The following is a 57,204-nucleotide window of genomic DNA, read 5'->3' as shown; positions in this document are numbered from 1 at the left end:
CGCCGTCGAGGCCCGCTCCCATGCCGTGGCCGCCGCCCCACAGTCCCCAGGCCAGTGAGGTCGCGGGGAGTCCGAGGCTCTGGCGGTGGGCGGCGAGCGCGTCCAGATAGGTGTTGGCCGCGGCGTAGTTGGACTGCCCCGCCGTGCCGATGAGGCCGGACACGGAGGAGAAGAGGACGAAGGAGGCGAGGTCCAGGTCCCGGGTCAGTTCGTGCAGATGCCAGGCGGCGTCGGCCTTGGGCCGCAGGACCGCCGTGAGGCGCTCGGCGGTCATGGCCCCGGTGGTGGCGTCGTCGAGGACTCCGGCCAGATGGATCACGGCCGTCAGCGGGTGCTCGGGGTCGATGCCGTCGATCAGGGCCGCGGTGGAGGCGCGGTCGGAGATGTCGGCGGCGACCACCGTCACCTTCGCGCCGAGCCCGGTGAGTTCGGCGGTGAGCGCCTCGGCGTCGGGCGCGTCGGGGCCCCGGCGGCTGGTCAGCAGCAGATGGCGGGCCCCGTGGGCGCTGACGAGGTGACGGGCGAAGAGCCCGCCCAGGCCGCCGGTGCCGCCGGTCAGCAGCACGGTGCCGGCCGGGTCGAGGACCGCCGGGGCCCCGGCCTCAGGGCCTTCGGGGCCTTCGGGGGCTTCGGGGGCTTCGGTACGGCTGAGCAGGGGGACCCGCAGTTCGTTCCCGCGTACCGCGATCTGGGGCTCCCCGGTGGCCAGGGCCGCCGTGAGCAGCCGTTCGGCGTCCGGGCCCGTGTCGAGGTCCACGAGGGCGAGCCGGCCGGGGTGCTCGGACTGCGCGGCTCGGATCAGTCCCCAGACGGGGGCCGCGTCGAGCCGGACGCTCTCCTCGTGGTCCCCCGCCGGGACGGCGCGGGAGGTGACGAAGACCAGCCGGGAGCCGTCGAACCGCTCGTCGGCCAGCCAGCGCTGGAGGAGGTCCAGGGCGTCCCGGACGATCCGGTGGGCGGCCTCGGGGGTGTGCGGAGCACCCTCGTCGCCGTCACTGCCCGCGTCGCCGTCGCCGTCGCCGTCGAGCCGTACGAGAAGGTCGTCGAAGTCGGCGGTGGCGGGCAGCTCGCCGTCCCGGCTCTCGGCGGTACGCCGGGCGGGGGCGTCGCCGGGGGCGATCGGCGACCAGTCGACATGCAGCAGCGCGTCCGTGCGCGGGCCGTCGGCCCGTGCGAGGCGCTCCTTGGGGACGGGCCGCAGCACGATCGAGTCGACGGAGGCCACGGGCGCGCCCGTGGGGTCGGTGAGGCGGAGCGCGTAGGTGTCCTCGCCGGCGCGGGTGGCCGAGACACGGAGCGCGGTCGCCCCGGCCGCGTGGAGGGTGACGCCGTCCCAGGTGAAGGGCAGCCGGATCGTCTCCGGGTCCGCGGGGTCGGCGGCGGCCAGGACGAGGGGGTGCAGGGCCGCGTCGAACAGGGCCGGGTGGAGGCCGAATCCGGCGGCGCTCTCCGTCAGTCCGGGCGGCAGCGCGACCTCCGCGTGGATGTCCTCGCCGTGGTGCCAGAGCCCGCGCAGCGCCCGGAAGGCGGGCCCGTAGGCGTAGCCCAGTGCGGCCAGCCGCTCGTAGACGTCGTCGAGCGGGAGCGCGGTCGCGCCCCGGGGCGGCCAGGGTCCGGCCGCCGGGGCGTCCGGGGCGGCCGCCGGGGCGTCGGTGAGGAGGCCGGTGACATGCCGGGTCCAGGGGATGTCCGTCTCGTCGGGGAGTTCGGGCCTGGAGTGGACGGTGAACGCGCGCGCGCCGGAGGGGTCAGGCGGGGCGACGGCGAGCTGGACCCGGACGGCCCCCCGGCCGGTCAGCGCCAGCGGGGCCTCCAGGGTGAGATCGGCGAGGCGCGGGACGCCCGCCCGGTCGCCCGCCGCGACGGCGAGTTCGAGGAAGGCGGTGGCGGGCAGCAGGACCGTGCCGGCGATGGCGTGGTCGGCGAGCCAGGGGTGGGTGCGGAGCGAGAGCCGCCCCGTGAGGAGGAGTTCGTCGCGGTCGGCGAATTCCACGGCGGCGGTGAGCAGCGGGTGGCCGCCCGCGTCGAGGCCGAGTCCCCTGGCGTCGGTGTGCGTCTCGGCTGCGAGCCAGTAGCGGTCGCGCTGGAAGGCGTAGGTGGGCAGCGGGACCGGTGAGGCGCCGGGGAAGAAGGACGCCAGGTCGACGGCGGTCCCGGCGGTGTGGGCGCGGGCGAGCCCGGCGAGGAGGGTGTCGGGCTCGGGGCGGCCCCGGCGCAGCAGGGCGAGCGCCGTGGAGCCCTCGGCGGTGAAGGAGTCCTCGGCCATGGCGGTCAGCACGGCGTCCGGGCCGACCTCCAGGAAGACGGTGGCCCCCTGCTCCTCCAGTGCGGTGACGGCGTCCTTGAAGCGGACCGCGCCCCGGATCTGGCGTACCCAGTAGTCGGGGTCGGTGATCTCCTCGGCCGTCGCGAGCGCGCCGGTCAGGGTGGAGACCAGGGGAATCCGGGGGGCGTGGAGGGTGAGTCCGCGCACCGCCTCGCGGAACTCGTCCAGGACGCCGTCCATGTGCGGCGAGTGGAAGGCGTGGCTGACCCGCAGCGCGCGGGTGCGGCGGCCCCGGGCCCGCCACCGCTCGGCGAGGGCCGTCGCGGGGGCCGGGTCGCCGGAGATCACGACGGCCCGGGGGCCGTTGACGGCGGCGACGGAGAGTATGTCCTCCTGTCCGGCCAGATCGGCGGCGATCTCCTCCTCGCTCGCCTCGACGGCGATCATCGCGCCGCCGGGGCGGGCGGACTGCATCAGCCGGCCGCGCGCGGCGACGAGCGCGGCGGCGTCCGCGAGGGAGAGCACTCCGGCCGCGTGGGCGGCCGCGACCTCGCCGATCGAGTGACCGGCCAGCAGGTCGGGGGCGACGCCGTGGTGTTCGAGCAGCCGGTACAGGGCCACTTCGAGGGCGAACAGCGCGGGCTGGGTGTAGGCGGTCTCGTGGAGCGGGGAGCGCTCCGCGTCCTCTTCGGCCGCGAACACCACCTCGCGCAGCGGGCGTTCGAGATGGGGGTCGAGGGCGGCGAGGGCGGCGTCCAGCGCCGCCGCGAAGACCGGCCGGGTCTCGTACAGCTCGCGTCCCATGCCGAGGCGCTGCGCGCCCTGGCCGGTGAAGAGGAAGGCGGTGCGGCCGGGGGCCGTCGCGCTGCCCGTCGCGACCCGGTCCGTCTCCCGGCCCTCGGCCAGCGCGTCGAGTCCGGCGAGGAGTTCGTCCGCCGTGCCGCCGGTCACCACGGCGCGCTGTTCGAAGGCGGTGCGGGTGGTGGCGAGCGAGAGGCCGATGTCGGCGATGTCCGTCCCGGGTGCGGCGGCGAGGTGCTCCCGCAGCCGGTGGGCCTGGGCGCGCAGCGCGGGCTCGTCGCGGGCGGCGAGCGCCCAGGGTACGGGGCCGGTCCCGGCGGCGGTGATCGGCTCGGGGGCCGGGTCCGGGTCCCGGCGCTCGGTGCGGGGGGTCTCGGGTCCGGCCTCCTCGATGACGAGGTGGGCGTTGGTGCCGCTGATGCCGAAGGAGGAGACGGCGGCGCGGCGCGTCCGGTCCCCGGCGGGCCACTCGACGGCCTCGGTGAGGAGTTCGACGGGACCGGCGCTCCAGTCGACGTGCGGGGTGGGCTCGCTGATGTGCAGGGTCCTGGGCAGTGTCTGGTGCCGCATGGCCTGCACCATCTTGATGACGCCGCCGACTCCGGCCGCCGCCTGGGCGTGGCCGATGTTGGACTTCAGCGAGCCGAGGAAGACCGGTCCGCCGTTTTCGCGCCCCTGCCCGTAGGTGGCGAGGATCGCCTCGGCCTCGATGGGGTCGCCGAGCGCGGTGCCGGTGCCGTGGGCCTCGACCGCGTCCACATCGGCGGCGTCCAGTCCGGCGTCGGCCAGCGCCTGGCGGATCACCCTGCGCTGCGAGGGGCCGTTGGGTGCGGTCAGTCCGTTGGACGCGCCGTCCTGGTTGACGGCGGTGCCCCGGATGACGGCGAGGACGGGGTGGCCGTTCCTGCGCGCGTCGGAGAGCCGCTCCACCAGGAGCAGCCCGACGCCCTCGGCCCAGGAGGTGCCGTCGGCGTCGGCGGAGAAGGCCTTGCTGCGGCCGTCGGAGGCGAGTCCGCGCTGACGGGAGAACTCGACGAACATCCCGGGGGTCGACATGACGCTGGCGCCGCCCGCGAGGGCCATGGTCGTCTCGCCCGAGCGCAGTGAGCGCACGGCCAGGTGCAGGGCGACCAGGGAGGAGGAGCAGGCGGTGTCGACGGTGACGGCGGGTCCGACCAGGCCCAGCTGGTAGGCGACCCGGCCGGAGACGACGCTGTTGGTGCTGCCGGTCAGGACGTGTCCCTCGACGGCGTGGGGGGCGTCGGCGAGCCGGGGCCCGTACTCCAGCGAGGTCGCGCCGACGAAGACGCCCGTACGGGTGCCGCCGAGCCGCCTCGGGTCGATGCCCGCCCGCTCGACGGCCTCCCACGCGGTCTCCAGCACGAGCCGCTGCTGCGGGTCCATGCCGAGCGCCTCGCGCGGCGAGATGCCGAAGAAGCCCGCGTCGAAGAGCGGCGCGTCGTAGAGGAAGCCGCCCTCGTTCACCGAACTCCGGCCGGAGCGCTCCGGGTCGGGGTCGTACAGCGACTCGTCCCAGCCCCGGTCCTCGGGGAAGGAGCCGATGGCGTCGCGGCCCTCGGCGACGAGCCGCCACAGGTCCTCGGGGGAGGCGACGCCGCCGGGGTAGCGGCAGGCCATGCCGACGATGGCGATGGGCTCGTCGTACCGCCCGGCGGCGGGCGGGCCGTCGTCGGGGGCCTCGGGCTCCGCCGTCCCGCCCAGCTCCGCGCCGATGTGGTCGATGAGGGCGGCGGGGGTGGGGTGGTCGAAGAGGAGTCCGCCGGGGAGGCTCAGCCCGGTGGCCTCGCTCAGCCGGTCGCGCAGCTCGACCGACATCAGCGAGTCGAAGCCGAGGTCCTTGAAGGGCAGCCGGGCGTCGACGCGCTGCCCCCGGTCGTACTCCAGGACGGCGGCGATGTGGGCGGTGACCAGGTCGGCGGCGGAGGTGTCGGACGCGCGCCCGGCAGGGCGCTCAGGACCCGCGTGGCGCTCAGGACCCGCTTGGTGCTCCGGCCCGGGCCCGGCGGCGGAGGGCCCGGGGCGGAGAGCGGTGGGCGGCCGGGTGTCGGCCCGGCCGCCGATCCAGTGGTGGCGGCGCTGGAAGGCGTAGGTGGGCAGCGGGACGGCGGCCCGCCCGCCCTCGGGGAACAGCCGCCGCCAGTCGACGTCGAAGCCCCGGACATGGAGGGCCGCGACGGCGGCCAGCAGGGTCCTCCGCTCCTCGCGGCCCTTGCGCAGGGCGGGCACGGTGAGACCGCCGCCCGCCGAGGGGCCGGCCATCGCGGTGAGCACCCCGTCGGGGCCGACTTCGAGGAAGGCGGTGACGCCCAGGCCGGTCAGGGCCCGCACGGCGTCGGCGAAGCGGACCGTGCCGCGGAGCTGGTCGACCCAGTACCCGGCGGTGCGCAGCTCCTGGCCGTCGACCGGCCGTCCGGTGAGCGTCGAGACGACCGTCAGCCGCGGCGGGTGGTAGGTCAGCCCCTCCGCGACCCGGCGGAACTCCTCCAGCATCGGGTCCATCAGCGGCGAGTGGAAGGCGTGGCTGACGGTGAGTCCCCGGGTCTTGCGGCCCCGTCCGGCCAGCTCGGCCGACAGCTCGGCGACGGCCTCCTCCGTGCCGGAGACGACGACCGACTCGGGGCCGTTGACCGCGGCGAGCGCGAGGCGGTCCGCGCGGTCCGCGAGCAGGGGCGCGATCTCGTCCTCCGTCGCCCGTACGGCGGCCATCGCGCCGCCCTCGGGCAGCCGCTGCATCAGGGTGGCGCGGGCGGCCACCAGGGTCACCGCGTCGTCGAGGTCCAGCACCCCGGCGACATGGGCGGCGGCCAGCTCGCCGATGGAGTGCCCGGCGACGGCGTCGGGGCGGACGCCCCAGGATTCGAGGAGCCGGAACAGGGCGACCTCAAGCGTGAACAGGGCGGGCTGGGTGTAGCCGGTGCTGTCCAGCCCCTCGCCGCTGAGCACCACCTCGGCGAGGGGCCGGTCCAGATGCCGGTCGAAGGCGGCGCACAGCTCGTCGAAGGCGGCGGCGAACACCGGGTGCGCGGCGTGCAGTTCGCGTCCCATGGCCGCGCGCTGCGCGCCCTGGCCGGTGAAGAGGAAGGCGAGGCGGCCGTCCTGGACCGTCCCCCGCACCACGCCCTGCGCGGGCAGGTCGCCGGCGAGCGCGGTGAGGCCCTCGCGCAGCTCCTCGCGGTCCGAGCCGATGACGACGGCCCGGTCCTCGAAGAGGGTGCGGGCGGTGAGCAGGGACCAGCCCAGCTCGACCGGTCCGGACCCGGTGGAGTCCGTGAAGTCGGCGAGCGCGGCGGCCTGGGCGCGCAGGGCGTCCGGGCCGCGCCCGGAGAGCAGCCATGGCACCGGCCCGGACCCGGCGGCCTCCGCCGCCCGGCCCCTGTCCGCCGGTTCGGGCGCGGCGGCGAGGACCACATGGCAGTTGGTGCCGCCCATGCCGAAGGAGCTGACGCCCGCCACCAGGGGCCGGTCGGGGTGCGGCCATCCGGTCGCCGTCCCCGGCACGGCGAGACGGAGTTCGTCCAGCGGGATGTCCGGGTTGGGCGTCTCGAAGTTGAGGCTGGCCGGGATCTCCCGGTGGGCGAGGCTGAGCAGCCCCTTCAGCAGGCCCACCATGCCCGCCGCGCCCTCCAGGTGGCCGACGTTGGTCTTGGCCGAGCCGACCAGCAGCGGATCGCCGGGGTCGCGGGCCGCGCCCAGTTCGGCCCCGAGCGCGGCGGCCTCGACGGGGTCGCCGACGGGGGTCCCGGTGCCGTGGAGTTCGACGTACTGCACCTCGGACGGCCGGACCCCGGCCCGTTCGTACGCCTCGCGCAGCACCTGCCGCTGCGCGTCGACGCCGGGCACGGTGAGGCCCGCGGTGGAGCCGTCGTTGTTGACGGCGCCGCCCCGGATGACTCCGTAGACGCGGTCTCCGTCGGCGAGCGCCCGCGAGAGCGGCTTGAGGACGACGAGCCCCGCGCCCTCTCCCCGGACGAAGCCGTTGGCGCGCGCGTCGAAGGTGTAGGTGACGCCGTCCGGGGAGAGCCCGCCGAACCGCTCGACGGTGACCGCGCTCTCGGCCAGGAGGTTGAGATGGACGCCGGCCGCCAGGGCGAGGGCCGACTCGCCGGACCGTACGGACTCGGCGGCCAGATGGACGGCGACGAGGGAGGAGGACTGGGCGGTGTCCACCGTCAGGCTGGGGCCGCGCAGCCCCAGGTGGTAGGAGACACGGTTGGCGATGACGCCCCGGCTGATGCCGGTCATGGTGTGCTGGGTGATGGCGCTCTCGCCGTACTGGTGCACCAGGCCGGTGTAGTCGTCGCGCAGCGCTCCGACGAAGACGGAGGTACGGGAGTCCCGCAGCCGCTCCGGGACGATCGAGGCGTCTTCGAGCGCCTCCCAGGCGAGTTCGAGCACCAGCCGCTGCTGCGGGTCCATCGTGGCGGCCTCGCGCGGCGAGACGCCGAAGAAGGCCGCGTCGAAGCCTCCGGGGTCGTCGAGGAATCCGCCCCTGCGGAGCCGGTCGTCCGCGGGCGGCGCGCCCTCCCACCGGCCGGCCGGGGCTTCGGTGATGGCGTCCGAACCGCTGCGCAGCAGCTGCCAGAAAGCCTCCGGCCCGGCTGCCCGGGGCAGTCGACACGCCATGCCGACGACCGCGACGTCCTCGCCCCGCGCCCCGACCTCCACTGAACCACGGTTACTCGTCATCGCGCCCGGGTCGCCCTTCCGATTGACCTCAAAAACCCATCAGAAAGGCGACCGTAAACTCCGTGCTCCCGCCCTCCGGTCATCTATCGGTAACCAGGTGAATCCGGGACCCGGTACAGCCCCTCATTACCGGGTGATGGGCCGGTGATTGACCGCACGGTGACGCATTTGACGTACATTTACCGTTGTGCGCACCACCGGAACTCCTCGACGGACGTCGGCCGATGCCGGGCGGCTTCAGCCGACGTCCGCGGCGAACCAGAACGGAGTGAATGTGTGGTCGGGCTGGACGGCATCGCGGCGGCGGAGCCTTCTGGGGTGCTTTCCCGTCGTTGAATTGAGTATCTGGGACTGGAGCCGCCGGAGTTCGGGCGAGGGCTCCAGGCCGAGTTCCCTTTTCAGGATGTAGTAGAGGTTCTGATAGGCCTGGAGCGCCTCGCCCCTGCGGCCCGACAGGTGCAGGGCCGAGATGAGCTGGCCGTGGAACCACTCGTGCAGCGGGTGTTCGTGCACCAGAACACGGAGTTCGGGCAGGAACTCGCGGTGCCGGCCGAGCCGCATCTCGGTCTCCACCCGCAATTCGAGCGCGTGGAGCCGTAATTCCTCCAGATACGCCATACGGCCCGCGAGCACATCGGCGATCGGCACATTGCTCAGGACCGGTCCGCGCCACAGCGTCAGGGCGCGCTCCAGCAGATCGGCGGCGCATTCGAGGGTGCCCTGCTCCAGTTCGCACTGCGCCTGCCTGACCAGCCGTTCAAACACGCGTACATCGACCTCGTCGTCGGTGACATCGAGGCGGTAGCCGGGTGCCATCGTTGTCAGAAGACGGCGGTCGGCGCGGGTGACCCGGGCGTCGGCGAGCATCCGGCGGGCGTGGTAGACGTGTGTCTGGAGCGTTCTCATGGCGCCGCTCGGCGGATTCTCCCCCCACAGCTCGCGAATGAGCGTGCTCATGGGCACCGTTTCCCGGGGCTGGAGCGCCAGCACGGCGAGCATCTGGGAGACCTTCGGAGCCTTCGGAGCGAGCGTCTCGCCGCTGTCGGTGATGATCTCAAAAGGGCCCATGAGATTGAACCACACTGTGCGCGCTCCTGATCCGGCGCGATGGGCGCCTGGCTGGGTGCTCGGGGTCATGATCCCGACAGTAGAGAGCGGTTGCCGTCGACCCGTCACACCAGGCTCAACAATGTCAAGTTACCGCCAGGTAGACCCTCTCGCGCTACTCAGCGCGACCGGTCGGCCTCCATGGGTGAGCGCGCTCGGCACGGCGGCACGGGCCCGGCCGCTCGACGGAACGGGGCGACGCGGCCGGGACGGGCGGGGCGCTCGACCGACTCCGGCCGCCGCGCGGAAAGCGAAGAATACCGCCGCGGGCCAGTGGCACGGTAATGGCCCGGTAACCATCCGTTCCGCGTCCGTTGGGGCATTCGTCCGAGTGTTTTCGGTGCCGACCGGACAGTGACCGGGAGGTGAGACGCGCGGCTATAGCGTGAGCCGCGCGGCCAAGCACGTCACAGCCCTGGAGGATTGCTCCGGGGAATTGGCCGCACCCGCACTTCACCGCCCTCCGGGTATTTCGGCGGGCAGGTGGAGACGACCAGGAAACGGTGGGACGAACAGAAATGAATCCGTCCGATCTGCGCGCGGCCATGTCACGGTTCGCGACCGGTGTCATCGTATTGAGCGTCGGCGGCGAGAGCATTCACGGAATGACCGCCAACGCGTTCAGTTCGGTCTCCCTCGCGCCGCCCTCCGTCCTGTGCAGCGTCGCGCACAGCGCCGTCATGCACTCGGCGATCACCGCGGAGCGGCGCTTCGGGGTCTCGCTGCTCAGCGCCGAACACACGGAGCTGGCGCGGTATTTCGCCGACAAGCGGCGGCCGCTCGGCCCCGCCCAGTTCAGCGAGGTCGACTGGGAGCCGGGTCCGCTCACCGGGGCCCCGCTGATCCCCGGGGCCCTGGCCTGGCTGGAGTGCGAGCTGTCCGACTCCCTGGAGTCGGGCGATCACACCGTCTTCATCGGCGATGTGCTGAGCGCGAGGGTGGGGCCGGAACACGACGGCCTGCTCTTCTTCGAGGGGGCCTTCCGGCGGGTGGCGTCCTCCTCCGCCTCACCGGCCGGAGCCTGACACCCGCGCCGGAAGCGAAACCGGCACCGAACCCGGAACCGGCACCGGCACACCGGCGTCGACGGCCGGTGGCCGTCGACCGTCAGCCGTGCGCCTGGGCCCGCTCGCTGCCCGCCGCCGACAGCAGGAACTCGACCAGCTTCTCATGGGTGATCCGCTCCAGCCGGTCCAGCGTGACGGTGGTGGCGTGCCCCTTGCCGCCCGCCCAGGTCGGGCGGCGCAGCAGGAGTTCGGGGGCGGCGGCGGCCACCACGACCAGGCAGGCCTCCGTCGCCTCGGCCAGCTCCTCGACCGCCTCCAGCACCACGTCGTCGGCGCGGTGCAGATCGTCCAGGCACAGCACGAGCGGGGCGCGGCGGGCGGCCTCGTGGAAGAAGTCGCGCCAGGCCGCCAGCGCGCAGCGGGGGTCCTCGCTCTCGCCCGCGGGTTCGATCAGCGGTGCGAGCTGGGTCAGCAGCCGGCTCGCCGTCGGGACCGACGGGAAGAGGGACCGTACCGCCCGGGTGAGCGCGGCCCGTGCCTCGGGCGCGCCGTCCCCGGCCCGGACTCCGCAGTACGAGGCGAGGATCTGGGCCTGGGCGAGCAGCGGGCGGTCGTCGGAGGTGGCCGGGGTGCGGCCGGTCAGGCAGCGCACCGGCTCCGGCTGGACGGTGATCCGGTGTCCGAGGTCGCCCAGCAGCCGGGTCTTGCCCGCGCCGGACTCGCCGAGGAGGGTGACCAGGTGCGGCACGGAGCGGCGTCGGGTCCGGCGTACCAGCTCCTGGAGGAAGTCCAGTTCGCAGGCGCGGTTGGAGGCTTCCGCGCCCCGTACGCCGGAGTGCGTCTCGCCCGTGCCGATGACCTGCCAGGCCATGGTCTCCGAGGGCTCCGTCGGCACGCAGACGAAGGTGTCCTCGACCGCCCGGCGGACGGCGTCGCTGACCCGCACCTCGCCGACGTCGGCGTCGGAGAGCAGTTCCTGCGAGGCGTCGAGCACCGCGCCGACGACGGTGGGCGGGTCGGCGGGGCCGCGCTGGCGCAGCAGCACCTCGCCCAGGTCGACCGAGGCGCAGACGCTGAGTCCGCCCCCGTCGGATCCGTGGCCGCCGGATACGTCGAGCACGTCCCGTACGGCGAGCGCGGCGCGTACCGCCTGCCAGGCGTCCTCGTCTCCGGGGCCGTCGAGTCCGAAGAGGGCCAGGAAGGTGGAGCCGATGGAGGCGGTGACGGTGCCGCCGAACCGTTCGATCTGCTCCCGGACCACGGAGGCCGCGCCGTCGAGCAGATCGTCCAGATCCTCGTGGCCGCCGCCGCCGAGGGTGGGCGCGAGCCGGGTGCGGACCGAGACGACGCCGACGCGGCGGCGCTCGGTGCCGGTGCGGTGCGCCGGGGCGTCCCGCACGGCGGGCGGCCGCGCCGCGGGCTCTCCCGCCCCGGGGGCTCCGGGCCCGCGGGCGGGGTCCGCGGGGGCGAGCCGGGCCGGTCCCCGGGCGGGTACGGGCCCGTCGGGCCCGTCCGTCGCCGGGAGCGCTCCCCTGCCGGGCTCCAGGGAGAGGGTGGCCTCCTGGGTGAGGATCGCCTGCTGGAGCCGTTGCAGACCGCGGCCCGGTTCGAGGCCGAGATCCTCGACCAGGGCGGAGCGGACCCGGCCGTAGACATTGAGCGCGTCGGCCTGGCGTCCGCAGCGGTAGAGCGCGAGCATCAGCTGTCCGCAGGAGCGCTCGCGCAGCGGTTCGGTCTGCACCATCCGTTCCAGTTCGGCGAGGATGGTGTGGTGCCGGCCGCACGCGAGCTGGGCGTCGAAGTAGTCCTCGGTGGCGTCGATGCGCGCCTTCTGCACCGCCGCCAGCTCGGGCCATTCGATGCCCGCCTCCACGAGGTCGGCCAGGGCCGGGCCCCGCCACAGCGCGAGCGCGTCGTGCAGCAGCCGGGCGGCCGACTCCGGCGCGCCCTGGGCCTGTTTCTCCCGGGCCTGTCCGACCCACCGCTGGAAGAGGTGGAGATCGACCTGGTCCGGATCCACCCGGATCATGTATCCCGGGGACTGGGTGAGCAGCGTCGCCGCCCGCTCTCCCCGGCCGTACCCGGCCGACAGGACGCCGCGCAGCCCGTAGACCGCGTTCTGGAGAATCTTGCGGGCGGTCATCGGCGCGTCGTCCACCTCCCACAGCGCGTTCAGTAACTGGCTCGTGGCGACGACCCTGTTGGCGTGCAGCAGCAGATATCCCAGTGTGGCGCGCTGCTTGGTGCCGCCCAGTCCCACTGTTCCCTCGCAGTCGTCGGCGATTTCCAACGGACCCAGCATGCGGAACTGCATCGCTCCCCCAGATTGACCGTCCAACCGGTGGCCCGTGGCCGGGGACGGCGGCTGCGGTCTGACAGCGACGCCCCGGGAAACCGGCCAAGACCCTGGTGCCATGTTCCAGGTCGGCGGTCGAAGCCCTCACAAAGCAAGCACAAGGCAGCGGTGGGGCCCTTGGGGCGGCTGGGAAAGCGGGACCCGCGCCGGACGGTGCGCCCGGCGCGGGGAGCGGCACGGAGGCGGCACGGGGCGGCAGGGCTCCACCCTTGCGGTCGCGGCCGGGCCCCGGCGACCGGCGGACGGAGGCCGACTCCCGCCACCCGTCGGGCGGCCGGGCCGCGACCGCGGGCGGGACCGGGCCGCCGTCACTCCGCCCGGTGGCGCGGGCGGGACCGTTCGGCGTCGGTCGCCGCCCGGCGGGGCGGTTCGGCGTTGGTGACCGCGCGGAGCAGCCATTCGGCGGGTCCGTACCGGTGGCGGCGCAGCCAGTGGCGGGAGACGGCCAGCTGGGCGGCGAAGAGGGTCACGGCGATGAGGGCCACGAGCGGCGGGGGCACCCGGCCCACCAGGGCGGTTCCGAAGCCGGTGAAGAGGAGTGCCAGGACGAGGGATTGCGTCAGATAGTTGGTGAGGGTCATCCGTCCGGCCGGTGCGAGCAGCGGGGCGAGCCGGCGGCCCCGCCGGGTGGCGGCGAGCCGGAGCACGGTCGCCGCGTAGGCGGCCGCGAGCAGGGGCGCCGTCACCGTGTCGACGGCGAGGCCGACCAGTTGGAGGGCGGTGTCCGGGTGCCCCTGGGCGGTCCGCGCGTAGAAGACGCCGCCCGCGATCCCGAGGGGGAATCCGATCCACTGGAGCCGCCGCAGCAGGGCTCCGTGGCGGGCGATGTCCGTCAGGGCCTCGTGGCGGCCCGCCGCGAGGCCGAGCAGGAAGGCGGCCAGCGCGGCGGGGGCCTGGAAGAAGACGAGCAGCAGCACCACGTCGGGCAGTTGGTCGAGATGGGCGCCGATCACCGATCCGGGGCTCCCCCGCAGAGCCTCGGTGGCCCGCTGGGCCCGCTCGCCGACGGCGGCGGCGTCGACGCCTTCGCCGCCCGCCAGGTGCTGCGCCCCGGCGAGGAGGAGGAAGCCGACGGCGGTCACGGTGAGGAGGACCACGGCGGTGATCACCGCCGTGCGCGGCCGGATACCCCTCAGGGCCAGCAGGACCAGCCCCAGCACGGCGTAGGTGGTGAGGATGTCGCCGGGGAAGAGCACCACCGCGTGGCACACGCCGATGACGAAGAGCGCTCCGCATCTGCGCAGGAACCGGGGGGTGAACCGGGCGCCGCCGCGCTCCGCCGACTTCAGCTGGAGGGTGAAGCTGTAGCCGAAGAGGAAGGAGAACAGCAGATAGAACTTGGCCTCGAAGAAGATCGCCGTCAGCCGGCGGACGGCGTTGTCGAGGGCCGAGTCGAAGCCGGGGTCCGCCAGGCCGAAGCCGTGGTGGGCGGAGGCGAGATAGGTGATGTTGACCATGAGGATGCCGAAGAGCGCGAAGCTCCTCAGCACATCGATGTCCTGGATCCGGGAGCCGTTCCGTTCGGTGTCACCCGGGTTCATATGCGCATCCTTGAATCGCTCACTTTCAAAACGTTCACTTGAGATACGAACGTATTAGACTCATAAGAACGAGGGAGCGCAAGCGCGGACCGCGCGAATCCCCCGGCCTCACGGTGGGTCGGCGGTCGCTCACACCCGGCGAGAGGGCCAGGCATGAACGCGGGTCCGCCGAGGTAGGGATCACGGCGGACACGCCCGGCGGCGGGAACGGGCGGCCCGATGAGGGGAGTTCTGGCCGATGTCGTCGACCGTCCACGCCCGGTGCGGCGAGCGGGGCTCCGGATGAGCGCCCCGGAGGCGGGGCGGTTTCTCGCGCTCTCCGTCGCACTGACCGGATTCGGGGCCGCCGAGCTGCGGGAGACCGGCCTCGTCGAGGCCCACCGGGCCCTGACCGCCCGGCGGGCCGATCCCGCGCGCTACGGCAGGCTCGCCGAAGCCGCCGACCCGTACGGCCTGATCGAGCGGGACGAGGGGGTGCGCGAGCTGGCGCGGTCGATCTGCCGTCTCTGGTACACGGGGGTGTGGCCGGGCCCTTCCCCCTCCCCCGACGCCGCCGCCCCGGCCGAGGGACTGGTGTGGCGGAGCTTCGGCGGCGAGCCGCCGGGCACGGGGCGGCCCGGCCCCGGCTCCTGGGCACGGCCGCCCGCCGACCCGGCCCCGGGCGGGCGGAGTTGACCGGCCGGGAGGACTTCGAGCGCTTCGAGGGCTTCGAGCGCTTCGATGTGATCGTGGTCGGAGCCGGCATCGCCGGATCGCTGGTGGCCAAAGAGCTGGGCGAGCGCGGCTGGCGGGTCCTGGTGCTGGAGGCCGGCGTGGGCGACGCCGACGCCGACGGCCCCGCCGCCGACCCGGCGCGGTTCCGCGCGGCGCGGGCGAAGACGCCCGGCTCCGCCGTCGCACCCAACCCGCTGGTCCCCTCCCCCGATGTGACGGACCTGAGCGGCCGGCCCGGCGGCGGCTACCGGGCCTCGGGCCATCTCCTCCAGGACGGCCCGCTGCCCTACGCCAGCGGCTATGTACGCGTCAACGGCGGCACCGGCACGGCCTGGACGGGCCTCACCCCGCGCATGCACCCGGAGGACTTCCGTACCGCCGAGCACTTCGGCTACGGCCGCGACTGGCCCATCGGCTACGCCGAGCTGGAGCCCCACTACCGCGCCGCCGAACGGGAACTCGGCGTCGCCGGGGACCCGGCCCAGCAGCGCGAGCTGGTCGGGCTGCCCCTGCCCGAGGGGTACGCCTTCCCGCACCGCCCGGTCCCCGCCAGCCATCTCGACCGGCTGCTGGCCGAGCGGCTGGACGGACGGCACGCCAGGGACCCCGGCCGCCCCGACCCGGTGGAACTGCGGGTCGCCACAACGCCCCAGGCCCGCAACACCGCCGCCACCCGGGAGCACGGACCGGTCTGCGAGGGCAGCGCGAGCTGCATCCCCGTCTGCCCCACCGGAGCGAAATACACCCCCGCCCGCACCCAGCGGCGCTGGGGCCCGAGCGTCACCCTGCTCACCCGCGCGGTGGCCGGGCGGCTGACGGCGGACCCCTCGGGCCGGATCACCGGCGTCGAGTACCAGCGGTACGAGGACCCCGCCCGCCCCGGATCCGTCACCCGGCACACGGCGCGGGCGGACACCGTGGTGCTCGCCGCCCACGCCATCGAGAACGCCCGGCTGCTGCTCGCCTCGGGCCTCGCCGACTCCAGCGGCCAGGTGGGCCGCAATCTGATGGACCACCCGGTGCTCCTCAGCTGGGGCCTGCTGCCCCGGCGCACCGGCCCCTACCGGGGCCCCGGCTCGACCTCCGGTCTCGAAGGGTTCCGCTTCGGCCCGGGCCGGGCGGCCCGCGCCCCCTTCCGCGTCGAGTTCGGCAACTGGGGCTGGACCTGGGCGGTCGGCCCGCCGGAGCACGAGGCCGCCGCGCGGATCGAGGCCGGCCTCCTCGGCCCGGCGCTGCGCCGGGCCCTCGACGACCGGGTGGGACGGCAGTTCACGCTCCAGTTCGAGATGGAGCAGAGCGCCGACCCCGCCAACCGGGTCCGGCTCGCCCCCGGCCGCCCCGACGCGCTGGGGCTGCCGCGCCCGGTGCTCACCTACGATCTGTCCGAGCATGTGAAGGCGGGCATCGCCGCCGCGAAGTCGGTCTCCGACCAGCTCTTCGCCCTGCTGGGGGCCGAGGACCACAGCCGGTACGAACCGGGCCCCGCCGAGCCCGGCCACTTTGAACACGAGGGCCGGTCCTACGCCTACCGGGGCGCGGGCCACGCCGGCGGCACCCACATCATGGGCGCGCGCCGCTCCGACTCCGTGGTCGACTCCTGGCAGCGCTGCTGGGACCACCCCAATCTGTACGCGGTGGGCTGCGGCAGCATGCCCTCCCTCGGCACCTCCAACCCGACCCTGACCATGGCCGCGATCACCCTGCGCAGCGCCGAGCGGATCCACCGCGATCTGACCGGCCGGCACCGGGCGATCGCGCTGCCGTCCCTCGGCCGCGCCCCGGCGCCGGCCGTTCCCGAGGAGACCGACACTCCATGAGCGAGCACCCCGTGAGCGAGCGCCCCACGAGCGGCGATCTCGCCCTCCCGCCCGTCACGGCCCCGTATCTGCTGCCCTTCCACTACGGGGCGCTGCACAACATCGGTGTGGACCATCTGGTCGACCCCGCGCCGGTGCGGGCGCTGCTCGCGGAGCGCCACCCCGATCTGAGCGCGGCCGACTTCGACGGCCGGGCCTGTGTCACGCTCAACTACCAGCTGTACTTCGCGCAGTACCCGAACGGCGCGGCGGTGATCCAGGAGATCGAGTACAGCGTCGTCGCGTACCCGGCGGCGAGCGCGGGGCGGCTCGCCCGGCTCTCGTACGGGCAGTACGCGCGGGGGTACGACCAGACCAAGCTGCTCGGCATCGCCCGGCTCCATGTGCTGTGCGACAGCGCGCTGGCCATCGCCGCCGGCACCGCGCTCTACGGCGAGCCCAAGTATCCGGCGTGGTTCGAGGTCACCATGCCCTCGCTCAACGGTCCGGGCGGCGACGCCTGGGACATCGTCTGCAAGGAGGCGGTGCTCGCGGGGGACGGGATCGAGCGGCGGGAGCGGCCCCTGATCTCCCTCTCGGCGGAGCTGGCCGGGCTGCCCCGGATCCCGGTCAACAACACCCCCGTCACCGGCTACGGGGTCGACGCGGCGGGCCGGCCGCTGGCCGGGCCGATGAACGTCTACCAGCCCTACCAGTACATCCCGCTCGGCGAAGGCACGGAAGGCGGCGAGGCGGCGGGCCGGGTGCGGCTGCGGGTGCACGAGCCGTCGTCGCCGGTCGGGGCCGATGTGAGCGCGCTGATCGGCGACGGGAGCGCCGCCGGGGTGTGGACGTACCAGTCGGCCCCGGTCGCCGCCCACAACCGTCCGTACTACGTGCCGCGCGCCGGGCGGGAACAAGCCCCCGTTCCCGGGCGCTGAGACGTATATGACTCCAGGACACCGCATCACCGTCGAACAGGGCAGCGAGCATGTGCGCGTCGTACGCGACGGGCAGGTGCTCGCCGAGAGCAGGCGTCCCCTCGTGCTGCGCGAGACGGGCTGCCCGGTCCGCTACTACCTGCCGCCGGAGGATGTCAGGACCGATCTGCTGACCCACTCCGACACCCACACCCACTGCCCCTTCAAGGGCGACGCCGACTACTGGTCGGTCCCGGGCGCGAACGACCTCGTATGGGCCTATCCGGAGCCGAGGCCGGAGGTGGCCGGGATCAAGGACCACTTCTGCTTCTACGACACCGAGACGGTCTGACCCCGGGCGTACCGGCCCGGGTGCGGCCCGCGCCCCCGGCGGGCACGGGCCGCGCCCGGGAACTCAGGAGAGGGCGAAGCCCCGGTAGCCGTCCCGGGCCACGGCGTCGCACTCCGCGCGGTAGCGGTCGGCGCCGCCCACATAGGCGAGGAAGACCCGGGCCTTGCCCGGCACATTCGCCCCGGTGTACCAGGAGGCGACGGCCGGGTAGAGGGTCTGGGCCGCGAGTTCGGCGACATGGGCCGTCCAGGCGTCCTCGGCGGCCGGGTCGGCCTCGATCTCCGTGAGGCCCCGGTCGCGGAGATGGGCGACGCAGTCGGTGATCCACTCCACATGCTGTTCGATGGAGACCACCATATTGGTGAGGACCGAGGGGCTGAGCGGCCCGGCGACGGTGAAGAGGTTGGGGAAGCCCGCCGTCAGCAGCCCGAGACAGCTCCTCGGGCCGTCCGCCCACTTCTCCCGGAGCGTGATCCCGCCCCTGCCCACGATCTCCACGGCGGTCAGCGCCCCGGTCAGGGAGTCGAAGCCGGTGGCGAAGACCATCGCGTCGAAGAGATGCTCCCGCTCCGAGGTGCGGACGCCCTTCGGGGTGATCTCCTCGATCGGGGTGGCGGCGAGGTCCACCAGTCTCACCCCGGGCCTGTTGTAGGCGGCGTAGTAGCCGCTGTCCAGACAGGGGCGCTTGGTGCCGAAGGGGAAGGTGCGGGGTGTGAGCCTCTCGGCGGTCTCCTCGTCGGCGACGATCGAGGCGATCTTCCCCCGGACGAACTCGGCCGCCGTCTCATTGGCCTCCGCGTCGACGAGAAGGTCGGTGTACGACCGCAGCAATCCGCTGAGCAGCCCCGACCGCCAGCCGGCCTCATAGGTGGCGGTGCGCTCCGCCGGGCTGACCTCCAGGGCGGAGCGGGTCGGCATCTCGACGACGCTGCCTCCCTTGGAGCGGCGCTGGGCCCGGCGGAACTCGGGGTAGCCGGCCTTGCGCTCGGCGACCTCGGCGGCGGAGAGCGGGCGGTTGAAGGCGGGCAGCGCGTAGGCCGGGGTGCGCTGGAAGACGGTCAGCTCGGCGGCGCGCCCGGCGAGCTCCGGGACGATCTGCACCCCGGAGGAGCCGGTGCCGATCACGGCGACCCGCAGGCCGGTGAGGTCGACGCCCTCCCGCGGCCAGCGGGCGGTGTGGTAGGTGGGCCCGGCGAAGGAGCCGAAGCCGGGGACGTCCGGTGTCTTGGGGGCCGAGTTGCTGCCCGAGGCCATCACCAGGAACCGGGCGGTGACGCTCTCCCCGGTGTCGGTGGAGATCCGCCAGACGCGGCCGTCCTCGTCGTACACCGCCCGGGTGACCCTGGTGCTCAGGGTGATGTCCGCGCGCAGCCCGAACCGGTCGGCGACATGCCGGAGATAGCGCAGTATCTCCGGCTGGCCCGCGTACTTCTCGCTCCACACCCACTCCTGGTCCAGCTCGGGGGAGAAGGAGTACGAGTACGACATGCTCTCGATGTCGCAGCGGGCGCCCGGGTAGCGGTTCCAGTACCAGGTACCGCCGACGTCGTCGCCCGCCTCGAAGACCCGGGTGCGCAATCCCAGTTCGCGCAGTCGATGGAGCTGGTAGAGGCCGGAGAGACCGGCGCCGACGACGACCGCGTCGAGGGGGGCGAAGGGGGTGGGGGTGTCCATGGGGGCTCCTGTGGGGAGGGGGACCCGGCCGGCGGCCGGTGGCGGACGATGCTGCGCCGATCACGCGCTCATTGCCACAGGTCTCGGCCAAGTCGGCTCGGAATGGCAGGCGGTTGGCGTGATCAATGCACGAAATGGGCTGATTGATGAGAGTCGCCTCATGGAAGCGCGGCACTGAACTCGTGGTTTTCCACGATGCCCCGCACCGGCACCTCCGGAGAAGCTGTAGCGGAGGCCGCCCGCCAGCGGCCGTGACAGCTCAAGGCCGGGCCCTTCGCGACAGGGCCGGGCGCACCACACGAAAGGAACAGTCGATGAGCCGCTCCGAAACGCTCCTTTCGTCCCATGCCACCGCCGCCCGCGCCGACTTCCCCACGGCCGCCGGGCGCCCGGTGTGGACCACCCGACGGCGGCGCGGCGGCGGGAGGCCCTGAGCCCCGCCGCCATGCCGTCACGGCGTGGCGGCGGCCGGGACGCAGCGTCGCGCCCCCGAGGCCCGTGACCGGGCCGGCCCCGCCACGCCGAGAAGCCGACCGACCCGCCCGGGAGAGCCGCCCGGGGGACCACACGGGGGCTTGTTTTGTTCTGCGCACGTCTTGACCCGGAAAGACCTTCCGCGGCTGTGGCCAGCCGCTCCCCATCCGCTGCCGGTATGTCATGAACGAGGAGGCGCGCCGCCGTGATGAATCGTTACTGCGGGCGGCGTTCATCGTCTCCAGCAGCGGCGACTGGATCTTCCGTTTCGCGCTGCCGGTACTGGTGCTCCAGCTCACCGGCTCGGCGATCTCGACGGCGCTGACGTACGCGGTCGAGTTTGTTCCCTTTGTAGTGATCGGGCTCTTCAGCGGTGTGGTCGCCGACCGCGCCGACCGGCGTCAGCTGATGATCCTGTGCGACGTGGTCTCCTCGGTGATCGTCGTCGGGATCGGGGTGCTCTGTCTGTTCGAGCCCTCGGTCGCGCTGATCATGACGGCGGCCTTTCTGCTGGGCTGTGTACGGCCGTTCTCCTTCCCCGCCTTCCAGGGTTTCCTGGCCGAGCGGGTGGCGAAGGAGCGCAGGCCCGCGATGAACGCCTGGGTACAGGGTGCGGACGGCACCCTCAGCACCCTCGGCCCGGTCGCGGGCGTCGCCGTGGTCACCCTGCTGGGACCGACCGCCGCCAGCTTCGCCAACGGGGTCTCGTTCGCGGTGTCCGCCGCCCTGATCGCCTCCACGGCGGTGGTGGCGACCGGACGCCGGCTGATCCCCTCGATCGTCAAGGCCTGCCGGTCGCTGAAGCCGGACTCCGTCGCCGCGATACAGCTGATATCGCGGGACCGGGGGCTGGCCTGGGCCACCGTGCTGCTGACCGTCAGCAACTTCGCCTTCCCCGCCGCCGCGGCCAATCTGATCTTCATCGTGGCCGGTCCGGGCGGGGAGATCCCGGTCTCGCTCGCCGTCGTCTCCATGGCCCAGGGCGTGGGCGCGGTCCTCGGCGCGACGGTCGCGCCGACCCTGATGCGAAGACTAGACGGGGACCTCCTCATGTGGACGGCGCGGGCGGCGATGGCCGCCGCCCTGCTGCTGCCCGCGTTCTCCACCGACGTCTGGGTGCTGAGCGCCTGCTGGTTCCTCGCGGGCCTGGCGACCTCCGTCTTCCTGGTGCCCTGGCGGACCTACCGCCAGGGGGCCGTCGACGGCGCGTTCCTGGGCCGGGTGGTGGGAATCCAGCGCGCCGTGCCCTTCGCGGCCATCCCCTTCGGCGCCCTGATGGGCGGCTGGCTGCTCACCGAGTTCGGCGCCACGACGCTGTTCGCGGTCATCACCGCCATTCAGTGCCTCGTCACGCTCGGCACCCTCTACGCACCGCTGAGCAGGGCGGGCTCAGCGAGCCCCGGCAGGAGTTGATCACCAGATCTCCGGCTTGTCCGGCGTACCGGGACCAAAGATCAGCACCAGGACCAGCACCAATACCAAGATCACGACCATGAGAAGCGCCACGGAGCGCGGTCCGTCCGAAACGACCGCGCCGAAGACACGCACACGGCATCATCATCACGGGAAAGGGAGTGATTCCCCATGACACTGTTCTTCGAGGGCAACGGCATCGTCCCGGCTCAGCGGGAACAGTTCGCGGAGTCCGGATACCTCGTACTGCCCGGCTTACTGCCGGAGGAACTGCGGGAGAGGCTCAAGCCGGAAGTGGACCGATGGGTGGACGAGGGACTGCGGGCGAAGTCGATAGCCGCCTGCGTCAACCCCTCCCCCGACGACCCGCCGCCGGTGATGGAGCTGGAGCAGCCCGCGCACGGCGAACTGCTCACCCATGAGCCGCTGATGCGGATCATCTCCGAGCTGATGGGCGACCCCTTCGTCTTCCATCATCTGCACAGCGACCGGCACGGCCCCGGGGTCGCGGGCAAGCCCTGGCACCACGACCACGAGCCCAACGACGCCGAGAACCCCAAGCTGCTGATGGTCCACGCGCTGCACTACCTGGGCGGCCTCGACGGCACGGTCGGCAGCCTCGCCCTGCTGCCCGGCTCCCACCACGAGCCCCGCGACAAGGCCGCGCTGGCCCATCTGGACACCTCCGAGCTGCCGGGCGAGATCGTGATCGACAAGCTGCCCCCCGGCACCACCCTGCTGATCAACTCGGCCCTGCTGCACGCCCGCCGGCCCGCGCCGAGCCCCAGCGGCCCCCCTCGCCCCCGCTACTTCGTCGACGCGTCGTACTGCCAGACGGGAGCCCGCTGGCGGCCCGTGAAGCCGTACTGGCGGCACATGCTCGCCCGGGCCCGCGCCCTGGAGCTCGACGGCGGCCGCTGGCCGGAACTGTTCTCGGAGCGTCACTTCACCGAGTACGCCCCATCGGCATGAGGAGGAGTCACAGCGATGCATGTGGTCAGTTCGGTCACCTTTGACGAGGTGCGGTCGCACTTCCGGCGGGACCACCCCGTGGACCGGGAGCACGAGGCGAACACCAATCAGGACGCGGTCAACGCCCTGGAGCTGGCGGACGCGACCTTCGGCGGCTGGTCCAGGGTCCGGATCACCGGGGCCGATGTCAGCGAGGTCATGCTGCCCTGGCATCTGAGCGAGGGCGGCGGGTGCGAGCTGGTGCCCCGCTCCGGGCTGACCGTCGGCGAGGCCGTGCGGCTGCTGCGCTCGCGTGAGGCGGAGTGGTCCGAGGCCGACCCGGTCTGCCGGGCCAAGCTCGACCGCTTCCGGGACGCCCCGCCCACCTCGATCTATCTGAGCACCCTCCCGCTGCCGCACGAGGACTACTCGGGCCTGACCCTCGGCAAGGGGCTCGTCCATCTCGACGGCCTGCACCGGATGGTCTCCTGGGAACTCGGCCGGCGGCTGTCGCCCGAGCAGGAGCTGACCGTCTTCGTCGCCGGCGACATCGCGGCCCGCGCCACTACCGGAGGTCTGAGTACATGACGCTAGCGAAGCGACACGCCGCCTCGCTGCCCGAGCTGCTGACCCACAACGCCCTGACCCACCCGGACCGGCCCGCGATCGGCGACGGGGTGCGCACCTTCGACTACCGCGCCCTCGACACCGTGGCGAGCCGGGTCGCGGCCCTGGTCGCCAGGGCCGGCGTCGGGCGCGGCGACCGGGTGGCGGTCTTCGGTCCCCGGGACGCCCGGGTGTGCGCGCTGCTCTTCGGCGTGCTGCGCTCGGGGGCGACGGCCGTGCTGGTCGACCCCGGGTGGAGCCCGCCCGACATACGCAGACGGCTGGAGGCCGTCGAAGCGGGCCTGGCGCTCTCCACCAGTGCGGAGTTCCTCGCGCCCGAGCCGTACCGCACCGAGGTGATCGACCCCGGCGCGCTCCTCGGGAGCGCGCCCGTCGACGCCGTCCCCGGCCCCGCGCCGGACGGCTGCGCGCCCCAGGACGTGGCGTATCTGTCCTTCACCTCGGGCTCGCGCGGGGAGCCGAAGGCCGTCGCGGTCACCCACGCGAACACCGTCCACTACGCCCGGGCGCTCCGCGAGCGGCTGGGCCTCACCGAGGCGGACGCGCCCCGGGTCGCCCATGTGACCACGCTGGCGGCCGACCTCGGGCACACCTCCTGGCTGCTCGCGCTGGCGACCGCCGGGTCGGTGCACATCGTCCCCGACGACGAGGTGCGCGACCCGGAGCGCTTCTGGGCCGCGCTGCGCGGGGCCGGGGTGACGATGCTGAAGACGACCCCCTCGCATCTGACGGCACTGCTGGCGGGCCGGCCCGCCGACGCCCCGACGCTGGACACGGTGATCCTCGGCGGCGAGGCGCTGCCCCGGCCGCTCGCCGTGAGCCTGCTCGAACAGGGCGTCGCGGCCCGGGTCGCCAACCACTACGGCCCGACCGAGACCACCGTCGGCGCGACCTGCTTCCTCGCCCGTTCCGCCGGTGAACTCCCCGCCGACGAGGCCACCGTGCCCATCGGGACCGCCATCGGCGAGGTGGACCTCCAGCTCGCCCCCGACGATGTGGTGGGCGAACTCCACATCGGCGGACGGGGCGTCAGCGCGGGCTACTTCGGCCGCCCGGCCGAGACCGCGCGCCGCTTCATCAGCCACGGCGGCCGGCGGATGTACCGGACCGGCGACGTCTGCCGCCGCAGGCCGGACGGGAACCTGGTCTTCGTCGGCCGCTCCGACCGGCAGGTGAAGGTCCGGGGCTTCCGGGTCGACCCGGTCGAGATAGAGCACGCGATGGAGGAGTTCCCCGGGGTCGGCCAGTCCGCCGTGATCGTGCGCGGCACCCCGACGGGCAGCCAGCTCCTGGCCGCCGTACGGCTGACCGGTCCGGACGGCGAGAGCGAGACCCTCGCCGCGCTCCGCTCCCATCTCCGCGACCGGCTGCCGGGCTACTCGGTCCCGCAGCCGATCCTCGCGGTGCCGGAGTTCCCCTTCGGACCGAACGGAAAGCTCGACCGGGAGCGGCTCACGGCCGTCGTCGCCGGGCTCATCGAGACCCGGGCGCGCGGCGCCCGCGGGAAGGGGGACGAGGACGGCGGGGCCGGTACGGCGCTCGCCCGGGACGTCGCCGAGCTGTGGGCGGACGCGCTGGGCCTGCCCCTGGTGGACCTGGACGCCGATGTGCTGAGCCTGGGCGGGGACTCCATCCTCGCCATGCGGACCATCGCCTTTCTGCGCAGGCGCGGGCACCGGGTCGGCTTCGAGGACTTCTACGAGCACCCCACGCCCACCCTGCTGGCGGCGGCCGCCCTCGCCGCCGGGGAGCGGCCCGCCCCGGCCGCCGAGCGGATCGACACCGGGGACCGCAGGCTCTCCCCCGCCCAGCGGTGGCTGTTCCGGCAGCCCGTCGACGACCCCCGGCACTGGAACCAGTCCGTGGTGCTGCGGTGCGCGATACCCGTGGACGCCCCCGCCCTCGCGGCGGCCGTCCTCGCCGTACTCCGCCGCCACCCGGCGCTGCGCACCCCCGTCGGCCCGGCCGGGCCCGGCGCCCCGCTGCCCGAGGGCGACCCGGACGCGGTCAGCCACTCCTCGATCCGGGGGACGGATCCGGTGGCCGAGACCGTCGGCGGGATCTGCACCGAGCTGCACCGCAGCCTCGATCCGGAGGCCGGACGCCTGCTGAGGGTCCATCTGTTCCGCGGCGGGCCCGGCGTGGAGGACCGGCTGGCGCTGATCGCCCACCATCTGGTGGTCGACGGCCTCTCCTGGCGGATCCTGCTCGACGATCTCGCCTGCGCCTACCGGGCGGCACGCGACGGCCTGCCGGCCGAACTGCCGCCGACCGCCGACTTCTACTCCTGGGCGGGATCGGCCGCCCCGGCCGTCCCCGTACAGGAGGCGGTCGCACCCCGGCTCCCGGCCGACGACACGACGGGCGGCACCGAGCCCGCCACGCTGATCTGGAGTCTCGACGAGCGGGCGACCGCCAAGCTGGTCGAGCGGCACGGGCGTTCGCAGCGGCTGGAGGCGATCCTGCTGACGGCGTTCGCCGAGGCCGTCTCCGGCTGGAGCGGTCAGCCCCGGCTCGGGGTGGAGGTGGAGACGCACGGCCGCTCCACCGAGGGCGACGACGGACAGCATCTCGACACCGTGGGCTGGTTCACCGCCGTGAAGTGGGTGGCGGTCGACGGGACCGGCGGGCCCGAGCGGGCGGCGGCCGGGGCCGAGGAGGAGCTGCGGCAGGCTCCCCAACTGCCGATGGACGTCGAAGGAGCGCGCCCGGAGACCGGGTTCAACTTCCTCGGCACCTTCCAGCTCACCGACGAGCCCTCGCTGGAGTGGACGATCGCCGACGAGCGGGCCGGTTCGGCCCGCTGCGCCTCCGGCGACTCGCTCTACCGGATCCGGCTCACCGCCCGGATCATCGGCGGCAGGCTGGTGACGGACCTGGTGTACGCGTGGCCCCGGCTCTCCCACGAGAACGCGGAGGCGGTCTTCGCCGCCTTCGCCCGCTCGGTCGCCGCCCTCGCGGACACCACGGCGCTCCCCCACACCAGGGCGAGTGCCTCGACCTCCGGCCAGCTTCTGCACACCGGCGCCTTACCTCCCCGCGACAGCTGGCGAGTGGTGCGCGAGCCGGCCCGGGTGCTGCTCACCGGCGCGACCGGCTATCTCGGCGGGCATCTGCTCGGTCAGCTCAGCGAGCGCGGCGCACGCGTCACCTGTCTGGTGCGCGGCGAGAGCGACGCGGCGGCGGCCCGGCGGCTCGGCGGCGCCGATGTGATCGCCGGGGACATCGACCGGGAGGGTCTGGGGCTCTCCCCCGACGGTCTGGCCCGGGCGAGAGCGGCGCAGATCGTGGTGCACTCGGCGGCGGACGTCCGGCTGGTGGCATCGCCCACCGATCTGGAGCGCACCAACAACACCGCCGTGCGGCGGCTGTTGTCCTGGATCGACCGGGAGGCCCCCGGGGCGCGCTTCCACCATGTCTCCACGCTCGCAGTCTCCGGCGGGGTCGAGGGCGCGCCCCGGCGGTTCAGCGAGGCCGATCTGCGGATCGGCCAGACCTTCCGCACCCCGTACGAGAAGGCGAAGTTCCGGGCGGAGGAGTCCGTGCGCGGGTGGGCCGCCTCCGGCCGTCAGGCGTACATCCACCGCAGCGGCCACATCGCGGCGGACAGCCGGACCGGCGCGTTCCAGCGCAATGTCCAGGACAACCGGATCTATCAGGTGGTCCGCGGCTATGTGCTGGCGGGCGCGGCCCCGAGCAGGCCGGCGACGACCTTCGAGTTCTCGCACGCGGACACCGTCGCGGCGGGCATCGCGGCGATCGCGGCCCATCCGCACGCGGCGCCGGGCGTCTACCACGTGGAGACCCCGCACACCGTGGCCCACGACGAGCTGGTGGCGTGGATGATCGACCACGGCTACCGGATCAGGCTGACCGACGACGCCACGTTCGCCGCGGCGCTCGCCAGGGCCGAGCGCGAGGATCCGGCCACGGCCCGGCTGGCTTCGACCTGGTCCCAGCTCGGCGACCGCAACATCATGGTCGACAGCTCATGGACGACGTCGGTGCTCGACCGGCTCGGTGTGCGCTTCGCCCCGCCGACCCCGCAGTGGTGGTCGGCCGCTCTCTCCTGGGCCGCCACGACCGGTTTCCTTCCCGCGACCGCCGCCTCGGCCCAGCTCACCTGACGGCCCCGCCGTCCTGATGAACCAGCACGTTCCCACAGAAAGTGACGCCATGCCCCAGCTCTCCCCGGTGCTCAAGCAAGCCACCCCGGTCGTCGCCACCCGCGGCGAGGGGATGTACCTCTACGACGCCGACGACAGGCGCCATCTCGACTTCACCTCCGGGGTCGGCGTGACCAGCACCGGTCACTGCCACCCCCGGGTGGTCGAGGCGGTACGGCAGCAGGCGGGACAGCTCATCCACGGGCAGTACACGACTGTGCTGCACAACCAGCTGCTCCAGCTCACCGAGCGGCTCGGCGACGTGCTGCCGCCCGGGCTGGACTCGCTGTTCTTCCTCAACTCCGGCAGCGAGGCGGTGGAGGCGGCGCTGCGGCTGGCCCGGCACGCGACCGGCCGGCAGAACGTGATCGTGTTCGACGGCGGCTTCCACGGGCGCACCATGGGCGCCGCCTCGCTGACCACCGCGGGCACCCGCTTCCGGGCGGGCATCGGCCCGCTGATGCCCGGCGTCGCGGTGGCCCCCTTCCCCAGCGCCTTCCGGCTGGGGATGAGCAAGGAGGAGGCCGTCGAGTACGCGCTGCGCGGCCTCGACCGGGTGCTGGCCACCGTGACCGCGCCGGCCGAGACGGCCGCCATGTTCGTGGAGCCGGTGCTCGGCGAGGGCGGTTACATCCCCGCGCCCGCGGCCTTCCTGGCGGGCCTTCGGGAGCGGGCGGACCGGCACGGGATCCTGCTGGTCCTCGACGAGGTCCAGACCGGCTTCGGCCGTACGGGCCGGTTCTGGGCCCATCAGCACAGCGCGGGCGTCGTGCCCGATGTGGTGATCACCGCCAAGGGGCTGGCGAGCGGTTTCCCGCTCTCCGCGATCGCCGCGCCCACCGAGCTGATGGCCAAGGCGTGGCCGGGCTCGCAGGGCGGCACCTACGGCGGCAACGCGGTGGCCTGCGCCGCCGCGCTCGCCACGCTGGACGTCATCCGTGACGAACGCCTGGTGGCGAACGCCGCCGAGCAGGGCGCGCGGCTGCTGGAGGGGCTGCGGAAGGTCGCCTCCGAGTTCCCCGTCATCGCCGACGTCCGGGGGCTCGGGCTGATGGCGGGCAGCGAGTTCTGCCTGCCCGACGGCTCTCCCGACCCGCTCACCGCCCAGCGGGCCCAGCGGGCCGCCGCCGAGCGCGGACTGCTGCTGCTGCCCTGCGGGGAGCACGGCAACATCATCCGGATGATTCCGGCGCTGGTCGTGAAGGCCGCGCAGATCGACGAGGCGCTGACGCTGTGGTCCGCGGCCGTCTCCGCCGCGGCGGAGTGAACGACACCGTGCCGCCGTTGAAAGGACTGATCACGACATGACTGAGAACACGCTCCGCGACATCGCCTGGAACAGCGACTATCTGGACACCCGACGCGAGGTGTGGTCCCTGCCGTTCACCGGCGAGGACCGGCGGCTGCTGTGGGACGATGCCGTCGCCGAGAAGTGGGGGACGGGCGACCCGGTACGCGAGAAGCTGGGCTCCTTCCTCGGCAACAGCCTCAAGACCGTGGGGTTCGCGCACGTCAGCGGGTTGATGGACCCCTCCGCCCCCGATGAGTCGATCGTCTCCGCGCTGTCGTTCACCCTGCGGGAGCTGGGGGAGATCATTCCGCAGAACGCCGCGGGGGATCTGACCCAGGTGCTGCGCGACCGCGACGGCGACGGCAACACCGAGCTGGGCTTCCACTGCGACACCTGCGATCTGCTGGTGCTGCTCTGTCTCCAGCCCGCCGCGGGCAGCGAGGGGGGCAACACCAAGCTCGCGAGCGCCGGGCACGTCCACGACATCATCGAGCGGGAGCGGCCCGATGTGCTCGCCCTCCTCAAGGAGGAGTGGACCTTCGACCGCAGCGGCCGGGCGGGACAGCAGCACATCGTCACCCCCATTCTGTTCACCCAGGACGACGGGAAGATCTGCTGCTACTACCAGACCCGTACGGTACGGGCGTCCGCCGAGCTGAGCCCGGCCCGGCGGGAGGCGCTGGACTGTCTGGACGAGGTGCTCTACCGGCCGGAGATCGCCTTCGGGATGCGACTGGGCGCGGGCGATCTGCTGGTCATCCGCAACAGCCGGGTGATGCACGGACGTTCGGCCTATGTCGACACGCCGGGCGCGCCGTCGCGGCGGATGCTGCGCATCTGGATGGACGAGACCCGATGAGCGGCGGGGGCAGGATCGCCGTCGTCACCGGCGGCGGCAGCGGCATCGGCCGGGCGAGCGCGCTGGCGCTGCTCGGCGAGGGATGGACGGTGGCGCTGGCCGGCCGGCGCGCGGACGCGCTGGAGGAGACCGTCGCGCTCTCGGGGGCCGGTGCCGACCGGGTGATCGCGGTGCCCACGGACATCAGGGAGCCGGCCGGGGTCACGGCGCTGTTCGAGACCGTACGGAGCCGGTTCGGCCGGCTGGACCTGCTGTTCAACAACGCGGGCGCGGCCGTGCCCCGCAGGCCGGTCACGGAGGTGGAGTACGCGGACTGGACCCGGATCATGGACACGACGGTCACCGGGACCTTCCTCTGCGCGCAGGAGGCGTTCCGGCTGATGCGGGACCAGTCCCCGCAGGGCGGGCGCATCATCAACAACGGCGCTCCCTCCGCGTACGCGCCGCGTCCGAACGCGATCGCGTACACCACGGCCAAGCACGCGGTGCTGGGGCTGACCCGGGGTCTCTCGCTGGACGGGCGGCCGTACAACATCTCCTGCGGTCAGATCGACGTCGGCAATGTGACCCCGATGGACGGGGGTCCGCAGCCGGCCGCGATGCAGGCCGATGGATCGATGGCGGTGGAGGCGACCATTCCGGTGGCGCGTTTCACCGAGGCGCTGCTGCTGATGGCGTCGATGCCGGCGGACACCAATGTGCAGTTCCTGACGGTCATGCCGACGACGATGCCGTTCATCGGCCGAGGCTGAGACCGGGACCGGGACCGGGACCGGGGCCAGAGCCGCGGCCCCCCCGGGCGGCGGCGCCGCGGGGGCGCGGGGGCCTCCGGGGGGGGGGGGGCCGGGGGCGGGGCCGGAGGGGGGAAGGGGACCGGGGCCGGGGGCCGGACCCGGGGCCCCCGGGCGCGGCCGCGCCGAGGGGCCGCGGCATTCAGGTGGCGGCGACGACCAGTGCGCGGTTCATGGCGCGGGCGGCCGCCGAGGTCCGGGGGCCGGAGGCGAGGGCGCGCGGGCGCAGATGGGTGTGGGCGAGTTCGGTGAGGGCGTGGACATCGGCCTGCCAGCCGTGGGCGGCGAACCACTCCTCGGGTTCGCCCCGGCAGCCCGGCCGCAGATGGGGCCGGAGGAAGTCCATCGACGGCGCGCCTTCCATCGCCTCGCTCCAGCTCCGGAGGGTGGCGCTGTTCCAGTACTCGGTGGCGAACCGGCTGCCGGGGGCGGAGAGCCGGGTGACGCTCTCCATGAGGCGGTCGTTCTCCTCCGGGCCGAGATGGGCGGCGAGCCCCTCGGCCAGCCAGGCGGTCGGCAGGTCGGGGCGGAATCCGGCGGCGAGGAGGCCGCTCGTCCAGTTGCCCCGCAGATCGGCGCGGACGGCGGCGCGCGCGCACCGGGGCCGTCCGCGACGGCCGGTCAGGACGGCTTCCTTGAAGTCGAGGACGGACGGCAGATCGATCTCGTACACGGTCGCCGCCCGGTCGCCCGGCTCCCCGCCGGGCGCCGGACAGGGCCAGGGCAGCCGGAAGGCGCGGGTGTCCAGTCCGGCCCCGAGGACGACGACCTGGTGGCGGCCCCGGCGGCCGGCGTCGAGGAGGTAGTCGTCGAAGAAGCGGGTGCGCAGGGGTATGTAGCCGTTGAGCCAGCGCCAGAGGGCGTCCTCCTCCCGGCCGGGGAAGGGCCACCAGGTGTCCCGGGCCCCGGCCGACTCCAGGAAGAGCGGGGCCACATGGTCCCGGTAGAGGGGGTCGAGGCGGATGTTCTCGGCGACGCGCGCGCCGGCCGTGAGGAGGGCCGTCAGGCCGATGCCGGTGGGCGGCGGCGGGGTGCTGCGGGGCATGGGGCTCTCGTCCTTCTCTCGCTTCGGTGATCGTTCGCCCGCCGGGGCCCGGGGGTGTCCGGCCTACGCGGTCGTGGTGCCGGTCTGTTCGCCCGCGGCGGCCCAGTGGGCGCAGAAGTCCCGCATCCGCTCCGCCAGGACGCGGGCCGTGCGATTGCCCCGGAAGCGGTGTTCGGAGATCTCGGCGCGCATGCCGTGCATGCCGACGATGCACATGTTCAGCCGCTGCGAGGGGTGGCTTTTGAGTACGGGGTCGAGGAGCTGGGGCACGGCCTCCAGCTCGCGGTGGCGGAGCTGGGCGCGGGCCGCGTCGATCCGGCTGAGCAGTTCCATGCCGAAGTAGCGGTGCTCGCGGCGGAGATCGCCGAAGAGGGTGAGGGCCTGTTCCAGCTCGCCGGAGGCCTCCTCGTTCTTTCCGAGCAGCAGCAGGGAGCCGCCGGCCAGATAGTGCTGCCGGTCCCGGGTGAGGTTGAAGAAGAGGTCCTCGCTCCGGGGGTCGACGAGATAGACGGGTTCGTCCTGCCAGTGCGAGAGCAGTTCGCGTACGCAGGGTTCCTCGCCGGCCGCCGCCCAGGCGCGGGCCTCCAGCAGGATCAGATAGGGCTCCACGCCGTCCGCGTACAACCGCCCCCGGCCGTCGGCCGCGAGCCGGGCGGACTCGATGTAGTCGCCGGCCCAGAAGGCGGTCCGGGACTGGACGACCCGGATCCAGCGGCGGGCCCCGTTGTGGTCGGCCTGCTCCGCGCAGATCCAGCCGGCCCTGGCGTGGTCCAGGGCCGAAGCGTGGTAGCCGAGGTCCTCGGCGAACCAGGCGAGCAGGGCGCAGCACTTGGCGGCGATGACGTAGAGGTCGCGGGTGTGGGTGAGGCGCTGACGGCCCTTGAGGAGCTGGGAGACCTGGTCGCGGAGGAGGAGGGCGCGTTGGAAGGCCCGGTGCGGGGAGTGGTGCATGACGACGTAGGTGAGGTCGACGAGTTCCTGGTTGAGCAGTTCGATGGTGGCGGCGTCGACATTGGTCCCGGAGACCCTGGCCGCGAGGGCGAGGGAGTCGACGGCGCTCTGTTCGAAGGCGGCGGCCGTCTCGGGCTCCTTGCCGGCGGCGGTGCCGGTCGCGGTGCCGGTGCCGCTCCGGCCGGTGGCGGGCGCGGTGAGCGCGGACTGGTAGGCGGCCCGGTCGTGTTCCGGCATGTGCCGGAGGTCGTCCACGTCGACCAGCCGTTCCCAGGTGGTGCCGTAGACGGCGGCGAGGAGGCGCAGCACTCTCGGGGAGGGGCGGCTGCCGCGCTGCGGCCACTGTTCGTACTCCCAGACGCGGCCGCCGGTCATCGTGGCGCGGGGGTCGCGGGAGAGGGCGTTGTAGTCGGCCGCCGCCTTCTCCAGTGAGATCTCCCGGGCGACCCGGTGCGCGGTTCTCGGCCGCATGGCGCACTCTCTGATCAGATCGGCCACCATCTGCTCGGCGACCTGGCGCTCCGAGAGGCCCAGTTCTGTCAACTCGGTGCGTAATTTCGTTCTGTACGCCTTGCTGCCCGGCTTGGTGACGCCACTCACGGATGATTCTCCCAGCAGAGACCGATGAGCTGATGGAAGGTGGTCCTCGCGCTTCGTCCGGCGCGCGGGACCGGTTCTTTATGAGTTCCTTACGGGGGAGGCCGACGGAGTTCGGGAGCCGACGGCACCGGGCCCCGAGGAATCAGTGTTCCCTTTGAGGATATTTCAAAAATCGATCAAGGACACCCCCTGGTCGCAAGGGCCGTGCCGGACCGAAAAAGTGAATCCGGTTCGGGCGATGACGTGTGCATATCCATTCGGCAAGATCGGTCAAGGTGATTCCTTCGTCCCCTTCGAGGAGGTTCGCAGCTGTCCGACCGTCATGGGCACGAGCACATCACGAACGACGACGGGCCGGGCCCCACGACTACCCGGAACCGCCCACTTCGCCGACGCGCGCTGCCGCGCCGGGGCACCCCCAACCCCGGAGGGCTCATTGAGCACTTCAACCCCACCGCCATCGGAGTCCCCTGCCCACCCCGACCTTGACCCGAGCAGCTGGATAAAAGTGTTCCATCCAGTGCCGAAGCCACGCTTCCGGCTGGTCTGCTGCCCCTATCTGGGGGCTTCGGCCAGCGCTTTCTCGCCCCTGGCCGCTGCCTTCCCCCCATCGGTGGAAGTACTGTCCGTGCAGTACCCGGGCCGCCGGGGCGGCGGCGCCGAACCGGCCGCCGCGGACATCGGGGAGCTGGCCGGAAGGATCCACGACGAGCTGCGCCCCTGGCGCGAGGGCCCGCCGCTGGCCGTCCTCGGCCACAGCATGGGGGCGGCCGTCGCCTTCGAGCTGACCCGCGCCCTGGAGCGCGGGGGCGGCGCTCCGGTGCGGCTGTTCGTCTCGGGACGGCCCTCGCCCTCCGCCGGTCTGGGGCTGCGGCCGCTGGAGACCGACGACGATCTCATCGACGAACTCCGCGCCCTGGGCGGCGTCTCGCCGAAACTGCTCGGCAGACCGGCGTTCCGCCGGATGATCCTTTCGGTGACACGTCAGGACTACCGGCTCAATTCCACCTATCTCCGCCCTCCGGACGAGACGGTGTCCTGTCCCGTCACCTTTCTGCTCTCCTCGGAGGACCCCTACGTCGACAGGGTCGCGGCGCTCGCCTGGAAGGGCCATACGGAAGCCTCTTTCCGGCTGGCCGAATTCCCCGGCGACCATTTTTTCTGGACCGCCCGCACGGCGGAGTTCGTCACGGCGATTCTTGAAGATCTCGACTGCTGAAGGGAAGCGATCATGACGAAGCGCACGGTACCGCTGGAAATCCCTCGTCCCTTCAGAGGACAGGGCGCCGGGGGGAACGATCGCCCGCTGCCCGCGGACGGCAGGTCGGAGGAGCTGGCCCTCCAGATCTACTCCTGGTCGCTGCCGCGCGGGGCGGTCAAGGTACGGGAGGCGGCCGAGGAGTTCCATGTCTCGCGGCTGGAGGCCGAGCAGGCGCTGCGGCTGCTGCGGGATCTCAAGCTGGTGCGGCTGGACGAGTCGACGAGGACGTTCTCCGGGGAGAGTCCCAGCGCCGCCCAGGTGGAGCTGATCGCGCCGATGGAGCGGCGGATCCATGAGCAGCAGAGCAGTCTCGCGGCCGCGCACCGGCGGTTGAAACGTTTCTCCGACATCTTCAGCACCTCGCAGCGGGCCCAGCTGCGGCAGGAGACGATCGTCGTCACCGAGGACGAGGAGCAGCTGCGGCTGCGGCTGGCCGACGCGGCCCGGCACTGCTCCTCGGAGATGCTGGTGATGCAGGCGGGGGCCGGTGAGACCCGGCGGCTCTTCGGGCTGGTCTGGCCGCTGACGCTCCAGGCGCTGGGCCGGGGGGTGTCGGTCCGCACCCTCCATCAGCACACCGTGCGCACCGACACCGACGCCCGGGGACGGGTGCACGAGGCGGTGGCCGCCGGGGCGGACGCCCGCACCTCCGACGATCTCTTCGGTCATCTGGTGGTCTTCGACAGCAGGGCGGCGCTGGTGCTGCTGCCCTCGCCCTCGGGGGACACGGTGAAGCCCCTCATGGTCTACGACCCGACGCTGGTGGAGATCCTGCGCCGGTTCCACGACCACGCCTGGCACGCGGCGGTGGAGTTCGAGGACGGCTCGACCTCCTACGGCGGGACGCTGGACGCGGTGAAGAGCGCCATTCTCCAGCTGCTGTCCTCGGGGCTGAAGGACGAGGTCGTCGCCCGCCGGCTGGGGATGTCGCCGCGCACCTTCCGGCGGCACATCTCGGGAATCATGGAGGAGTTGCGCGCGGAGAGCCGCTTCCAGGCGGGGGCGGCCGCCGCCCGGGCCGGTCTGCTGGGCCTGGACGGAGCCGGCTGTCCCCGCCCCTCGGCCGGCGGGGGCGGGGCCGAGTCCGGGGCGGCAGGTCTCCGGGAGGAGGGGGTGACGGCGATGCCTCTCCCCCGCCGGGCCGGCCGGGAGTGCCGTTCGGCCTGCTGACGGCGGTCCCGGCCGGGCCGCCGGGGCTCCCGCCCGGCCGGGGGCGGCGGGCCCGGGTCCCTCCGGGCCGGCGCCCTGGCGGCCTTCGGCCGACCCGGGCGCCGGCCACTGGAGTTCCCTCATGGGTCAGCCCTTGCTGAGCGGCGCGGGTTCGGCGGCGGCCGTCCCGGCCCCGGGTTCGGGTTCGGAGGCCGGGGCCCGGCGGGACATCCGGTGGCCCACCTCGGAGATCCCCAGGGCGACGAGGGCCAGCGCGGCGGCGATCAGCGGCAGCGAGTTGGCTCCGACCCAGCTGATGCCGACCGCGCCCACGGCCCCGGAGAGGGAGATCGCCAGGTACAGGATCGCCGCGTTCAGCGACACCAGCACGGAGGCGGCCTGCGGGTTGAGCGTGATCAGCCGGTGCTGCTGGGGCGAGGTGATGGCGAAGGCCGCCACGCCGTAGACGACGATCATCACGAGCGCGGACACGAACGCGCCGGTGGCCAGCGGGAACACGGCCAGGCTCAGCGCCATCCACACCAGGGCGACCGCCACCACGCCGCGCCCGCCGATGCGGTCCGCGAGCCGTCCGGCGGCGAGGTTGCCGAGGGTGCCGATCACTCCGAGGGTGAACATGAGGATCGCGAGCCGGTCGCCGCTGCCGCCGGTGGCCGGTTCGAAGACCACGGCGATATAGGTGTAGGGCATGTAGATGGCGGTGAAGCCGATCAGGGTGGTCGCCAGGATGGTCAGCACCCGGCGGTCCTTGAGCGGTGCGACGCGCGCCCTCAGGCTCTCCGCCGCCGGGGCCTCGATCTTGGCGGGCACCAGGATCCGCAGGCCGATCAGGCCGAGCACGGCGAGCACGGCGACGAACCACATCGTCGAGCGCCAGCCCATATAGCCGCCCAGGGCGGTGCCGATGGGCGCGCCGAGCGCGGTGGCCGCGGTGAATCCGGTGGTGACCGCGGCGATGGCACGGCCCTGGCGGCCCGGCGGGACCAGCGCCGCCGCGGTGACCGCGGCGGTCGGCACGAAGAGCCCCGCTCCGGCGGCGGCGACCATCTGGGCGATCAGCACGGTGGCGAAGGTCGGGGCGAGGGCGGTGGCGACATTGCCCACCAGATAGACGACGACGGCGAGCATCAGCACACCGCGCCGGGCCCGCCGGGCGGTGGCGGTGGCCAGGATCGGCGCGAGCACCGCGCAGGTCAGCGCGAAGACGGTCACCACCTGGCCGGCGGTGGTGACGGAGACGCTGAGGTCGTCGCTGAGTTCGGGGAGCACTCCGGCCAGGACGAACTCGTCCGTACCGATGGCGAAGGTGGCGAAGCCCAGCATGAAGATGCTGCCGCGAGGGGCTCGGCGCTCGGGGAGGCCTTCCTCGGCGCTTGGGGGTAATGCTTCGGATTTACCTTGGATACCGCTGTCCATAACCGTCCAGTCTTGGGTTTCAACGGGCAACTGGGTGGCGCGCCAGGGGCGTCGGGGCGGCGAGGGGCCTGGGGAGTTGCCCGAGCGGGGGGGGTCGATCATTCGGAACCAATCGGTACCGTCCTGTTGAGACAGTACCGATCGTTTCCGTTTGCCGTCAAGGTCGATTACGGTGGCTCCATGGCCACACACGCTCGCGAGCGGCTCATCGAGGCAGCCAGGGAACTCTTCTTCGCGGAGGGCATCCGCGCGGTCGGCGTCGAACGCCTGCTGGCCTCGTCGGGCATCGGGCGCGCGTCGTTCTACCGCCACTTCGCCAGCAAGGACGAGCTGGTCGTGGCGGTGCTGGAGGAGCGGGACACGCTCTGGCGGCAGTGGCTGGAGGCGGAGGTGGCGGCCCGGGGCCGCGCCCCGCTGGCCGTCTTCGACGCCCTGGAACAGGACTGCGAGCAGGGGAACTTCCGGGGCTGCGCCTTCAGCAACGCCATGACGGAGTTCTCCGACGCCGACGGCCCGGTCCACCGGGTCGCGACCGAGCACAAGAGGGCCGTCGCCGCCTTCATCGCCGAGCTGCTCGCGGAGGCGGGTCAGCCCGACTGCGCCGCGCTGGCCCGGAAGTTCGTCCTGCTGATGGACGGGGCGACCGTCACCGTCGTGCGCGAGCGCAGCGCCGAGCCGATCCGGTGCGCGCGCGGGATCGCGGCGGGGCTGCTGTCATGAAGGACGTACGGGCGAAGGGCTCGCGAGCGAGGGCCGTACGCGGGAGGACCGTACGCGGGAGGGCCCGGCCGCCGCCTCGCGGCGCGAGCGCTCCCGTGTCCGACGGCTCAGGGGCGCGCGGGGGCCGCCGACAGCACCGAGTCCAGCAGCCCCGGGAAGCGCCGCTCCAGATCCTGTCTGCGCAGCCGGCTGAAGCGGGCGTTGCCGTCGATCCGGGTGGAGACCAGACCGCTCTCTCGCAGGGTGCGCAGATGGTGGGAGACGGTCGAGCGTTTGACCGTCACATCGAGCGTGCTGCACGAGCCCTCGCCCGAGGCGTCCAGCAGCCGGATGATCCGCAGCCGTACCGGATCCGCCAGGGCCTGGAGCACCGTGCCCAGTTCGACCCGGTCGAGGTCGGGTTCGGGCAGCCAGGCGTATCGCCGATCGTCCATGCCAGCCTCCGATGAGAGTCGGCCCTTATGATACGTGCCGGACAGTGTTACGATCCTCATCGGAACAGTCGATGGGAATCGATGTAGTTGGCTTCCGGGGCGACTGAGCCCCAGGACCGCCGAGTTCCGGGTTCCCCACCCATCGGCCCCCTTCCGCGCGAGCGCCGAGCCCCCGAGTCACCGCTCCCCACCGGGCATCCCCACGGCACTCCCGTACCGCGTACGCGTCCCATGGCAGACCGCACGGCACACCTCAGGAGATGAGCCCCGTGCGGCGATCCCCACGACCCGAGGAGTCACCATGTGTGGAATCACCGGCTGGGTGGACTTCGAGCGAGATCTCCGCGGCGAGCGGGCCCAGTTGGCCGCCATGACCGAGACCATGTCCTGCCGGGGCCCCGACGACGAGGGCGCCTGGGCGGACGAGCACGCCGCCCTGGGCCACCGCAGGCTCTCCGTGATCGACCTCGAAGGCGGCCGTCAGCCCATGGTCGCCCAGGAGGACGGGCGCGAGCTGGCCGTCCTCACCTACAGCGGCGAGGTCTACAACTTCCCCGAGTTACGCCAGGAGTTGACCGGCCGGGGCCACTCCTTCCGCACCCGCAGCGACACCGAGGTGGTCCTCCGCGGCTATCTGGAGTGGGGCGAGGGCGTCGTCGACCGCCTCAACGGCATGTTCGCCTTCGCCATCTGGGACGTCCGCCGCCAGGAACTCCTTCTGATGCGCGACCGGATGGGCGTCAAACCGCTCTACTACCACCCGCTCCCCGGCGGTGTGCTCTTCGGCTCCGAGCCCAAGGCCATCCTCGCCCACCCCTCGGTGCCCCGCCGGATCGACGCCGACGGGCTGCGCGAGGTCCTGGAGATGGTCAAGACCCCCGAGCACGCGGTCTTCTCCGGGATGTACGAGGTACGCCCCGGCCAGGTCGTCAAGGTCAGCCGGGCCGGCCTCACCAAGCGGACCTACTGGGCGCTGGAGGCCCGGGAGCACACCGACGACCTGGACACCACGGTCTCCACCGTCCGGGGGCTGCTCGAAGACATCGTGGACCGCCAGCTGATCTCCGACGTCCCGCTGTGCAGCCTGCTCTCCGGCGGCCTCGACTCCTCCGCGATCACCGCACTGGCCGCCAAGGGCCTGGCCAGGGACGGCGCGGGACCGGTGCGCTCCTTCTCCGTGGACTTCGACACCCACGGCGAGGAGCATGTGGTCGACCATCTGCGCGGCACCGCGGACGCGCCCTTCGTCCGCGACCTCGCCGCCCATGTCGGGGCCGACCACAGCGAGATCGTGCTGGAGAGCTCGGAGATGGCCGATCCGGAGCTGCGGGCCGCCATCCTGCGCGCCGTCGATCTGCCCCCCGCCTACTGGGGCGACATGTGGCCCTCGCTCTACCGGCTCTTCCAGGCGGTGCGCGAGCACTCCACGGTGGCGCTCTCCGGGGAGTCCGCCGACGAGGTCTTCGGCGGCTACCGCTGGTTCTTCGACCCCGAGGCCGTCCAGGGCGACGTCTTCCCCTGGCTGGCCTCGGCGACCCGCGCCTTCTTCGACGACAAGAGCCTCTTCGACCCGGGGCTGCTCCAGAAGCTCAATATGCCGGACTTCCTGCGCGACAGCTTCTCGGGCGCGATGGGCGAGGCCCCCCGGCTCCCCGGCGAGAGCGGCGCCGACCGCAGGATGCGGCAGCTCAGCTATGTGAACCTCACCCGCTTCGTCCAGGCCCTGCTGGACCGCAAGGACCGGATGAGCATGGCGGTCGGCCTGGAGGTCCGGGTCCCCTTCTGCGACCACCGGCTGGTCGACTACGTCTTCAACGTGCCCTGGCGGATGAAGACCTTCGACGGCCGGGAGAAGAGCCTGCTGCGCGCCGCCACCAGGGATCTGCTGCCCCAGTCCATAGTCGAGCGGGTCAAGAGCCCGTACCCCACCACCCAGGATCCCGCCTACGACCGGGCGCTCCGGAGGTCGCTGGACGCGGTGCTGGCGAATCCCTCCTCGCCGGTGCTGCCGCTGCTCGACACCGCCGCGGCCCGCCGGCTGCTGGGCTCCGCCGTCGGCGACATCAGCCCGCAGCAGAGCCGTACCGGCGTGGAGCTGGTCCTCGGCCTCGACTCGTGGCTGACCTCGTACTCCGTCACGCTGGATCTGTGACGGACTCTCTCCCCACCCATCGCGGCGGGGCGGGCCGGCCCGGACACCACGGGCGGGCCCGCCCCGCCGCGCACCCCTTCCACGGCAAGGACGCGCCATGACCAGATTCGCCCGTATCGCCTACACCGAGTCGGTCCGCGCGACCCAGCGCGAGAACGGCAGCGCGCTCGCGGCCCAGCGGCAGCTCGCCGAGGGCGACCGGCCCGACCCGCTGGGTCCCAACGAGGCCGGGTTCATCGCCTCCCGCGACGGCTTCTACATGGCCAGTGTGGGCGACACCGGCTGGCCCTACATCCAGTACCGGGGCGGCCCGCGCGGCTTCCTCCACATCCTCGACGCGCACACGCTCGCCTTCGCCGACGTCCGGGGCAACCGCCAGTACATCAGCGCGGGCAATCTCCGCCAGAACGACCGGGTGGCGCTGTTCTTCATGGACTACGCGCGCCAGACCCGGCTCAAACTCCTGGGACACGCCACGGAGAGCCGGCCCGAGGAGAACCCCGAGCTGACGGAGCGGCTCACCGAACCGCGCACCGACGGCCGGGTGGAGCGGCTGTTCACCATCAGGGTCGAGGGCCTCAACTGGAACTGCCCCCAGCACATCACCCCGCGCTTCAGCGAGGAGGAGCTTCAGGAGGCGCTCCAGCCCGTCCGCGAGCGCATGGCCGCACTGGAGGCGGAGAACAAGGAACTCCGGGCCCGGCTGGGAGCACCGGGAACGCCCTGAGCCCCGCCCGGGGTGTGGGTCCGGGCGGGGTACGGGGTGCGCGAGGCCGTCCGGCGGTTCCGGCGTGCCCAAGCTGTTCCGGCGTGCCCGGCGGGCGGTTCAGGGCAGGGCCGCCAGCTCGTGGACGCGCCGCACCACCTCGGCGGCCGTGACCGCCGGGCCGGAACCGGCGCCGGGGCCCGGTCGCGGCAGGCCGATCGCCGCCGCGACGACGAGCCCCCGCTTATGGGTGATGGAGACCGTCACCCCGGCCATCCCCAGCTCCTCGGCGCGCCGGGCGGCGGGCCCCGCCAGCCGGACCAGCGGGGCTCCCGCCCCGGTGCGCACCACCGCCGCCTGCCGCGGCACGATCCCCGCGCCGACGCCGGTGCCGAGCGCCTTGAGGATGGCCTCCTTCGCGGCGAACCTGCCGGTGAGGAACTCCCGGGCGCGCGCCTCGCCGAAGGAGGCCGCGATCTCCAGCTCCTGGGGCGCGTAGGCCCAGGCGCGGAACCAGGGCCGTTCGAGCAGCCGGGCGATCTCGTCCGTACGCAGGACGTCGACGCCGAGCCACACGGTCTACCGCCCGCCGCGCAGGACGGCGAGATGGCTCGCGCCCGAGAGCGGGTCGGTGTCGCAGAGCACGACCGCCGCGTACTCCTGACGCCAGGCGCGCCAGTGCCGGGCCAGCGCCAGCCACACACTGGTGCAGTAGGTGCCCCGGTCGGTCCGGTGTGTCCGGGGGCCGAGTCCGGTCTCCTCGACCCACGGTCCGGCGACCACCAGGGTGCCGTCCGGGTCGGCCGCCGTCAGCGCGGCCAGCCGCCCGGCGGGCGAGGTCCCGGCCGGCAGGGTCTCCGCCTCGCCCAGCACGGGTCCCTCGCTCTCGTCCGTGCCCAGGAGCAGCAGCACTCCCGAGTCCACCAGCGGGGTGTCGTGCGCCAGCGGGAAGTGGGTGGGCAGGGTGGTCTGTTCGAGTACGGCGATCACGGCCTGTGCGCAGCGCCCGCCTCGCTGGTATCCGGCGACCAGCCGCAGCGCGGTGAAGGGCGCGGCCAGCCCCTGCTGGGAGATGCCGGTGCTGGTGGCCCCGCCGCCGAGGAGCATATTGAGATGGGGGGCGACGGCGGTGAAGGGGTGGAGGTCGGGCAGGGCGTGGCTGAGCACGATCAGATCCGGCTTGGCGTCCCGGATCTCCTCGGCGCGGGCGAGATGGTCGACCAGGTCCTGATGGCTGATGTTGGGTCCGGCGCGCAACAGGGACTCGTCGACGCTCCCCCCGAAGGGCTCCACCAGATCGCGGTGGAAGGAGAGCAGCCGCGGATCGCTCGCATAGGGCTTGCGCGGCGGCGCGACCACGCTGACGGCGGCCTGGAGAGTGGGCATCGTCCGGGGTCTCCCCTCATGCCTCGTCGGGGCCGGCGGGGGCCCCGGCGAGAAGCTGGCTCCCGACGCGGTCGGCGAGTGTGCCCACCGTGCGGAAGTCGTCCATGTCGAGTTCCTCGGGGTCGACTTCGAGTCCGGTGAGGTCCTCCAGGGTGACGAGGAGTTCGAGTACGGAGGTGGAGTCGAGGAAGAGGTCCTCGAAGAGCCGGGTGTCCTCGGTGATCGCGGTGATCTCGGCGGGGTCGCGCTCCATCACCTCGGTGAGCGCCGACTCGATGGCGTACAGCAGTTTCGGGCGTTCCATGGTCATGCGCTCCCGTTCCGTTTCCGTGCGGTGTCGAGGTCGGGGTCGGGGTCGAGGTCGACGAGTCGTTGTCGGGCCAGCAGGTCCTCTGCGGTGTCCCGTTCTCTGACGAGGTGGGGTACGCCCCGGTGGACCAGGACCTCGGCGGGGAAGCCGTGGCTGAGGAAGTGTCCGGGCGACGCGGAGGGTCCGTACGCGCCCGCGCGCTCGACGCCGATGAGGTCGCCGGGTTCGACGGCGGGCAGGGCGACCCGTTTGGCGATGACGTCGCTGGGGGTGCAGAGCGGCCCGGTGACGGTGTAGGCGTGGGTCGGCTCGGCGTCGTACCGGCTCAGGGAGCGGATGGGGAAATTGCGCTTGACGAAGCCGCCGATGCCCACGGCGGGCATGATGTGGTTGGTGCCGCCGTCGGCGACGACGAAGGTCTCCCCCATCGACTCCTTCACATAGAGCGCGCGGGTGACATAGCGGCCGGCGGTGGCGGTGAGATAGCGGCCGAGTTCGGTGATCAGCCGGCAGCCGGGGTGGGCGCGTACGAAGGGCTCCACCGCCGCGTTGAGGCCGCCGGTGAGTTCGCCGAGGTCGAAGTCCTTCTCGTTGTCGAAGTAGGCGACGCCGAGGCCGCCGCCGATGTCGACGGTCTCCAGCGGGATGCCGAGGGTGCGGGACAGCTCCTCGGCGAGGTCCAGGATCTGGCGGGTGTTGGCGACGATGTGGGCGGGGTCGAGGAAGCGGGTGCCCATATAGGCGTGGAATCCGGTCACCCGGATTCGCCGCAGGGCGGCCAGCTCGGTGCGCGCGCCGCGCAGCGTCTCGGCGTCGATGCCGAACTGGCGGGGTTTGCCGCCCATGGTGAGGCCGGTCCCCCGGCCCGCGAAGTCGGGGTTGATCCGCAGGAGTACGGGTACGCCGGTGCGGCCGGTCTCCTCGGCGAGTCCGTCCAGGACGCGGAGTTCCGCGAGCGACTCGCAGACGATCGCGGAGATGCCGGCGTCGAGGCAGGCGCGGAGTTCCTCGCGGGTCTTGCCGGGGCCGAGGAAGATCATGTCGGCGGGGTCGACGCCCGCCCGGCGGGCGGTGAGGAGTTCCACCGCCGAGGAGAGTTCCGCGCCCGCCCCGAGTGAGTTGAGGTAGGCGCAGATACTGATGTTGGGGTTGGCCTTGAGGGAGAAGAAGATGTCGACGGCGGGGTGCAGCAGCTCCCTCAGCCGGTGGTGGACGGAGTGCAGCTCCTCGGCGTCGTAGACGAACAGCGGGGTGCCGTAGCGTTCGGCGAGCCGGGAGACCGGCACTCCCTGGACATGGAGTTCGGCGGCGTTCATGAGGTCCCTTCGATGCCCGCCACCCGCCCCAGCGCGGCGGTGATCTTTTCGTCGAGGGCGGTGAGCCCGGCCCGGTCGGCGGCGAACAGCACGGTGTGGAGCCGGCCCCGGAAGGAACCGCCCTCGCCCGCGTGCGCGTTGACCGTGCCGAAGCAGGTGATGACGGCGCCCGGGCCGCCGTCGCCCGGGGGCGGGTCGCCGATCGCTGCCAGGAGGTCGGCGAAGGGCACGGGCCCGCTCAGTCTCAGCGGATGCCGCCGGGCGAGGGCGGCGGTGCCGGGCCGCATGAACCGCTCCAGCACCCGGCCCTGGTAACTGCCCATGCTGAGGCGGGCGTTGATCTCCAGTACGGGGTAGAGCAGCCCGTCCGCGCCGAGCAGCCCGTCCACGCCCACCACACCGAAGAACCCGTCCTCGTACAGCCGCCGTCCGAGCAGCTCGGCGGCCTTCGCAAGCTCGTCGTGGAGGCCGTCGTCCAGGGCGGCGGGCATCCGGTGGCCGCCGGGCACGCCCTGGACGATCAGGGCCTCCTTGACGAAGTCCAGGCGTACCCGGCCCCGGCGGTCGATCACGAACTGGTAGGCGAGATCGGCCTTCTTGGGCAGGAAGTGCTCGACGACGGCGTGGAGCGCTCCGTCGCCGAGCCGACGGGCGCGCTGCTCGGCCATCCTCAGCAGCCGTTTCGCCTTGGCGGGGCCGTCGACCACGAACAGTCCGCGCCCGGAGACCCCGTAGGCGTCCTTGACGATCAACGGCCGCCGCTCGGTGTCGTACGGTCCGAGCGCCTCGCGCAGCTCGTCCACGCTCTCGCAGACATGGCCCGGGACGGTCCGCAGACCGAGCAGCTCCGTCACCCGGCGGCTGTAGATCTTGCTGTTGACGCGCTCGGTGACCGCGGCCCCGGCGACCGCGGGGCGCAGTCCGGTCTCCGCGGCGATCCGCTCCTCCAGGGCCGTGTTGCCCATCGGCATCAGATACGCGCCGTCCCGGGCGAGTTCGCCCAGCCGCCGCAGCGTGCCGGGCGAGGCGAGCACCGCCCGGCTGGTGTCGGCGGCGCTCGCGCCGGGCGGGGCGGGGACGACCAGTTCGGCGGGGAGGGCGAGCCCGGCCCGCTCGGCGTAGCGGCGGTAGCCGGGGTCGAGGCCCGTGCCGAGGAGGAGGGTGTCGCCGGGTTCGGCGAGCAGCGCGCCCAGCTCCTCCATGCGCTGTGTCAGCGGGCCCCGGGCGGGCGGGCGGGGGGCCGGGAGGCCCCGGTGGCGGTGCGCCCATTCGTTCTCGGCCTCGAAGTTGCACAGCCAGACGAAGCGGGCGTCCCGGCGGCCGGTGAGGGCCTCTTTGAGACCGGCGGTGTAGCCGGGCGCGGCGGGCGGGTGCGCGGCGATGCTCATCGGCGCTCACCGCCTCCGGTGGCGGACCACCATCGCGCCCAGTGTCGCGCCGAGGCCGACGGAGACGAAGAGGTAGTCCGCGCCGTCGACGAGGCGGCCGCTGTCCCTGAGCGTCACATAGTTGACGAAGTTGTCGGAGGCGTAGCAGTGGCTGTAGCGCGGGACGTTCTCCAGGAAGACCCGGCCGGGGTCGAGGCCCATCTCCTTGATGACGCCCCGCCAGGAGATGAGGTTGACGTTGTGCGGGATGATCATCTCGATGTCGGAGAAGTCGAGTCCGGCCTCCGCGACGGCCCCGCGCATCACCCCGGCGAGGGCCTGGGCGTAGACCGCGCCGTACTCCCTGGTCTCCTCCTTGGTCAGCCGCAGGCCGGCCGCGTACTCGCCGAGGGTGCGGGTGAGGTAGGAGCGCACGATGTCGCCGGGGCCGCCGACGGTGAGCAGACAGGCGGCTCCGGCGTCGGCCATCACGGCGGTGTTCGGGATGAGCTGGACGGTCGGGGAGAAGGCGCGCTCGCCGGTGACCATCAGCGCGTACGCCCGGCTCGGCCCGTCCGGGCCGTTGCTCTCGCCCGCCTCCGCGCGCAGCAGTTCGGCGACCGCGTCGATCGCGCCGAGGCTGCTGACACAGGCCTGCTGGCTGACGGCGAAGGCCTCGGCGTCGTGCAGTCCGAGCGCGTCGCGGATCATACGGGCCGGGTCCAGGTCGGGCGGGGCGAGGGTCTGGATGGTGTGGGCGTAGACGACGTAGCGGACGCGGGCGCCCTCGGGGAGCGCCTCCAGGGCGCGCCGGGCGGGCGGGAGGGCGAGGTCGAAGAGGGTGTTGCCGGGGTCAAAACGCAGCTCGTCGAGTCCGTAGATCTTCCGGAAGACACCGGCCTCGGCGCGTCGCAGTCCGAGGCTCTCGGCGAGTTCGTCGACCCTTACCGTGCGCTCGGGCAGAAAGGACTCGATCCGCTCCAGGGTGGTGGCCGCCCGGTCAGGCACCGGTGACCTCCGCGCCGATCAGCCAGGAGCGGGAGACGCCGCGCCGGGCGCGCGGCTGGACCTCGTACGGCCAGCGGCCCTCGCCCGCGCCCGGCTCGCCCGGCTCACGGACCTCGTAGGTCTTCCAGCGGTTGGCGGCGAGGAACTCCTCGGGCTCGTCGGTGCCGAACCGCCAGGGGGTGCCGTCCTTCTTCAGCGCCGCGAGGAAGCTCTGGTTGAAGGGGCTGCGCAGCAGCTGGCGGCTGACCATGTCGGTGACGAGCCGGCTGCCCGGCGCGGAGGCGGCGGCCAGGGTGTTCAGCAGCCCGCCCGCCTGCTCCTCGGTGAGGAAGAAGAAGAGGCCCTCGGCGAGCCAGAGGGTGGGCAGGTTGGGGTCGTGCCCGGCGTGGGCGAGGGCGGGCAGCCAGTCGGTCGCCAGATCGGCGGAGACCTCCCGGCGCTCGGCCCGCGCGGACGCGCCGAGCCGGGCCAGCCGGGCGCGCTTCTCCTGGATGAGGCCGCCGTGGTCGACCTCGTACAGCACGGTGCCTTCCGGCCAGTCGAGCCGGAAGGCCCGGGTGTCCATGCCGGTGGCGACGGACACCACCTGGCGGATGCCGGTCTCGGCGAGGACGGCGCGCGCGGCGTCGTCGTAGAAGCGGGTTCTGATGGCGATGAAGGGCAGCAGGCCACCGCCGCCGTATTCCTCCAGCAGCTCGAAGCCGCGCGGGGCGGCGAGCGCGCGGGCGAACGGGTCCTCGAAGAGGGCTCCCGACTCGCGCTCGGTCTCCACCGCGCGTGCGGCCGCGGTCCATTGCGCTGTGTACGAGACGGCTTCCACTGCTCAACCCTTTCTCGGCGTCTGGCTCATGGGCCCCGCCGGGGTGCGGGGCTTCGGGGGTGGCGCTCCTCAGCGGCGTGGGGCGTGGGGCCCGCACCGGCGGCGGTCGGGGGCCGCCGGTGCGGGGGCCGGTGGGGGCCGGTGGGGGGCCGGTGGGGGGACTCGCCGCTCACGCTCGGGCGAAGAACGCCTTCTCGATGGCGGAGATCGTCTGGAAGTCCTGGATGTCGATGGCGTCGAAGTCGATCTCCACATCGGCGGCGGCCTCGATCGTGTAGACCAGCTCGACGAACGAGAGCGAGTCCACGAGGCGGCTCTCGATGAGGTTCTCGTCGCTCGCCACCGATTCACGCTCGGGGTGCCGGGAGAGAATCCACGCCCGGACCTCGTCGATACGGGTAGAAATCATCGCTTCTCCTCTGTCTGTCCATTCGGTCCATTGCCCTATGGGTGGGCCGGGCTGTTGCCGGGCGGCCGCTCGGGGCGGGCCGTCCGGTCGTCCGGGCCGGCGGGCCGCCTCAGGGGCGGGCGGCGCACGCGACCGCGATGGCACACGGCTCGTCGTGCGCGATGCTGATCTCGATACGGCCGATCAGCGCGGCCTCGGCGAGTTCGGCGGCCCGGCCGCTGAGGCGGACCTCCGGCCAGCCGCCGGGGCCCTTCAGTACTTCGATCCCCTGCCAGGGAAGGGTCTCCCGCGAGGAGTGGAAGAGCTTGAAGACGGCTTCCTTGGCGGCCAGCCGCCCCGCGATACCGGCGATGTCCGGGCTCCGCCCCGGGGAGCAGAGCGCGCGTTCGGCCTCGGTGAGCATCCGGGTCATGAGGAGTCCGTCGTCGCGCGCGAGCATCTCCCGGACCCGGGCGAAGGGCACCAGGTCGACGCCGACCCGCCCGCTCTCCATCTCAGGAGACCTGCTGGGCGGCCGTCCGCACGGCGGCGAGCGCGCCCCGGGTGTCTCCCTCGTACACCTCGTCGAGGACCGCGAGCCAGCGTTCGAGACCGAAGGCGACACAGCTGGTGAAGGCGTGCCCCTGCTCGTCCTCGCCCGCGAGGGTGATTCCGCACCGCTCGCCGAAGAAGTTGCGGTGCGTGTTCACCGACGCGATGGCGAGGCCGCCCCGGTGGAACTCGTACTTCACCGGGCTGAGTTTCTGGAGCAGCGCCCGCGCGCCGCCGCTCTCGAAGAAGGGGTCGGTCGCCGCCTCCTTCTCCAGGCCGAGCCCGAGCGCGTCCGAGAACTTCTCGATCCGCCCGGAGAACTCCTCCAGCAGCCGCTGGGTGTGTTCGAAGCCGCCGAGCGCGACGACCTCCCGCATCTGGAAGCTGAGCAGCCGGCGCAGTCCGCTGTACCGGGTCTCGTTGCGGAAGCAGCGGTTGACCAGGGTGACCAGGGTGTCGGCTTCGAGCCGCCGTCCCTCGTAGTACAGATACGCCCCGTAGCAGGTGGCGTGCGGGAGTCCGAACCGCGCGTCGTTCATCACGGCGGGTTCGACGCGTGCGCCGCCCGTCAGGATGTCGGCGGCGTGGTCCGTGTTGAGGGGGCCCGCGACAAAGGTGAGATGGGGGAAGTTCTTGTAGACGTCGAACTTCGCCAGATCGGAGACCGGGAACACCGGCGGCGGGCAGATCTCCCGCGCTCCGGCGGCCACTCCCCAGCCGGCGAAGATCTGGTCCAGCTCCTTGAGCAGCTCCGTCTGGTCCGGCCCGAGTATCCGCACCGCGCCGTCCGTGTCGAATTCCCCGTCCACGCCCGTCACCGTGCCGGGCGTCACCGTGCGCTCGTCCACCGTACTCATCGCAGTACCAGCTCCTGATCGCCGATGATCCCGGTCTTCTCCAGATACCTGAGCGTCTTGCGGAACACCTGGCGCTCGAACTCCGGCCGGACCGGCCCGGTCAGCAGCTCCTTGCGGAGCTGCTGTGGGTTCTCGACGCCGGCGTCGCGGTAGACCTTCGGGTTGAACAGCGACTCAAAGCTGTAGATCATGTACCGCTTGACGTAGACGTCGATCTGCCGCAATTCCTCCGGCGTCGCGGTGCTCCGGACGTCCGCGAAGAGGATCTCCACCAGCTCGCGGCCGAACGCGATGTGCCGTGATTCGTCCTGGTGGTGAATGCGGTTGATGTTACGGATCGTCTCGTGAAGGCGTTCGTCGGCGGCCATCTTGGCGTTGAAGAAGTCCACCAGCTCCTCGAATATCAGGATGCGGGTGAAGACCAGCAGGCTCTCTACCTTCGACTGGGGAATGCTGACGCTGTCGCCGGGGACCTGGCGGTAGAGCTTCTTCCCGTACCGCAGGCAGAATTCGGCGAAGAACCACATGTGCTCGTTCTCCTCACCGATGAAGTGGTGGAAGAACTCGGACGGCGTCTCGAACCCCGAGGTGTGGATCCGCTTGGTCACCTCGATGAGCAGCTCACGGATGCCGTGCACATTCAGGCTGTAGAAGTTGATGCTCTCGTACTTCGACAGCGCGTACAGCTGCTCCTGGGTGAGCCGCTCGGCCGCCGCCGTCCCATGAGTGGTGGTCAGCTCCGGGCTCATCCACCACATCGAATCCGGCAGTGTGTCCGGCCATTCGAAAACCCGATAGGGATTGTAGTAATCATTGACCGACTTCTCCGACAGCCGATCGAGGATTCCGAGGAAACGGTCATTGCTGTCGATCAGTGAACTCACCATGCGCAAAAGACCTTTCACCCGCCGGCAGCGGCGCTGTCGCCCCTGCGCCCTCATCACGCGTTCCTCAGAAGCTAGGCCGGGCCGTGAGAGAGCGGCAATGCCCTTAAGCGGTCTGGCCGCTTGAGGCCAGACCGCGGGCACCGCCGGACATACGGGCTGTCAGAGCGCCTGCCCCGGCCGCCGTCGCGAAGGCCCGGGCGCGGCGGCCGGGCGAATGCCGAACGCCTCGTCGAAACGGGTCACGGTCACCGTCCCGGTCTCCGCGAGCGGCCGGCGGCGGCGCACCGGCGGCGGGCCGTCCAGCCTGCGAACGGGCGCGACCGCCGCCGCGAGCGCGCGCGGGGTGTCCTGGGTGATCTCGTCGACCAGCCCCGCGTCGAGCGCCCTCAGCCCCGGCACCCCGCCCTCGTACCGCGACAGCCTGCGCACCCGGGCGGGCCCGAGCTGGCCCGTGAGCCGATGCGCGATCATCCCCGGCCAGGGTTCACCGGCCGCCGCGATCGGCGCCAGCAGCAGATCCGGCGTACCGATCCGGTAGTCGCACGAGAGCAGCGCCTCCAACGCGGTCCCCCCGCACCATCCGTGCGCCACGGCGAACACCCCCGCCGCCGAGCGCTCCAGCCTCCTCAGCGAACGCTGCCACCTGCTGACCAGATGAATCGCCGCCGGTTCCACCACCGGCGGCCCCGCCACGACACTCGCCCGCGGCGTGCCCAGCCGCAGAATCACCACCGGCGCCCCGGGCGCCTCCACCACCCGCGCGCACAGCGATTCCACCGCGCCGATCAGCTCCGGCGTCAACCGCTCCGTCCCCGTGACGCTCAGCCGGAAATCGGCCCGCCCTCGCACGGCCACCGTGCGGTACGCAGATCCAGAAGACATGCTCCCCCGCCGCTTCCCCCCCCGGGGCGCCGCCGAACTCACCGCCGTGCACCGGGACCGGCGTTCCGGTCTTCCACGATGTGCGACATTCCCCCACCAGGCTTCCATACCACCGGACTTCACCCCGCTTGTCGCCCCCCATCCGGATACTTAGGGGCCCGATAGGGGTCTAGGTTGGGGCGATGGAGGAGTACTGGAATCACAATGCCCACTACCACCCCCTGGTGCTCGACGCGCTGCCGCCCGGCTGTGCGACGGCCCTGGACATCGGCTGCGGAGAGGGGCTGCTGGCCCGCAGACTGGCCCGGCGCGTCCCCTCGGTGACCGGTGTCGACCTCTCCGGCGAGATGATCGCCCGGGCCCGCGACACGGGCCCGCCCTCCGTGACTTTCGCCCGGGCCGATTTCCGGGACCCGGCCCATGAGGCGCTCCCGGCCGGGGGCTTCGACTTCGTCAGCGCCGTCGCCGTCGTCCACCACGTCGACTTCTCCGAAGCCGTCGCGGCGATCGACCGCCTCCTGGCCCCCGGCGGCCGTCTGATGATCATCGGCCTCGCCCGCGACCGCACCCCCCTCGACTGGCTCCTGAGCGCCGCCGCCGTCCCCGCCGCCCGTCTCCGTGCCCGCCGCCACGGCGGCGAGACCGTCCCGTCCGGCATGCCCGTCCAAACCCCCGCCATGACCTGGTCCGCCGTCCACCACACCGCCCGCCGTCTCCTCCCCGGCTCCCGCTTCCGCCGCCATCTCCTCTGGCGGTACTCCCTCACCTGGTCCAAACCGGCTGTCTGATCCGCTCCGGTCCTCCCGGCCCGGGGCACGGTGCCCGAAGCGCCGCCGCCCAGGCCCTGGACGGGTTCTCGGTCCTGGACGACCGATGGGGCACGGCCGCCGCGCTCGGCGACGAGACCTTCGCCGAGCGCCTCGCCGACGGCGCGGGGCGCGACCCGTGGACCGCGTACGGGAGGAGGGTGGCCGCGGACACCGCCTCGTGAAGAGGCCGGCCCGCCGGGAGTGAACCCGGCGGCCCGGGGTAGGCGAGAGTCGCCGTGAGGCGGGTGACGACAACGGGGTGCGGAGGAAATGGAACAGATCGGGCTGGCCCACAGGGGTGAGAGGGCGATGGGAGAGGCGGTTTCGCGGGCGGGGGTCTGTTACGACGGGGCGGCGGGGAGTATCGCGGCGGCGCGGGGGTTCACGGCGGAGTTCCTGGGGCGGGTACGGGGTGGGGCGGGGGTGGTGGCGGTGGCGGAGCTGGTGGTGAGTGAGCTGGTGACGAACGCGTGCAAGTACGCGCCGGGGCCGTGTCTGGTGGATCTGGAGGTCGTCGGGCAGGGGGCCGGGCGGGCGGTGGAGATCACGGTGTGGGACGCCAATCCGGAGCCGCCGGTGCCGTGCGCGGCGGAGCCGGGGCGGGTGGGCGGGCACGGGCTGGAGATCGTGCTGGCGTTGAGCGAGGGGTTCGACGTGGGGCGGGAGCCGGTCGGGAAACGGATCAGGGTCAGGCTGCCGTTCGGGGGCTGAGGGCGGCTGAGGGCGGCTGAGGGCGGCCGGACGCGGCTCAGGAGGGGGTGCGGGAGGCCGCGCGGGCGATGTTGCGGGCCATGCCGCCGAAGACGACCGCGTGGAAGGGGGAGACGCTCCACCAGTACGCGTGGCCGAGGAGCCCCTTGGGGTGGAAGAGGGCGCGCTGGCGGTAGCGGGTGCGGCCGGAGGCGTCGCGGTCGGCGCGGAGTTCGAGCCAGGCGAGGCCGGGGAGGCGCATCTCGGCGCGGAGTCGCAGGAGCCGGCCGGGTTCGATCTCCTCGACGCGCCAGAAGTCCAGGGAGTCGCCGACGCGCAGCCGCTGGGCGTCGCGCCGGCCGCGGCGGAGGCCGACTCCGCCGGCGAAGCGGTCGAGCCAGCCGCGTACGGCCCAGCCGAGGGGGAAGGAGTACCAGCCGTTGTCGCCGCCGATGCCCTCGATGACCCGCCACAGCGCCTCGGGCGAGGCGTCGACGGTCAGCGCTCTGCGGTCGGTGTAGAGGCTGCCGCCCGCCCAGTCCGGGTCGGTGGGGAGGGGGTCGCTGGGCGCGCCGGGCAGGGCGGCGGAGGACCAGCGGGTGGCGACCTCGGCGTCCTGGATGCGCTGGAGGGCGAGGGTGAGGGCGGCGGCGAAGGCGAGGGGGCGGCCGGGGGTGTCGGGGACGTACCGGGCGATGTCGTGTTCGTGGCAGATCACCTCGTACCGCAGTGATTCGGTGAGCGGCCGGGCGATGGAGTGCGGTACGGGGGTGACCAGGCCGACCCAGTGGCTGGAGAGCCGGGGGGTGAGCACCGGGACGGGGACGATGAGCCTGCGGGGCAGCCCGGCGACGGCCGCGTACCCCCGCATCATGTCGAGGTAGGTGACGATGTCGGGGCCGCCGATGTCGAAGGTGCGGTTGACCTCCGGCGGCATCGCGGCCGAGCCGACGAGATAGCGGAGGACGTCCCGTACGCCGATCGGCTGAATCCGGGTCCGGACCCAGCTGGGTGTGACCATCACCGGGAGGCGTTCGGTGAGGTAGCGGAGCATCTCGAAGGAGGCCGAGCCGGAGCCGATGATCACGGCGGCGCGCAGCGCGGTGGCGGGGACGGGGGCGTCGAGGAAGATCTGGCCGACCTCGGCGCGGGAGCGGAGATGGGGGGAGAGCCGGCGGGGGTCGACTCCGGCGGGGGTGAGTCCGCCGAGGTAGACGACGCGTTTGACGCCCGCCTCGTGGGCGGCCTCGGCGAAGATCCGGGCCGCCCGGCGGTCGGTCTCCTCGAAGTCCGGGCCGGTGCCCAGGGCGTGGATCAGGTAGTAGGCGATGTCGACGCCCCGCATGGCCTCGCGGACCGGGGCCGGGTCCAGGACGTCGCCCCGGACGATCTCCACGTCCGGGGCCCAGGGGTGGTCGCGGAGTTTGGCGGGGGTGCGGGCCAGTACGCGCACCCGGTGGCCCGCGGCGAGCAGTTCGGGGGCGAGGCGTCCGCCGATGTAGCCGGTGGCCCCGGTCACCAGGCTGAGCGGCGCGGCACCGGGCGTCGCCCCGGGTCCTTCCGCGGGTCCTTCCGTGGTCATCGCGGCCTCCCTTCGGCTTCGGCCTCGGCTCCCATCCTGCGGGACCGGGCCGCCCCGGGCCCCCCGGGGGGGCCTTGGGCGGCCCGGGACCGGGCTCAGCTCGCGAGGAAGTCGAGCATGACGCGGTTGACCGCCTCCGGCCGCTCCAGATAGCCGAGGTGGCCGGTGTCCGGGATCTCCTCGTACCGCGCGGCGGGGATGGCGTCGGCGACCTCGCGGCTGAGGTAGCAGGGGATGGTGGTGTCGTCGGCGAATCCGATGACCAGGGTGGGCACGGTGATCGCCCGGTAGGCCGCCCGGCGGTCCTTGAAGTCGGAGAGGTCGAGCTGTGCCCGGGTGCCGGGGCCCGTCGCCGAGCCGGAGATCTCGAACATCTCCAGCCAGTCCCTGGCCGCCAGCGGGTCGCGCAGCGTCGCCGGGGAGAGGCTCTGGAGGGCGTAGACCGCCGCGTGGTACGCCGGGGGGAGGACGATCTTCTCGTCGTACAGCGCCTTCTTGCCCTGGTTGAGCACGAGGGCGGCGGCGTCGAGGCGGGCGTGGGCGGCCATCGCCACCGCGTGGGTGACCAGGTCGGGCCGGGCGAGGGCGAGTTCCTGGGTGACGCGCGCGCCGAGCGAGGTGCCGACGACCCGGGCGGGTGCGCCGAGGTGCTCGATCAGGGCCGCCGTGTCGGCGACCAGATCGGTGATCGTCATGCCGTGGACGCACTCGTCGGTCGGGGGGATGCCCCGGTTGTCGAAGGTGGCGACCCGGTATCCGGCGTCGAGGAGCGCGGGCACCTGGTGCAGGCTCCACACCCGGCCGGGGCTGCCGGTGCCCATGACCAGGACGACCAGTTCGCCGTCCCCCTCCACCTCGTACGACAGTGTGATCCCGTTGAGCCGTGCGATCGCCATGCCCTGCTTGCCCCTCTTCATCTGGTTCATCTGCGGTTATCGCGCGTGCTCACCGGTCGGCCGGGGCACCGGATGATTGTGTCCCGAGGACTCACGCCCCGGCCAGGGCCTCTTCCCGGTCCGCGACATCGGCCTCGGTCAGGGCGTCGTCCTGGGTGAGCCTGACGCGCCAGTAGCCGGTGAAGGCGACCGCGCTCTTGTCGATGCCCCGGTCGGCGACGAGATGGCGGCGGAGCGCGCGGACGGCCGAGGACTCGCCCGCGACCCAGGCGAACACTTCGCCCTCGGGGAATTCGGCGGCCCGGACGGCGTCGACGAGGAGGCCGGACTCGCCGGGGTTCGCCCCGTCCCGGTGCAGCCAGTGGAGGGTGACATCGCCTGCCGTGGTGAACTCCTGCTCCTCGGCCGCGTCCGCCACCTCGATGTAGGCGATCGCCCGCTCGCCCGGCTCCAGGGCCTCGATCAGCGCGCCGATCGCGGGAAGCGCGGTCTCGTCGCCGGTGAGCAGCGTCCAGTCCCGGGGGCCGGGTGTGCGGTGGTGGCTGAGCTGCGGGCCCAGCATGCCGACGATGTCGCCGGGGACGGCGGAGGCGGCCCAGCGGGAGGCGGGGCCCGAGGTGTCGCCCTCGCCGTGGAGGACGAAGTCGATGTCGACCTCGTGCCGCAGGGGGTCGTGGGAGCGGATGGTGTAGCTGCGCATCCAGGGGCGCTCGATCTCGGGCATCGCCAGATAGTCGCGGTACCAGTGGCCCACATCGCCGCTGGCGGGCATCGGCGGTATGACCGGGGCGCGGTCGGACAGCCGGGAGAAGAAGAGCTTCACATGCTGGTCGGGGCTGACATGGGTGAACTCGGCGAGATCCTCGCCGCCGAAGGTCACCCGCACCATGTGCGGCGTGATCCGCTCGACGCGATTGACATGCAGTGCCGAGTAACGCAGCGATCCGGCCACGACCAACTCCCCAATAAGTCAACTAATGATAAGGGTAGGCTAACCTAAACCCCAATCGAGCTGGCTTGAGGGAGAGTTGCGCGGACGGCATTCGTCATGCCCTGGTGCGGCGGCCGTGACGAGCGAGCCCGGGAGACGAGCGGGCCCGAGGGACGGGCGAGACCGGGCGGCGCGCCGCTGACGGACCCCACCGCGTTCCACGAGCTGCCCTCGGTGGCGCGGATTCCGCCGCGCTTCGCGCTGACGGTACAGGCTCTCGCCACCGCCCTCGGACGGGGCCCCCACCTCGGGAATGTCCGCGCGGTCGGCCGCCGCGCTCGCCGGGGCGGCGCACTCCACCGCGGGGGTGCGGAGGGTCGGTCCCGCGGGCTCTCCGCGGTATCCGCGTTCCGGTTCGGCCGAGAGGACGCCGAAGGGCTCCCGGGCCGCCCGGCGGCGGATCAGCGCCTGTCCGTCCGGTTCGCCCCCGTCGGCGGCGGTGAACTCCAGCACGGGACAGGGGTTGCCGCCGCCCCTGTCCGGAGCCCACGGGCCGCCGGCTGGCGCTTCAGCTCCTTGGCCCGGGGGCCCGCTCGGCGTACGGGGCGAGCACGACGACCGTGCGGACCTCTTCGCCGAGGGTCTCCTCCGGGAGGGCGAGGACGCACACCTCGGCGATCGCCGGGTGGGTGAGCGGATGTTCCTCCGGCTCGCCCGCCGCGACGTTCTCGCCGCCCCGGGGGGCGTCCGGGGTGGTCCCGGCGCGGTAACGCAGGAAGAGTTCGTCGGGCCAGGGGGTGAATCCGTCGATGCTCACCGGCGGTCCCCGGCCCCGGACTCGGGCTCGGCGGGCCTGGCGAGCAGCGCGCGTACGGCGGCGGTGTCGGGCGCGCCTGCTTCGGTGACGGGCAGTGCGGGCACGGCGGTCAGCCGCCGGGGCACGAGCCGGCCGGGGACGCGGAGCCGCAGCTCGCGGAGGATGTCGGCGGCGGGGGCGGTCGCGGCGACGACCGCGCCGAAGGCCGGTCCGCTCTCGCCGTCGAGCACCGCGGCGGTCGCGCCGGTGACCCGGTCGTCGCCGAGCAGCGCCTGCTCGACCTCCCGCGCCCCGACAAGGACTCCGCCGGAGGTGAGGTGTTCGCCGGGGCCGGCGAGCAGTTCGACGGTTCCGCCGGGCAGGGCGCGGGCGAGCTCCCCGGTCGGGGTCCAGCCGGAGCCGTCGGGCGCCAGGAGCGCTCCGGGGACATGGTCGGGGCGGTCCCGGCCGTGGGCGTCGACCACGCGTACGGCGCGGCCGTCGTGGAGGCGCTTGCCGGGCCGGGGCATCTCCACCGGCTCGTCCCAGACCGCGCCCCCGGCGGCGATCCGGTACACCAGCTTCTCGAACGCGTCGAACATCGAGTCGAGCACGCCGGGCGGGAACGCCTCTTCGCGGGTGTCCCAGTCGACCAGGAGTCCGCCGTCGAGTTCGGCGAGCTGGGCGTCGAGCAGGACCTGGGGGCTCTGGGAGACGATCCAGACCGGCTCGCCGAAGCGGGCCCGCACCTCGGGGGCGAAGAGATCGCCCAGATTGAGGGCGCTGGTGAAGACGACCGGGGCCAGGGTCCGCCGGCCGTCGCGGTGGGTGAGGTCGCGCAGCACGTCGACCCCGCCGTGGTCGGCGTGGGAGGCGTCGGCGTGCATCCGCTCCTGGGTCCGGCGTACCCGCTCGGTGAAGGGCAGCCGCTCGCCGAGGTCGATCTCCAGCAGCACGGAGCCGCTGAAGTCCCCGGCGATGTGCTCGACGCCGGGGTGCAGCGGCAGCCGGTCGAAGAGCGGCACATTGAGCAGGAAGCTCTGGGTGGCGCTCCAGTGGCCGACGACCTCGGCGAAGGCCGACGCCACCGCCATCGCCGGGGTGAGCCCGCGCTTTCGGGCCTCGGCCGCGAGCCGCGCCGCCCGCTCGGCGGGAAGGCCGAAGTGGCGTCGGGCGACCCGCGGCCGGGGCTGCCGGCCGCGCCGGGGCAGCACGAGGGGCAGTTCCGGCGCGCCGGGCAGCTCCGGGACGCGCTCGCGCCAGTGGGCGGCTGCGCGCTCGCGGGCCGCGCCCCGGCCGGCCTCGCGTCCGGCGAGGTACTGGCGGTGGGTGAAGCCGGTCCGCGGCAGGCCGGTGCCGTCGGGCGCGGTGTAGAGCGCGGCGAGGTCGGCGAGCAGGATGCGGTAGCTGACCGCGTCGGCGGCCACCATGTCCACGTCCAGATGGAAGCGGGTGCGGC

46 protein-coding genes (2 of these 46 only partly in view) are annotated in these 57,204 nt (G+C 73.0%); 19 read left to right on the top strand and 27 right to left on the bottom strand.

The window, feature by feature from the left end; all coding sequences use genetic code 11:
- The coding region annotated (locus IE247_RS22990) for a type I polyketide synthase (RefSeq protein ID WP_190125131.1) crosses the window boundary (this coding region is incomplete at its 3' end): on the bottom strand, positions 1 to 7,774 show 7,774 of its 9,828 nt. The annotated region extends 2,054 nt beyond the left edge of the window.
- Between the two features lie 237 nt (positions 7,775 to 8,011).
- Positions 8,012 to 8,857 (bottom strand): AfsR/SARP family transcriptional regulator, encoded by an 846-nt coding sequence (locus tag IE247_RS22985; protein WP_190125130.1) that lies wholly within the window; start codon positions 8,855 to 8,857, stop codon positions 8,012 to 8,014.
- A 542-nt stretch (positions 8,858 to 9,399) separates the two neighbouring features.
- Between IE247_RS22985 and IE247_RS22980 the strand changes: the two genes are divergently transcribed.
- Positions 9,400 to 9,906, top strand: a complete 507-nt coding sequence (locus IE247_RS22980; RefSeq protein WP_308433257.1) for a flavin reductase family protein — start codon at positions 9,400 to 9,402, stop codon at positions 9,904 to 9,906.
- A gap of 82 nt (positions 9,907 to 9,988) precedes the next feature.
- Here the strand turns inward: IE247_RS22980 and IE247_RS22975 are convergent, their stop codons facing one another.
- Positions 9,989 to 12,202, bottom strand: coding sequence for a BTAD domain-containing putative transcriptional regulator (locus IE247_RS22975; RefSeq protein ID WP_190125129.1), 2,214 nt, complete (start codon positions 12,200 to 12,202; stop codon positions 9,989 to 9,991).
- Between the two features lie 350 nt (positions 12,203 to 12,552).
- Complete coding sequence (locus tag IE247_RS22970; protein WP_190125128.1) at positions 12,553 to 13,785, bottom strand: DUF418 domain-containing protein; 1,233 nt, start codon at positions 13,783 to 13,785, stop codon at positions 12,553 to 12,555.
- 219 nt (positions 13,786 to 14,004) lie between these two features.
- On the opposite strand from IE247_RS22970, the gene IE247_RS22965 reads away from it, so the two are divergent.
- Genes IE247_RS22965 through IE247_RS22950 form a run of 4 tightly spaced genes read left to right on the top strand, consistent with a single transcriptional unit; the run spans position 14,005 to position 17,567 of the window.
- Entirely contained in the window at positions 14,005 to 14,460 is a 456-nt protein-coding gene (locus IE247_RS22965) for a hypothetical protein (RefSeq protein ID WP_229869290.1), read from the top strand.
- Positions 14,457 to 16,316 carry a GMC family oxidoreductase gene (locus IE247_RS22960; protein ID WP_190125127.1) on the top strand — a complete coding sequence of 620 codons (1,860 nt, stop codon included), beginning with the start codon at positions 14,457 to 14,459 and terminating at the stop codon, positions 16,314 to 16,316. Before IE247_RS22965 ends, IE247_RS22960 begins: the two co-directional genes overlap by 4 nt.
- Positions 16,313 to 17,236, top strand: coding sequence for a hypothetical protein (locus tag IE247_RS22955; protein WP_190125126.1), 924 nt, complete (start codon positions 16,313 to 16,315; stop codon positions 17,234 to 17,236). Before IE247_RS22960 ends, IE247_RS22955 begins: the two co-directional genes overlap by 4 nt.
- A 7-nt stretch (positions 17,237 to 17,243) precedes the next feature.
- On the top strand, positions 17,244 to 17,567 hold the full coding sequence (locus tag IE247_RS22950; protein WP_190125125.1) for a DUF427 domain-containing protein: 324 nt from the start codon (positions 17,244 to 17,246) through the stop codon (positions 17,565 to 17,567).
- 63 nt (positions 17,568 to 17,630) lie between these two features.
- Here IE247_RS22950 and IE247_RS22945 read toward each other — a convergent pair whose 3' ends face one another.
- On the bottom strand, positions 17,631 to 19,241 hold the full coding sequence (locus tag IE247_RS22945) for a flavin-containing monooxygenase (RefSeq protein ID WP_190125124.1): 1,611 nt from the start codon (positions 19,239 to 19,241) through the stop codon (positions 17,631 to 17,633).
- A 657-nt stretch (positions 19,242 to 19,898) separates the two neighbouring features.
- Here IE247_RS22945 and IE247_RS22940 point away from each other — a divergent pair.
- On the top strand, positions 19,899 to 21,128 hold the full coding sequence (locus IE247_RS22940; protein ID WP_190125123.1) for an MFS transporter: 1,230 nt from the start codon (positions 19,899 to 19,901) through the stop codon (positions 21,126 to 21,128).
- On the opposite strand, the gene IE247_RS34800 is transcribed toward IE247_RS22940, so the two are convergent.
- On the bottom strand, positions 21,129 to 21,263 hold the full coding sequence (locus tag IE247_RS34800; RefSeq protein ID WP_268247232.1) for a hypothetical protein: 135 nt from the start codon (positions 21,261 to 21,263) through the stop codon (positions 21,129 to 21,131).
- A gap of 36 nt (positions 21,264 to 21,299) precedes the next feature.
- Here IE247_RS34800 and IE247_RS22935 point away from each other — a divergent pair, with 36 nt between their 5' ends.
- From IE247_RS22935 to IE247_RS22910, 6 genes are read left to right on the top strand one after another with little or no spacing between them, the layout of a single operon-like run.
- The gene (locus tag IE247_RS22935; RefSeq protein ID WP_190125122.1) at positions 21,300 to 22,100 is read left to right on the top strand and encodes a phytanoyl-CoA dioxygenase family protein; all 801 of its coding nucleotides are present in this window, start codon (positions 21,300 to 21,302) and stop codon (positions 22,098 to 22,100) included.
- A 15-nt stretch (positions 22,101 to 22,115) separates the two neighbouring features.
- A complete protein-coding gene (locus tag IE247_RS22930) occupies positions 22,116 to 22,667 on the top strand; it encodes a DUF6309 family protein (RefSeq protein WP_190125121.1) in 552 nt (183 codons plus the stop codon).
- The gene (locus IE247_RS22925) at positions 22,664 to 26,833 is read left to right on the top strand and encodes an SDR family oxidoreductase (RefSeq protein ID WP_190125120.1); all 4,170 of its coding nucleotides are present in this window, start codon (positions 22,664 to 22,666) and stop codon (positions 26,831 to 26,833) included. Before IE247_RS22930 ends, IE247_RS22925 begins: the two co-directional genes overlap by 4 nt.
- Positions 26,834 to 26,882: 49 nt before the next feature.
- Positions 26,883 to 28,139: an aspartate aminotransferase family protein gene (locus IE247_RS22920; RefSeq protein ID WP_190125119.1), complete on the top strand. Its 1,257-nt coding sequence runs from the start codon at positions 26,883 to 26,885 to the stop codon at positions 28,137 to 28,139.
- A 37-nt stretch (positions 28,140 to 28,176) separates the two neighbouring features.
- Positions 28,177 to 29,022 (top strand): TauD/TfdA family dioxygenase, encoded by an 846-nt coding sequence (locus IE247_RS22915; protein WP_190125118.1) that lies wholly within the window; start codon positions 28,177 to 28,179, stop codon positions 29,020 to 29,022.
- A complete protein-coding gene (locus IE247_RS22910) occupies positions 29,019 to 29,774 on the top strand; it encodes an SDR family oxidoreductase (protein WP_190125117.1) in 756 nt (251 codons plus the stop codon). Before IE247_RS22915 ends, IE247_RS22910 begins: the two co-directional genes overlap by 4 nt.
- Before the next feature lie 181 nt (positions 29,775 to 29,955).
- Here the strand turns inward: IE247_RS22910 and IE247_RS22905 are convergent, their stop codons facing one another.
- Together IE247_RS22905 and IE247_RS22900 are read right to left on the bottom strand one after the other, a co-directional pair.
- Positions 29,956 to 30,858: an SAM-dependent methyltransferase gene (locus tag IE247_RS22905; RefSeq protein WP_190125116.1), complete on the bottom strand. Its 903-nt coding sequence runs from the start codon at positions 30,856 to 30,858 to the stop codon at positions 29,956 to 29,958.
- Positions 30,859 to 30,921: 63 nt separating this feature from the next.
- A complete protein-coding gene (locus IE247_RS22900; RefSeq protein WP_190125115.1) occupies positions 30,922 to 32,409 on the bottom strand; it encodes a hypothetical protein in 1,488 nt (495 codons plus the stop codon).
- Between the two features lie 508 nt (positions 32,410 to 32,917).
- On the opposite strand from IE247_RS22900, the gene IE247_RS22895 reads away from it, so the two are divergent.
- Both IE247_RS22895 and IE247_RS22890 read left to right on the top strand, forming a co-directional pair.
- Positions 32,918 to 33,628 (top strand): thioesterase II family protein, encoded by a 711-nt coding sequence (locus IE247_RS22895; RefSeq protein WP_373305601.1) that lies wholly within the window; start codon positions 32,918 to 32,920, stop codon positions 33,626 to 33,628.
- A gap of 12 nt (positions 33,629 to 33,640) precedes the next feature.
- Positions 33,641 to 34,840: a LuxR C-terminal-related transcriptional regulator gene (locus IE247_RS22890; RefSeq protein WP_190125113.1), complete on the top strand. Its 1,200-nt coding sequence runs from the start codon at positions 33,641 to 33,643 to the stop codon at positions 34,838 to 34,840.
- A gap of 126 nt (positions 34,841 to 34,966) precedes the next feature.
- On the opposite strand, the gene IE247_RS22885 is transcribed toward IE247_RS22890, so the two are convergent.
- The gene (locus IE247_RS22885) at positions 34,967 to 36,163 is read right to left on the bottom strand and encodes an MFS transporter (protein ID WP_229869289.1); all 1,197 of its coding nucleotides are present in this window, start codon (positions 36,161 to 36,163) and stop codon (positions 34,967 to 34,969) included.
- Between the two features lie 273 nt (positions 36,164 to 36,436).
- On the opposite strand from IE247_RS22885, the gene IE247_RS22880 reads away from it, so the two are divergent.
- Positions 36,437 to 36,976, top strand: a complete 540-nt coding sequence (locus IE247_RS22880; RefSeq protein ID WP_190125111.1) for a TetR/AcrR family transcriptional regulator — start codon at positions 36,437 to 36,439, stop codon at positions 36,974 to 36,976.
- 107 nt (positions 36,977 to 37,083) lie between these two features.
- On the opposite strand, the gene IE247_RS22875 is transcribed toward IE247_RS22880, so the two are convergent.
- On the bottom strand, positions 37,084 to 37,410 hold the full coding sequence (locus tag IE247_RS22875; RefSeq protein WP_190125110.1) for an ArsR/SmtB family transcription factor: 327 nt from the start codon (positions 37,408 to 37,410) through the stop codon (positions 37,084 to 37,086).
- 301 nt (positions 37,411 to 37,711) lie between these two features.
- Here IE247_RS22875 and asnB point away from each other — a divergent pair, with 301 nt between their 5' ends.
- Complete coding sequence (gene asnB, locus IE247_RS22870) at positions 37,712 to 39,562, top strand: asparagine synthase (glutamine-hydrolyzing) (RefSeq protein WP_190125109.1); 1,851 nt, start codon at positions 37,712 to 37,714, stop codon at positions 39,560 to 39,562.
- Positions 39,563 to 39,659: 97 nt separating this feature from the next.
- The gene (locus IE247_RS22865) at positions 39,660 to 40,289 is read left to right on the top strand and encodes a pyridoxamine 5'-phosphate oxidase family protein (protein WP_190125108.1); all 630 of its coding nucleotides are present in this window, start codon (positions 39,660 to 39,662) and stop codon (positions 40,287 to 40,289) included.
- Between the two features lie 99 nt (positions 40,290 to 40,388).
- Here IE247_RS22865 and IE247_RS22860 read toward each other — a convergent pair whose 3' ends face one another.
- The 12 genes from IE247_RS22860 to dpgB all read right to left on the bottom strand — a co-directional run bounded on the left by IE247_RS22860 (position 40,389) and on the right by dpgB (position 50,041).
- Complete coding sequence (locus IE247_RS22860) at positions 40,389 to 40,844, bottom strand: holo-ACP synthase (protein ID WP_190125107.1); 456 nt, start codon at positions 40,842 to 40,844, stop codon at positions 40,389 to 40,391.
- A gap of 3 nt (positions 40,845 to 40,847) precedes the next feature.
- Positions 40,848 to 41,654 (bottom strand): hypothetical protein, encoded by an 807-nt coding sequence (locus IE247_RS22855; RefSeq protein ID WP_190125106.1) that lies wholly within the window; start codon positions 41,652 to 41,654, stop codon positions 40,848 to 40,850.
- A gap of 16 nt (positions 41,655 to 41,670) precedes the next feature.
- Positions 41,671 to 41,958 carry a phosphopantetheine-binding protein gene (locus IE247_RS22850; protein WP_190125105.1) on the bottom strand — a complete coding sequence of 96 codons (288 nt, stop codon included), beginning with the start codon at positions 41,956 to 41,958 and terminating at the stop codon, positions 41,671 to 41,673.
- 2 nt (positions 41,959 to 41,960) lie between these two features.
- The gene (locus tag IE247_RS22845; RefSeq protein ID WP_190125104.1) at positions 41,961 to 43,280 is read right to left on the bottom strand and encodes a type III PLP-dependent enzyme; all 1,320 of its coding nucleotides are present in this window, start codon (positions 43,278 to 43,280) and stop codon (positions 41,961 to 41,963) included.
- Positions 43,277 to 44,668: a preATP grasp domain-containing protein gene (locus IE247_RS22840; RefSeq protein ID WP_190125103.1), complete on the bottom strand. Its 1,392-nt coding sequence runs from the start codon at positions 44,666 to 44,668 to the stop codon at positions 43,277 to 43,279. The genes IE247_RS22845 and IE247_RS22840 overlap by 4 nt, the downstream gene beginning before the upstream one ends.
- Before the next feature lie 6 nt (positions 44,669 to 44,674).
- Positions 44,675 to 45,655, bottom strand: coding sequence for a 3-oxoacyl-[acyl-carrier-protein] synthase III C-terminal domain-containing protein (locus tag IE247_RS22835; RefSeq protein ID WP_190125102.1), 981 nt, complete (start codon positions 45,653 to 45,655; stop codon positions 44,675 to 44,677).
- Positions 45,648 to 46,475 carry a class I SAM-dependent methyltransferase gene (locus tag IE247_RS22830; RefSeq protein WP_190125101.1) on the bottom strand — a complete coding sequence of 276 codons (828 nt, stop codon included), beginning with the start codon at positions 46,473 to 46,475 and terminating at the stop codon, positions 45,648 to 45,650. Before IE247_RS22830 ends, IE247_RS22835 begins: the two co-directional genes overlap by 8 nt.
- A gap of 169 nt (positions 46,476 to 46,644) precedes the next feature.
- A complete protein-coding gene (locus tag IE247_RS22825) occupies positions 46,645 to 46,884 on the bottom strand; it encodes a phosphopantetheine-binding protein (RefSeq protein WP_190125100.1) in 240 nt (79 codons plus the stop codon).
- Between the two features lie 109 nt (positions 46,885 to 46,993).
- On the bottom strand, positions 46,994 to 47,377 hold the full coding sequence (locus IE247_RS22820; protein ID WP_190125099.1) for a holo-ACP synthase: 384 nt from the start codon (positions 47,375 to 47,377) through the stop codon (positions 46,994 to 46,996).
- 1 nt (position 47,378) lies between these two features.
- The gene (locus tag IE247_RS22815; protein WP_229869288.1) at positions 47,379 to 48,272 is read right to left on the bottom strand and encodes a class-II aminoacyl-tRNA synthetase family protein; all 894 of its coding nucleotides are present in this window, start codon (positions 48,270 to 48,272) and stop codon (positions 47,379 to 47,381) included.
- Entirely contained in the window at positions 48,269 to 49,159 is an 891-nt protein-coding gene (locus tag IE247_RS22810) for a diiron oxygenase (RefSeq protein ID WP_190125098.1), read from the bottom strand. Before IE247_RS22810 ends, IE247_RS22815 begins: the two co-directional genes overlap by 4 nt.
- A gap of 159 nt (positions 49,160 to 49,318) precedes the next feature.
- Entirely contained in the window at positions 49,319 to 50,041 is a 723-nt protein-coding gene (dpgB, locus tag IE247_RS22805; protein ID WP_190125097.1) for an enoyl-CoA-hydratase DpgB, read from the bottom strand.
- A gap of 182 nt (positions 50,042 to 50,223) precedes the next feature.
- Between dpgB and IE247_RS22800 the strand changes: the two genes are divergently transcribed.
- Both IE247_RS22800 and IE247_RS22795 read left to right on the top strand, forming a co-directional pair.
- Positions 50,224 to 50,829 carry a class I SAM-dependent methyltransferase gene (locus IE247_RS22800; protein ID WP_190125096.1) on the top strand — a complete coding sequence of 202 codons (606 nt, stop codon included), beginning with the start codon at positions 50,224 to 50,226 and terminating at the stop codon, positions 50,827 to 50,829.
- 330 nt (positions 50,830 to 51,159) lie between these two features.
- Positions 51,160 to 51,561, top strand: a complete 402-nt coding sequence (locus IE247_RS22795; protein WP_190125095.1) for an ATP-binding protein — start codon at positions 51,160 to 51,162, stop codon at positions 51,559 to 51,561.
- A gap of 37 nt (positions 51,562 to 51,598) precedes the next feature.
- Here IE247_RS22795 and IE247_RS22790 read toward each other — a convergent pair whose 3' ends face one another.
- The 5 genes from IE247_RS22790 to IE247_RS22770 all read right to left on the bottom strand — a co-directional run.
- Positions 51,599 to 53,122, bottom strand: coding sequence for an SDR family oxidoreductase (locus IE247_RS22790; protein WP_190125094.1), 1,524 nt, complete (start codon positions 53,120 to 53,122; stop codon positions 51,599 to 51,601).
- A 95-nt stretch (positions 53,123 to 53,217) separates the two neighbouring features.
- Positions 53,218 to 54,018, bottom strand: coding sequence for an alpha/beta fold hydrolase (locus IE247_RS22785; RefSeq protein ID WP_190125141.1), 801 nt, complete (start codon positions 54,016 to 54,018; stop codon positions 53,218 to 53,220).
- A 91-nt stretch (positions 54,019 to 54,109) separates the two neighbouring features.
- Positions 54,110 to 54,970: a siderophore-interacting protein gene (locus IE247_RS22780; protein WP_229869287.1), complete on the bottom strand. Its 861-nt coding sequence runs from the start codon at positions 54,968 to 54,970 to the stop codon at positions 54,110 to 54,112.
- A gap of 547 nt (positions 54,971 to 55,517) precedes the next feature.
- Positions 55,518 to 55,766: a hypothetical protein gene (locus IE247_RS22775; RefSeq protein ID WP_190125093.1), complete on the bottom strand. Its 249-nt coding sequence runs from the start codon at positions 55,764 to 55,766 to the stop codon at positions 55,518 to 55,520.
- On the bottom strand, positions 55,763 to 57,204 hold the 3' portion of the coding sequence (locus tag IE247_RS22770; protein ID WP_190125092.1) for a condensation domain-containing protein. The gene runs 649 nt beyond the window's last position; only the last 1,442 of its 2,091 coding nucleotides appear in the window; its start codon lies beyond the right edge, outside the window; it ends in the stop codon at positions 55,763 to 55,765. The genes IE247_RS22775 and IE247_RS22770 overlap by 4 nt, the downstream gene beginning before the upstream one ends.

It is taken from the genome of Streptomyces inusitatus (assembly GCF_014651115.1).
GTDB lineage: Bacteria > Actinomycetota > Actinomycetes > Streptomycetales > Streptomycetaceae > Streptomyces > Streptomyces amakusaensis.
Note: the sequence above shows the minus strand (reverse complement) of the source record. Positions and strands in the feature narration are given on the sequence as shown.

Bases quoted from the DNA above. Each gene is read 5' to 3' on its own strand.
- IE247_RS22980 (WP_308433257.1), top strand. From the start codon at position 9,400: ATGAATCCGTCCGATCTGCGCGCGGCCATGTCACGGTTCGCGACCGGT.
- IE247_RS22975 (WP_190125129.1), bottom strand. From the start codon at position 12,202: ATGCAGTTCCGCATGCTGGGTCCGTTGGAAATCGCCGACGACTGCGAG.
- IE247_RS22970 (WP_190125128.1), bottom strand. From the start codon at position 13,785: ATGAACCCGGGTGACACCGAACGGAACGGCTCCCGGATCCAGGACATC.
- IE247_RS22965 (WP_229869290.1), top strand. From the start codon at position 14,005: ATGAGGGGAGTTCTGGCCGATGTCGTCGACCGTCCACGCCCGGTGCGG.
- IE247_RS22955 (WP_190125126.1), top strand. From the start codon at position 16,313: ATGAGCGAGCACCCCGTGAGCGAGCGCCCCACGAGCGGCGATCTCGCC.
- IE247_RS22950 (WP_190125125.1), top strand. From the start codon at position 17,244: ATGACTCCAGGACACCGCATCACCGTCGAACAGGGCAGCGAGCATGTG.
- IE247_RS22945 (WP_190125124.1), bottom strand. From the start codon at position 19,241: ATGGACACCCCCACCCCCTTCGCCCCCCTCGACGCGGTCGTCGTCGGC.
- IE247_RS22940 (WP_190125123.1), top strand. From the start codon at position 19,899: ATGAACGAGGAGGCGCGCCGCCGTGATGAATCGTTACTGCGGGCGGCG.
- IE247_RS22935 (WP_190125122.1), top strand. From the start codon at position 21,300: ATGACACTGTTCTTCGAGGGCAACGGCATCGTCCCGGCTCAGCGGGAA.
- IE247_RS22930 (WP_190125121.1), top strand. From the start codon at position 22,116: ATGCATGTGGTCAGTTCGGTCACCTTTGACGAGGTGCGGTCGCACTTC.
- IE247_RS22925 (WP_190125120.1), top strand. From the start codon at position 22,664: ATGACGCTAGCGAAGCGACACGCCGCCTCGCTGCCCGAGCTGCTGACC.
- IE247_RS22920 (WP_190125119.1), top strand. From the start codon at position 26,883: ATGCCCCAGCTCTCCCCGGTGCTCAAGCAAGCCACCCCGGTCGTCGCC.
- IE247_RS22915 (WP_190125118.1), top strand. From the start codon at position 28,177: ATGACTGAGAACACGCTCCGCGACATCGCCTGGAACAGCGACTATCTG.
- IE247_RS22910 (WP_190125117.1), top strand. From the start codon at position 29,019: ATGAGCGGCGGGGGCAGGATCGCCGTCGTCACCGGCGGCGGCAGCGGC.
- IE247_RS22905 (WP_190125116.1), bottom strand. From the start codon at position 30,858: ATGCCCCGCAGCACCCCGCCGCCGCCCACCGGCATCGGCCTGACGGCC.
- IE247_RS22890 (WP_190125113.1), top strand. From the start codon at position 33,641: ATGACGAAGCGCACGGTACCGCTGGAAATCCCTCGTCCCTTCAGAGGA.
- IE247_RS22885 (WP_229869289.1), bottom strand. From the start codon at position 36,163: ATGCTGGGCTTCGCCACCTTCGCCATCGGTACGGACGAGTTCGTCCTG.
- IE247_RS22880 (WP_190125111.1), top strand. From the start codon at position 36,437: ATGGCCACACACGCTCGCGAGCGGCTCATCGAGGCAGCCAGGGAACTC.
- IE247_RS22875 (WP_190125110.1), bottom strand. From the start codon at position 37,410: ATGGACGATCGGCGATACGCCTGGCTGCCCGAACCCGACCTCGACCGG.
- asnB (WP_190125109.1), top strand. From the start codon at position 37,712: ATGTGTGGAATCACCGGCTGGGTGGACTTCGAGCGAGATCTCCGCGGC.
- IE247_RS22865 (WP_190125108.1), top strand. From the start codon at position 39,660: ATGACCAGATTCGCCCGTATCGCCTACACCGAGTCGGTCCGCGCGACC.
- IE247_RS22855 (WP_190125106.1), bottom strand. From the start codon at position 41,654: ATGCCCACTCTCCAGGCCGCCGTCAGCGTGGTCGCGCCGCCGCGCAAG.
- IE247_RS22850 (WP_190125105.1), bottom strand. From the start codon at position 41,958: ATGGAACGCCCGAAACTGCTGTACGCCATCGAGTCGGCGCTCACCGAG.
- IE247_RS22845 (WP_190125104.1), bottom strand. From the start codon at position 43,280: ATGAACGCCGCCGAACTCCATGTCCAGGGAGTGCCGGTCTCCCGGCTC.
- IE247_RS22840 (WP_190125103.1), bottom strand. From the start codon at position 44,668: ATGAGCATCGCCGCGCACCCGCCCGCCGCGCCCGGCTACACCGCCGGT.
- IE247_RS22825 (WP_190125100.1), bottom strand. From the start codon at position 46,884: ATGATTTCTACCCGTATCGACGAGGTCCGGGCGTGGATTCTCTCCCGG.
- IE247_RS22820 (WP_190125099.1), bottom strand. From the start codon at position 47,377: ATGGAGAGCGGGCGGGTCGGCGTCGACCTGGTGCCCTTCGCCCGGGTC.
- IE247_RS22815 (WP_229869288.1), bottom strand. From the start codon at position 48,272: ATGAGTACGGTGGACGAGCGCACGGTGACGCCCGGCACGGTGACGGGC.
- IE247_RS22810 (WP_190125098.1), bottom strand. From the start codon at position 49,159: ATGGTGAGTTCACTGATCGACAGCAATGACCGTTTCCTCGGAATCCTC.
- dpgB (WP_190125097.1), bottom strand. From the start codon at position 50,041: ATGTCTTCTGGATCTGCGTACCGCACGGTGGCCGTGCGAGGGCGGGCC.
- IE247_RS22800 (WP_190125096.1), top strand. From the start codon at position 50,224: ATGGAGGAGTACTGGAATCACAATGCCCACTACCACCCCCTGGTGCTC.
- IE247_RS22795 (WP_190125095.1), top strand. From the start codon at position 51,160: ATGGGAGAGGCGGTTTCGCGGGCGGGGGTCTGTTACGACGGGGCGGCG.
- IE247_RS22790 (WP_190125094.1), bottom strand. From the start codon at position 53,122: ATGACCACGGAAGGACCCGCGGAAGGACCCGGGGCGACGCCCGGTGCC.
- IE247_RS22785 (WP_190125141.1), bottom strand. From the start codon at position 54,018: ATGGCGATCGCACGGCTCAACGGGATCACACTGTCGTACGAGGTGGAG.